The 56535-nt window shown below is 60.6% G+C and carries 54 protein-coding genes (2 of these 54 only partly in view); 29 read left to right on the top strand and 25 right to left on the bottom strand.

The annotated features are described in order from the left end of the window. The 7 genes from IEQ42_RS16460 to IEQ42_RS16490 all read left to right on the top strand — a co-directional run. A protein-coding gene (locus IEQ42_RS16460; RefSeq protein ID WP_016773002.1) for a GNAT family N-acetyltransferase crosses the window boundary here: on the top strand, nt 1-272 show its 3' portion. It extends 190 nt beyond the left edge of the window; only the last 272 of its 462 coding nucleotides appear in the window; its start codon lies off the left edge, out of view; it ends in the stop codon at nt 270-272. Between the two features lie 250 nt (nt 273-522). Further along, nucleotides 523-1173 (top strand): DedA family protein, encoded by a 651-nt coding sequence (locus IEQ42_RS16465; protein ID WP_042561272.1) that lies wholly within the window; start codon nt 523-525, stop codon nt 1171-1173. A gap of 4 nt (nt 1174-1177) precedes the next feature. Beyond that, nucleotides 1178-1990, top strand: a complete 813-nt coding sequence (locus IEQ42_RS16470) for a M90 family metallopeptidase (RefSeq protein WP_210704190.1) — start codon at nt 1178-1180, stop codon at nt 1988-1990. A gap of 112 nt (nt 1991-2102) precedes the next feature. Beyond that, nucleotides 2103-2630, top strand: a complete 528-nt coding sequence (gene ppa / locus IEQ42_RS16475) for an inorganic diphosphatase (protein WP_045881121.1) — start codon at nt 2103-2105, stop codon at nt 2628-2630. Nucleotides 2631-2852: 222 nt separating this feature from the next. Continuing rightward, entirely contained in the window at nt 2853-3599 is a 747-nt protein-coding gene (locus tag IEQ42_RS16480; protein ID WP_210704191.1) for a S24 family peptidase, read from the top strand. A gap of 442 nt (nt 3600-4041) precedes the next feature. Next, nucleotides 4042-4281 (top strand): type II toxin-antitoxin system RelB/DinJ family antitoxin, encoded by a 240-nt coding sequence (locus tag IEQ42_RS16485; protein WP_016984130.1) that lies wholly within the window; start codon nt 4042-4044, stop codon nt 4279-4281. Further along, nucleotides 4271-4567, top strand: a complete 297-nt coding sequence (locus tag IEQ42_RS16490; RefSeq protein ID WP_210704192.1) for a type II toxin-antitoxin system RelE family toxin — start codon at nt 4271-4273, stop codon at nt 4565-4567. The genes IEQ42_RS16485 and IEQ42_RS16490 overlap by 11 nt, the downstream gene beginning before the upstream one ends. A gap of 54 nt (nt 4568-4621) precedes the next feature. Here the strand turns inward: IEQ42_RS16490 and IEQ42_RS16495 are convergent, their stop codons facing one another. Genes IEQ42_RS16495 through IEQ42_RS16520 form a run of 6 tightly spaced genes read right to left on the bottom strand, consistent with a single transcriptional unit; the run spans nt 4622 to nt 14807 of the window. Next, nucleotides 4622-5434, bottom strand: coding sequence for a YfaP family protein (locus IEQ42_RS16495; RefSeq protein WP_210704193.1), 813 nt, complete (start codon nt 5432-5434; stop codon nt 4622-4624). A 3-nt stretch (nt 5435-5437) separates the two neighbouring features. Continuing rightward, a complete protein-coding gene (locus IEQ42_RS16500) occupies nt 5438-7057 on the bottom strand; it encodes a DUF2300 domain-containing protein (protein WP_210704194.1) in 1620 nt (539 codons plus the stop codon). Between the two features lies 1 nt (nt 7058). Continuing rightward, nucleotides 7059-11624 (bottom strand): alpha-2-macroglobulin family protein, encoded by a 4566-nt coding sequence (locus IEQ42_RS16505; protein WP_210704195.1) that lies wholly within the window; start codon nt 11622-11624, stop codon nt 7059-7061. Continuing rightward, nucleotides 11621-12259: a DUF1175 domain-containing protein gene (locus IEQ42_RS16510; RefSeq protein ID WP_210704196.1), complete on the bottom strand. Its 639-nt coding sequence runs from the start codon at nt 12257-12259 to the stop codon at nt 11621-11623. The genes IEQ42_RS16505 and IEQ42_RS16510 overlap by 4 nt, the downstream gene beginning before the upstream one ends. Continuing rightward, nucleotides 12256-13968, bottom strand: coding sequence for a DUF2138 domain-containing protein (locus IEQ42_RS16515; protein WP_210704197.1), 1713 nt, complete (start codon nt 13966-13968; stop codon nt 12256-12258). The genes IEQ42_RS16510 and IEQ42_RS16515 overlap by 4 nt, the downstream gene beginning before the upstream one ends. A 47-nt stretch (nt 13969-14015) precedes the next feature. Next, entirely contained in the window at nt 14016-14807 is a 792-nt protein-coding gene (locus IEQ42_RS16520; RefSeq protein ID WP_210704198.1) for a YfaP family protein, read from the bottom strand. Between the two features lie 277 nt (nt 14808-15084). Here IEQ42_RS16520 and IEQ42_RS16525 point away from each other — a divergent pair, with 277 nt between their 5' ends. The 5 genes from IEQ42_RS16525 (at nt 15085) to IEQ42_RS16545 (ending at nt 21451) form a co-directional block, all read left to right on the top strand. Continuing rightward, a complete protein-coding gene (locus tag IEQ42_RS16525) occupies nt 15085-16230 on the top strand; it encodes a Fic family protein (RefSeq protein ID WP_210704199.1) in 1146 nt (381 codons plus the stop codon). Between the two features lie 77 nt (nt 16231-16307). Beyond that, complete coding sequence (locus IEQ42_RS16530) at nt 16308-16550, top strand: exodeoxyribonuclease VII small subunit (RefSeq protein ID WP_003228627.1); 243 nt, start codon at nt 16308-16310, stop codon at nt 16548-16550. Continuing rightward, nucleotides 16547-17434: a (2E,6E)-farnesyl diphosphate synthase gene (gene ispA, locus IEQ42_RS16535; RefSeq protein WP_210704200.1), complete on the top strand. Its 888-nt coding sequence runs from the start codon at nt 16547-16549 to the stop codon at nt 17432-17434. The genes IEQ42_RS16530 and ispA overlap by 4 nt, the downstream gene beginning before the upstream one ends. 91 nt (nt 17435-17525) lie before the next feature. Further along, nucleotides 17526-19424, top strand: coding sequence for a 1-deoxy-D-xylulose-5-phosphate synthase (dxs, locus tag IEQ42_RS16540; RefSeq protein ID WP_042561290.1), 1899 nt, complete (start codon nt 17526-17528; stop codon nt 19422-19424). A 140-nt stretch (nt 19425-19564) separates the two neighbouring features. Beyond that, nucleotides 19565-21451, top strand: coding sequence for a TonB-dependent receptor domain-containing protein (locus IEQ42_RS16545; protein ID WP_210704201.1), 1887 nt, complete (start codon nt 19565-19567; stop codon nt 21449-21451). Nucleotides 21452-21550: 99 nt separating this feature from the next. On the opposite strand, the gene IEQ42_RS16550 is transcribed toward IEQ42_RS16545, so the two are convergent. The 12 genes from IEQ42_RS16550 to nrdR form a co-directional block, all read right to left on the bottom strand. After that, nucleotides 21551-22360 carry a cobalamin-binding protein gene (locus IEQ42_RS16550; RefSeq protein ID WP_210704202.1) on the bottom strand — a complete coding sequence of 270 codons (810 nt, stop codon included), beginning with the start codon at nt 22358-22360 and terminating at the stop codon, nt 21551-21553. Next, a complete protein-coding gene (locus tag IEQ42_RS16555; RefSeq protein ID WP_042561293.1) occupies nt 22360-22779 on the bottom strand; it encodes a hypothetical protein in 420 nt (139 codons plus the stop codon). The genes IEQ42_RS16550 and IEQ42_RS16555 overlap by 1 nt, the downstream gene beginning before the upstream one ends. Continuing rightward, nucleotides 22776-23393: a GTP cyclohydrolase II gene (ribA, locus tag IEQ42_RS16560; protein ID WP_210704203.1), complete on the bottom strand. Its 618-nt coding sequence runs from the start codon at nt 23391-23393 to the stop codon at nt 22776-22778. Before ribA ends, IEQ42_RS16555 begins: the two co-directional genes overlap by 4 nt. Nucleotides 23394-23647: 254 nt before the next feature. Beyond that, nucleotides 23648-24385, bottom strand: a complete 738-nt coding sequence (locus IEQ42_RS16565; protein WP_210704204.1) for a substrate-binding periplasmic protein — start codon at nt 24383-24385, stop codon at nt 23648-23650. A gap of 34 nt (nt 24386-24419) precedes the next feature. Beyond that, the gene (locus IEQ42_RS16570) at nt 24420-24923 is read right to left on the bottom strand and encodes a phosphatidylglycerophosphatase A family protein (protein WP_127651238.1); all 504 of its coding nucleotides are present in this window, start codon (nt 24921-24923) and stop codon (nt 24420-24422) included. Further along, the gene (gene thiL, locus IEQ42_RS16575) at nt 24920-25885 is read right to left on the bottom strand and encodes a thiamine-phosphate kinase (protein ID WP_210704205.1); all 966 of its coding nucleotides are present in this window, start codon (nt 25883-25885) and stop codon (nt 24920-24922) included. The genes IEQ42_RS16570 and thiL overlap by 4 nt, the downstream gene beginning before the upstream one ends. Nucleotides 25886-25902: 17 nt before the next feature. After that, a complete protein-coding gene (gene nusB / locus IEQ42_RS16580; protein WP_047303669.1) occupies nt 25903-26403 on the bottom strand; it encodes a transcription antitermination factor NusB in 501 nt (166 codons plus the stop codon). After that, the gene (gene ribH, locus IEQ42_RS16585) at nt 26400-26876 is read right to left on the bottom strand and encodes a 6,7-dimethyl-8-ribityllumazine synthase (RefSeq protein WP_003228649.1); all 477 of its coding nucleotides are present in this window, start codon (nt 26874-26876) and stop codon (nt 26400-26402) included. Before ribH ends, nusB begins: the two co-directional genes overlap by 4 nt. 91 nt (nt 26877-26967) lie before the next feature. Further along, nucleotides 26968-28059, bottom strand: coding sequence for a bifunctional 3,4-dihydroxy-2-butanone-4-phosphate synthase/GTP cyclohydrolase II (gene ribBA, locus IEQ42_RS16590; RefSeq protein ID WP_150595200.1), 1092 nt, complete (start codon nt 28057-28059; stop codon nt 26968-26970). Nucleotides 28060-28075: 16 nt separating this feature from the next. Next, the gene (locus IEQ42_RS16595; protein ID WP_042561299.1) at nt 28076-28741 is read right to left on the bottom strand and encodes a riboflavin synthase; all 666 of its coding nucleotides are present in this window, start codon (nt 28739-28741) and stop codon (nt 28076-28078) included. Between the two features lie 47 nt (nt 28742-28788). Next, the gene (gene ribD, locus IEQ42_RS16600; RefSeq protein WP_210704206.1) at nt 28789-29922 is read right to left on the bottom strand and encodes a bifunctional diaminohydroxyphosphoribosylaminopyrimidine deaminase/5-amino-6-(5-phosphoribosylamino)uracil reductase RibD; all 1134 of its coding nucleotides are present in this window, start codon (nt 29920-29922) and stop codon (nt 28789-28791) included. Then, complete coding sequence (gene nrdR / locus IEQ42_RS16605; RefSeq protein WP_007910946.1) at nt 29919-30383, bottom strand: transcriptional regulator NrdR; 465 nt, start codon at nt 30381-30383, stop codon at nt 29919-29921. Before nrdR ends, ribD begins: the two co-directional genes overlap by 4 nt. Nucleotides 30384-30511: 128 nt before the next feature. Here nrdR and IEQ42_RS16610 point away from each other — a divergent pair, with 128 nt between their 5' ends. The 3 genes from IEQ42_RS16610 (at nt 30512) to trxA (ending at nt 32670) form a co-directional block, all read left to right on the top strand. Further along, complete coding sequence (locus IEQ42_RS16610; protein WP_042562223.1) at nt 30512-30976, top strand: YbaY family lipoprotein; 465 nt, start codon at nt 30512-30514, stop codon at nt 30974-30976. Continuing rightward, complete coding sequence (locus tag IEQ42_RS16615; RefSeq protein ID WP_210704207.1) at nt 30973-31629, top strand: class I SAM-dependent methyltransferase; 657 nt, start codon at nt 30973-30975, stop codon at nt 31627-31629. Before IEQ42_RS16610 ends, IEQ42_RS16615 begins: the two co-directional genes overlap by 4 nt. A gap of 168 nt (nt 31630-31797) precedes the next feature. Then, a complete protein-coding gene (gene trxA / locus IEQ42_RS16620) occupies nt 31798-32670 on the top strand; it encodes a thioredoxin (RefSeq protein ID WP_210704208.1) in 873 nt (290 codons plus the stop codon). A 119-nt stretch (nt 32671-32789) separates the two neighbouring features. On the opposite strand, the gene IEQ42_RS16625 is transcribed toward trxA, so the two are convergent. After that, nucleotides 32790-33149, bottom strand: a complete 360-nt coding sequence (locus IEQ42_RS16625; protein ID WP_210704209.1) for a hypothetical protein — start codon at nt 33147-33149, stop codon at nt 32790-32792. 135 nt (nt 33150-33284) lie between these two features. Here IEQ42_RS16625 and IEQ42_RS16630 point away from each other — a divergent pair, with 135 nt between their 5' ends. From IEQ42_RS16630 to IEQ42_RS16650, 5 genes are all read left to right on the top strand, one after another. Then, nucleotides 33285-33884 (top strand): DUF2796 domain-containing protein, encoded by a 600-nt coding sequence (locus IEQ42_RS16630; RefSeq protein ID WP_210704210.1) that lies wholly within the window; start codon nt 33285-33287, stop codon nt 33882-33884. 138 nt (nt 33885-34022) lie between these two features. Then, nucleotides 34023-34733, top strand: a complete 711-nt coding sequence (locus IEQ42_RS16635) for an ABC transporter ATP-binding protein (protein ID WP_042561307.1) — start codon at nt 34023-34025, stop codon at nt 34731-34733. A gap of 1 nt (nt 34734) precedes the next feature. Next, entirely contained in the window at nt 34735-36000 is a 1266-nt protein-coding gene (locus IEQ42_RS16640; RefSeq protein ID WP_115146462.1) for an ABC transporter permease, read from the top strand. 11 nt (nt 36001-36011) lie between these two features. Further along, entirely contained in the window at nt 36012-36530 is a 519-nt protein-coding gene (locus tag IEQ42_RS16645; RefSeq protein ID WP_042562226.1) for a DUF3299 domain-containing protein, read from the top strand. A gap of 223 nt (nt 36531-36753) precedes the next feature. Further along, complete coding sequence (locus IEQ42_RS16650; RefSeq protein WP_042561309.1) at nt 36754-37452, top strand: OmpW/AlkL family protein; 699 nt, start codon at nt 36754-36756, stop codon at nt 37450-37452. Between the two features lie 199 nt (nt 37453-37651). On the opposite strand, the gene IEQ42_RS16655 is transcribed toward IEQ42_RS16650, so the two are convergent. After that, nucleotides 37652-38584, bottom strand: a complete 933-nt coding sequence (locus IEQ42_RS16655; RefSeq protein ID WP_210704211.1) for an NAD-dependent epimerase/dehydratase family protein — start codon at nt 38582-38584, stop codon at nt 37652-37654. Next, the gene (locus IEQ42_RS16660; RefSeq protein ID WP_210704212.1) at nt 38577-39461 is read right to left on the bottom strand and encodes a sugar nucleotide-binding protein; all 885 of its coding nucleotides are present in this window, start codon (nt 39459-39461) and stop codon (nt 38577-38579) included. The genes IEQ42_RS16655 and IEQ42_RS16660 overlap by 8 nt, the downstream gene beginning before the upstream one ends. Nucleotides 39462-39803: 342 nt before the next feature. Here IEQ42_RS16660 and IEQ42_RS16665 point away from each other — a divergent pair, with 342 nt between their 5' ends. After that, the gene (locus tag IEQ42_RS16665) at nt 39804-44102 is read left to right on the top strand and encodes a DEAD/DEAH box helicase (RefSeq protein ID WP_210704213.1); all 4299 of its coding nucleotides are present in this window, start codon (nt 39804-39806) and stop codon (nt 44100-44102) included. A 140-nt stretch (nt 44103-44242) separates the two neighbouring features. Here IEQ42_RS16665 and IEQ42_RS16670 read toward each other — a convergent pair whose 3' ends face one another. After that, complete coding sequence (locus tag IEQ42_RS16670) at nt 44243-46354, bottom strand: mechanosensitive ion channel family protein (RefSeq protein WP_210704214.1); 2112 nt, start codon at nt 46352-46354, stop codon at nt 44243-44245. A 356-nt stretch (nt 46355-46710) separates the two neighbouring features. Between IEQ42_RS16670 and IEQ42_RS16675 the strand changes: the two genes are divergently transcribed. From IEQ42_RS16675 to IEQ42_RS16690, 4 genes are read left to right on the top strand one after another with little or no spacing between them, the layout of a single operon-like run. Continuing rightward, a complete protein-coding gene (locus IEQ42_RS16675; protein WP_210704215.1) occupies nt 46711-47637 on the top strand; it encodes a DUF72 domain-containing protein in 927 nt (308 codons plus the stop codon). Next, a complete protein-coding gene (locus IEQ42_RS16680) occupies nt 47634-48431 on the top strand; it encodes an endonuclease/exonuclease/phosphatase family protein (protein WP_210704216.1) in 798 nt (265 codons plus the stop codon). Before IEQ42_RS16675 ends, IEQ42_RS16680 begins: the two co-directional genes overlap by 4 nt. Next, nucleotides 48428-49702: a cardiolipin synthase ClsB gene (gene clsB / locus IEQ42_RS16685; RefSeq protein ID WP_042561315.1), complete on the top strand. Its 1275-nt coding sequence runs from the start codon at nt 48428-48430 to the stop codon at nt 49700-49702. The genes IEQ42_RS16680 and clsB overlap by 4 nt, the downstream gene beginning before the upstream one ends. Beyond that, nucleotides 49699-50685 carry a lysylphosphatidylglycerol synthase domain-containing protein gene (locus IEQ42_RS16690; protein WP_210704217.1) on the top strand — a complete coding sequence of 329 codons (987 nt, stop codon included), beginning with the start codon at nt 49699-49701 and terminating at the stop codon, nt 50683-50685. Before clsB ends, IEQ42_RS16690 begins: the two co-directional genes overlap by 4 nt. Before the next feature lie 111 nt (nt 50686-50796). On the opposite strand, the gene IEQ42_RS16695 is transcribed toward IEQ42_RS16690, so the two are convergent. From IEQ42_RS16695 to IEQ42_RS16705, 3 genes are all read right to left on the bottom strand, one after another. Further along, nucleotides 50797-51555, bottom strand: a complete 759-nt coding sequence (locus IEQ42_RS16695) for an alpha/beta hydrolase family protein (RefSeq protein WP_042561317.1) — start codon at nt 51553-51555, stop codon at nt 50797-50799. Continuing rightward, on the bottom strand, nt 51545-52654 hold the full coding sequence (locus tag IEQ42_RS16700) for a DUF3182 family protein (protein WP_210704218.1): 1110 nt from the start codon (nt 52652-52654) through the stop codon (nt 51545-51547). The genes IEQ42_RS16695 and IEQ42_RS16700 overlap by 11 nt, the downstream gene beginning before the upstream one ends. A 302-nt stretch (nt 52655-52956) precedes the next feature. Then, a complete protein-coding gene (locus IEQ42_RS16705) occupies nt 52957-53937 on the bottom strand; it encodes a GlxA family transcriptional regulator (RefSeq protein WP_210704219.1) in 981 nt (326 codons plus the stop codon). A gap of 101 nt (nt 53938-54038) precedes the next feature. On the opposite strand from IEQ42_RS16705, the gene IEQ42_RS16710 reads away from it, so the two are divergent. The 4 genes from IEQ42_RS16710 to IEQ42_RS16725 form a co-directional block, all read left to right on the top strand. Then, entirely contained in the window at nt 54039-54593 is a 555-nt protein-coding gene (locus IEQ42_RS16710) for a cysteine hydrolase family protein (RefSeq protein WP_210704220.1), read from the top strand. Nucleotides 54594-54835: 242 nt separating this feature from the next. Continuing rightward, nucleotides 54836-55417, top strand: coding sequence for a YjfI family protein (locus tag IEQ42_RS16715; RefSeq protein WP_224787147.1), 582 nt, complete (start codon nt 54836-54838; stop codon nt 55415-55417). 17 nt (nt 55418-55434) lie between these two features. Then, nucleotides 55435-56133: a PspA/IM30 family protein gene (locus tag IEQ42_RS16720; RefSeq protein ID WP_042561322.1), complete on the top strand. Its 699-nt coding sequence runs from the start codon at nt 55435-55437 to the stop codon at nt 56131-56133. 210 nt (nt 56134-56343) lie between these two features. Next, a protein-coding gene (locus IEQ42_RS16725; RefSeq protein WP_210704222.1) for a DUF2491 family protein crosses the window boundary here: on the top strand, nt 56344-56535 show its start. 459 nt of this gene lie beyond the right edge of the window; 192 of the gene's 651 nt are visible here — the first part of the coding sequence; its start codon is at nt 56344-56346; its stop codon lies off the right edge, out of view.

Below are 56535 nucleotides of genomic sequence, written 5' to 3' on the forward strand. Positions count from 1 at the left end.
TCTGTCAGCTGTATCCGAGCTTCTCCTCGCTGTCGCTCAAACGCGTGTGGATCCTCAACGACATCTACGTCGCCGAAGACGCTCGGCGCCAACTGGTCGCCGACAACCTGATCCGTACCGCGAAGAAAATGGCCAAGGAAACCCAGGCCGTGCGCATGCGCGTCTCCACCAGTGCCAACAACGAAGTGGCGCAGAAAACCTACGAATCGATTGGCTTCAAGGAAGACACCGAGTTCAAGAACTACGTGCTGCCGATCAGCGACGAGCTATAACGCCAGTTTGACGAGTCTATTTGTGGCCAGGGGAGCTCCCTCGCCACAAAAACTCACGCCCTCATAACTCCTTATCTCTGACAATTCCTCACACCTCGACATCCCGCGCTACAAAACCAACACGCGCGTCATCATTCAAACCGTATAATCCCGATCTTCCCGGCTTGTAAGAAAAACTACATCCCGCTGTAGGCTTACACGAAGTCATCCGCACAGGCCCACTGAGTAGGGCCGCCATACAGGTGCCCCCATGGATTTCAATCCGCTCGACCTTATCCTGCATCTCGACGTTTATCTCGACTTGCTGGTGAACAACTACGGGCCGTGGATCTACGCCATCCTGTTCCTGGTGATTTTCTGTGAAACCGGTCTGGTGGTGATGCCGTTCCTGCCTGGCGATTCACTGCTGTTCATTGCCGGCGCTGTTGCGGCTGGCGGCGGCATGGACCCGGTGCTGTTGGGCGGTCTGCTGATGCTCGCTGCGATCCTGGGCGACAGCACCAACTACGTCATCGGGCGAACGGCTGGCGAAAAGCTGTTCAGCAACCCGAATTCGAAAATCTTCCGCCGCGACTATCTGCAAAAGACCCACGATTTCTATGACAAGCACGGCGGCAAAACCGTGACTCTGGCGCGCTTCCTGCCAATCATCCGGACTTTCGCACCGTTCGTCGCCGGTGTAGCGCGGATGCCGTACCCGCGTTTCTTCGGTTTCAGCGTGTTGGGCACCATCCTCTGGGTGGGCGGACTGGTGACCCTGGGTTACTTCTTCGGCAACGTACCGTTCATCAAGAAAAACCTGTCGTTGCTGGTGGTCGCCATCATTCTGCTGTCGCTGATTCCGATGATCATCGGCGTGGTGCGCAGCCGTTTTGGCGGCACCAAAGTCCAATCGCACTAAGCCGATGTGGTCGCTGAGCGCCTGGCGCCGCCGGCGCATTCTGGCCAGGCACCCGATTGCCGACGAGATGTGGCAACGGGTGCGCCATCACCTGAGCTTTCTTGATGGCATCACGCCCGCTGAAGATCAGTGGCTGCGCGAAGCCTGTGTGCTGTTTCTCGAAGACAAACACCTGAGCGCCCTGCCCGGCGTCGAATTGCATCAGGAGCAACGCCTGCTGCTCGCCGCCCAGGCACAATTACCGCTTTTGCATCTGGGCGATCTGAACTGGTATCAGGGTTTTCACGAAATCGTCCTCTATCCCGACGACTTCCTCAGCCCACAGCGTCACCGCGATGCCAGTGGCGTCGAGCACGAATGGGACGGCGAACACAGTGGTGAAGCCTGGCAGCAGGGGCCGATCATCCTCGCCTGGCCGGGCGTGATGGCCAGTGGTGGCTGGGAAGGCTACAACCTGGTGATTCACGAACTGGCGCACAAACTCGACATGCTTAACGGCGACGCCAACGGTCTGCCGCCGCTGCACACCGACATGCGCGTCAGTGACTGGGCCGATGTGATGCAGACGGCTTACGACGATCTCAACCGCCAGCTCGACGACAATCCCGACGCAGAAACCGCCATCGATCCCTACGCCGCCGAGAACCCGGCCGAGTTCTTCGCCGTCACCAGCGAATACTTCTTCAGCGCCCCGGATCTGCTGCACGAGGCTTATCCGCAGGTCTACGCGCAACTGCAGCTTTTCTATCGGCAGGACCCGTTGGGCAGGTTGCGGCAACTTCAGGCCAGCGACCCGGTCTATCAGGCGCACGACTAAGTTCTGCACGACTTTAGGTTCATGGCGTCGACGGCAGAATATGCCTATAATCGCCGCCACTTTTTGGTCAATCCGGCCAAGTGTTTTTGGTCAACTACGGGGGCAACGCCCAATGAGCTACAGCAAGATTCCGGCTGGCAAAGACCTGCCGAACGACATCTACGTCGCGATCGAGATCCCGGCCAACCACGCGCCGATCAAATACGAAATCGACAAAGACAGCGATTGCCTGTTCGTTGACCGTTTCATGGCCACCCCAATGTTCTACCCGGCCAACTACGGTTTCATCCCGAACACCCTGGCTGACGACGGTGATCCCCTCGACGTGCTGGTCGTAACCCCTTACCCGGTTGCGCCAGGCTCGGTAATCCGCGCTCGCCCGGTCGGCGTCCTGAACATGACCGACGACGGCGGCGGCGATGCCAAAGTTATCGCAGTGCCACACGACAAGCTGTCCCAGCTGTACGTCGACGTGAAGGAATACACCGACCTGCCACCGCTGCTGATCCAGCAGATCGAGCACTTCTTTGCGAACTACAAAGATCTCGAAAAAGGCAAATGGGTCAAGATCGAAGGCTGGGCCGGTGCAGACGCCGCCCGCGAAGCGATCACCAAGTCGGTTGCTGCCTACAAAGGCTGAGTCCATGCAACCTGCGTGACGCTTGGATAAAACCCCGGTCGATCCGGGGTTTTTTATGTGCGAGAACATCCCTCTTAAACGGATTGTTTAAACTCCACGCGACACGGTTTTAACTTGTTTAATTTCCCACAAGAACGTCTTACATCCAGTCGCAAAATTCAGCCCGTTTTTGAACGCCAAGTTTATTCAAACCCCTCTAGCACGGCCGTAGACTCCGTGTTTATGAGAAAGAACACTAGCGGTCCAAGATTCAAGGCACTCCTGGAAAAAGCGAACATCTCCACCACGGGTTTCGCAAAGTTCTGGGGCACGGAAGCCCAAAATGTCCACAACTGGTACACCCGGGGCGTCCCGGCGTATCGCATGGAAGAAGTCTCACGCCTGTTGTCCGTCAACAGCGAATGGCTGAAAACCGGCGAAGGCACAAAAGAGATACCAAGCCTGACCCCGCCTGCGAGCAACGGCGACACCTTCGACGCCCAGGCCATCCGTGGCGTCTACACCGTCATTGACCCCAACGACATTGATCTGGCGTTCTTCAAAGAAACACCGCAGACCAACGGCTCTGGAAAAACCCACGTCATTCAGGACCCGGACCTGTCCATCCGCCTGCCGCGCGCGCACCTCGATCAACTGGAAATCCGCCCTGGCGACGCTATCTGCGCACACATGATCGGCAACAGCATGGCCGACCGCATCGATGACGGTTCCATCGTCGCCATCGACCGCGGCCTCACCCAAGTCGTCGACGGCGAAATCTACGCCATCGAACACGACGGCATGCTACGCATCAAATACCTGCATCGCATGCCCGGCAACGGCCTGCGACTGCGCAGCCACAACAGTGCCGAATACCCGGACGAAGTCTTCCGCCCCGCACAAATCGAAGAGCAGCGGATCCATATATTGGGTTGGGTGTTCTGGTGGTCGACGCTGAGCAAACGGCGGCCGGTGGTGCCGTTTCTCTGAGTTGGTTTGGCTGACTTTGCCTCACACCGAACCTGTGGGAGCCAGCCTGCTGGCGATGAGGCCCTTATATCCGGTACAAATCTTGATTTTTTGCCAGCGAGATCGCTCTAACCCGCACTTCACACTGGGAATCCAAAGCAAAACTCAGTATCCTGCGCCCCACATTTGCGCATCGCCCCGCTCCCGCGGCTCAGATGACGCCCGACGCGGCAGACCAACGTCTGACCAAGTCCCACAGCCGGACGCAGATCCGGGTGTACGTTTTGAAGGCTGGCAAGGCTTACCAAAAATAGGCCAAGCCAGTCCCCGAGAAGCCGGCCACAAGCCGGCTTTTTAATGCCTGAAATAAACCCGGCCTACCGTCTGTAACATAAATTCGCGCTTGTCGAACAGAAGAGCCCCTTGCTATCGTAACGACAAACGTCATTACAGGTATTTCATCATGGCCTCCATAAACATTCGCATCGACGATGATCTGAAGCAGCGCTCCTTCGCCGAACTGGAAAAGCTGGGAGTAACCCCCTCAGAGCTTTTGCGCCAGACACTCCAATACGTCGCCGAGCGAGGCAAGCTACCGTTCAAAGCAGCATTGCTTAGCGAGGAAGATGAAGTACTCATAGCCGTAGTCACCGAACGTCTCGCTGCACCTCAACGAGTCAAGGTAAGTCTGGATGACCTATAACCTTGAATTTGATCATCGTGCTTTAAAGGAATGGAACAAACTCGGCGATACGGTTCGCCACCAGTTCAAGAAGAAGCTCACAGAGGTATTGGAGAATCCTCGAATAGAAGCCAATCGACTTCGCGAGCTCCCGGATTGCTACAAAGTGAAGCTGAAAAGCGCTGGCTATCGCCTGATCTATCAGGTCCTTGATCAAGAGATTGTGGTGTTCGTAATCGCAATCGGGAAGCGAGAGAGAGAAGCTGCTTACGAGGTTGCGCAGGACCGTCTTTCGCTCCTGCCCTGAGTCGGTCCAATGTCTGCGACCTGAAATTGGGCAGCAACCCGCAGCCCAATTCCCTCACGGATAACTAAACGCCTTAACCAACGTCAACTCCCCCGCCGTCCGCATCGGGATCAAAAAAGTCTCCATCTTCTCGCTCGGCGTGCCTTCTTCGGTAATCACCGTCACCTGCGCCGTCGTCAGCGCCTGCCCGGCTTCATCCCCACCTTCGTCATCTGCGCGATACCCGCCGCCGTAGTAATTCACATACACCAGATACTGCCCCTTGATCGGCGCCGGCATGGCGAAGATTTCCGGGCCGTAGCCGGTGGTGACGTCGACGTCGAGGGCGCCGCCGTTGGGGGCGGTGCGGTTGCCGTACCAGATGTGGCCGCCGTCGGGGGTGACGAGATGCAGGTCGAGGTCGGTGCCATCGCTGTCCCACGCGAGCAGGACGCGCAGTTTGGCCGGGGTGGCGCCGCCGCTGGTGTTGAGGAACTGGGTGCGGTGGCGTTGTTTGCCGTCAGGGCTGCGGACTTCGACGCTGTTGCTGCCGTTGGGGAAGGAGAATGGGCGGTCGAAGCGGCCGGCGTCGTCGATTTTCAGCGGCATGCTGACGCCGTTGACGATAAGGCGGCCGGGCTCTGGGCTCTTCGGTGTAGCTTTGATTTCGCCGCTGATGCGTGCGGTGTTGGCTTGGCCGATCGGGGTGTTCACCGAGGAGGCTGGGTAGTTGACGGTCTGGCGGAAGCTTTCGCCCTCTCCTTGCGGCGCGCCGCTGCGCCAGCCGCCGACGGGGGTGTCGAGTTTAACGCTGTCGGCGGCGATGGCCGGCGATAGCGCGATCAACGTGCAGAGCAGCAGCAAGACCTGTGGATAACGGAGTGTCATGGTCTATTCCAGCAAGAGGTGACGGGCGAGCCCTTCGATGTAGGTTTCGTCCTGGCCGTTGGGATGTGCTTCAAAAGCCAGGTGCAGATATTCGTGGGTGAGGTCGAGGCGGTCCTGCAGGGTGAGTACGCCGCGCACATAGATTCGCTGGCCCTCGCGGTCGACGAAGGGTCTGCCAAAAGCCAGTTTGCACACGGCGAACGTGCTGACTTCGTTGTAGCCGGTTTCGCTTTCCAGCTTCGGGCGCCAGCCGCGTCGTTGCTTTTGCAGCCAGTCTTGGGCGGCGGGCAGTGCTTCGCAGGAGGCGACTGGGTTGTCCCAACGGCTGAGGCTGGCGCGCGGATAGGCGTGGAGCAGAATCGCGTCGTAGCGCTGACCAGCATTGGCCTGCTCGACGGCTTGTTGCCAAGCGAGTTTGTCCGGGCCGGGTTGGTCTGAGTGATAGGTGACAATACTGCCGGCCAGCACCAGATCGGCCGTCCATGCGGCGATACTGCGAGACTCCGCCGAGGCCGGACGCGGGGCGACGCGTTGGCGGGTGCTGCTGTCATCTATGCTCAGGCAATCGCCGCTACGCGCAGCGTTTTGCAGCAAGTAGGTGCGGATCGCCACGGCCAGCGCTTTGGCGGCTTCTGCGGGTTCGGGTTTGGCTTCGCGATCCAGCACGCGGGCGACGTATTCTTCGCGATCAAGCCTGGCGACGAGTTTGTTGTTGAGCAGAAACAGTTCGCCGTCGCTGTGGATATCCAGCGCATTGCCGTTAGCGAATTCGACGCGGTAATCGCCCTGCAACGGGCCGGAAGTTACCGCCCGCTCGCCAGCCAAAACACGTAACACCGGATAGCGCGAGAACAGCCCGACCTCGACACAACGGCCCGTCTCTGCTGGCCAGACCGTTGGCAACACCGCCGCCAGTGCCTGACCGTAATTTCGTAGAACCATTTGGCTGGTGCCACGCCCTCCCGCCCAAACCGGCGAGCCATCCACCGTCCAACCGGCAAATCCACCCTGTCGCGATTGTGGGTCCTGATCGCCGAGCCAGCTCCAGGTTTTCACCCGCAAGCGCCCGCCCAATTCACCAACAACGTTGCCATCCGCCGCATTCAGAACGACATCAAGCAACACGCGGCGCATCTGGTCTTGAGCTGGCAGCGAAGACAACACCTTCAACAAATCAGCCACAGAAACTCGCGTGGCTGGTTGCACCAATGGCAGATCCAGCAACCACGACGGTCCCTGCCGCGCCTGCCAATACGCGCGCCAATCGGTAGAAGAAATCCCCAACCGCGCAGGCTCGAAATACAACCCACACGATTTCACCAACGCCTGATCACGTTCAATCTTGCCGCCAGCGCTGCAGCAATAAACCTCTTCCTTCGACTGTCCGCGACATTCATAAGCGGGCTCGCGAGCGCCGGTATCCACCAGCCACGCATAAACAAACAGCTTCCACAGACTGCCCAGCGGCGCATCCAGCGAAGGCGGCAACGGCTCGCGAGCGATCAGTTGCGTCTGGCTCAACGACAACAATTCACCCTTGTAGGCCACGCGCAAAGGCTCATCCTGCGCTGTTGCCAGCGCGGGAATCACACACAACATCAGCCACAGCAGCGGCCGCTTCATGTCAGTTGACCGTGACCTGACCGAGGGCGGCTTTCGCTTCCTGAGCCTGATGTTGCGGCGCGTAGACCTGGGTGAAACGCACCGGCGGCAAATTGAACTGGCCCTTCTGCGAGAAACGCACCAGATGGCGCAGGCGCAATTCGCCACTCAGCGCATCCACCGGCACCGCGTAGGCCAGTTGTCCCGGCTCAAAACGCGCTTTCTCAAGTGCGGTCGGTTCGGTGCCGTCCTTGCCCTGCAACTTGATACCCCACGTTGTGCGCTCGACATCGGCGCCCGGTGGCAGCGGCACTTCGAGCATGCCGTAGCGCAGCGGTTTCGGTGCCTTGCTGGTGAGGATCACTTCGTCCAGGTACAGACTGTCGCTGGACAACGGCTTAGTGCCGACCGGCTCCAGTTTGAAGGTGAACGCTTCATCGCCCGGCACCAGTCGCGACAGACGCCGGGTGATGGTCACGGCCATTGGCTCGATGGCTGGCTGTTGAGTCTGGAAACTCAGCGCCGCGCGCAGCGGACGCTCCTGAGTACCAGAAACCGTCAACACGCTCGGCACCGGCGTCGCCCCCTGCCACGTCCAGAACATCTCGCCACTGGCACCGTAGCTTTTCTTCCAGCCCTCACCCGGCGTCAGCGCAATGGTCGGCGAAGCCTGGGCGATGCTGCGTTGCAGCCAGGTCAGCGCCAGTGCGCGCTCGAGCGTCGATTGCTGCGGCAACAGGCGTTGCAGCAAGGCTTGCGCGCGAGCCTGATCGAACGGTTGTAGCGACAGATTCAGCGCTTCGACAAACGGCTGCGAACTGACCGACAGACGCTGTTGCGCAGCACCCACCTGACGATTGAATGCGTCAGGCAACGCGACTTTAGCCTGTGTGGCCAGCGATGCGGTCAACACTCGCGCCGCCGCCAGACCGAGTGCCGAATCCGGATCGCTCATCACCAGGCTGTCTACGCCATCATCGATCAGGGTTTCGGCATTGCTTTCACCCGCCTTCGCCAGATCTTCCATCAACCCCGTCAGCAGCGTGTTCACCGGCAAATGCATCTGCTTGGCGAACGACAGAATCAACGCCCGTTGCAGCAACGGCGTGTTCGGCGCCTGTTTGGCGTAAACCTCCAACACCCGCTGCCAATGCTCCGGCGGCAGCGTCAGATCCAGTACCTGGCTGGCATTCCAGTCGGCGAAGTAAGCGTACGCGGTGAGGAACGCATCGGGCTCACCGTCGTAGCCCCACCAGGTGAAGCTCGCCGACGGCCCGGCCATTTGCACCAGACGCAGACGGCTGTTCTGCATGATCAGACGCAAGCGATCGCGGATCTGCGGGCTCGATGCCAGCGAAGGATAGGCAATGCTCAGCGGCAACAGGCGACTGGCGGTCTGCTCGACTCCGCCGTACGGGTAGCTGAGCAGATCATCGAGCGCCGAACGGAACAGCGCTTGCGGACTGTCATCCAGACGCAGACGAATGTCGGTCGCGTCCGCAGGCAAGCTCAGCGCTGTGTCGCCGCTGGCCACGTCGAGGCTTTGCGTCTGCGTCATTTGCCAGCCGTCACCGGTTGCGCTCAAGCGCACGGCCAGAGAATCAGCGGTTTTGCCGTCCTGCACCAACTCCGCCGTCCACTCGCCGGAAGCCAATGCTAACGCCGGCAGCGGCAGGTAGTTGATGCCGTTGTTCAGGGTCACCGGCAGGCGTTGTTCGGTGCCGGCGTAGTGGGTGACCAGCTCAGCCTTGACCGGTTTCTCGGCTTGGCTGAACGCGAAAATACCGAGTTGTGGCTGATCGCCCTTACGGAATTTGCTCGGCCCGCTCCACTTCAGGTACAGCAGTTTTTCCGAGCGGACAAACTGCTTCTTCTGACCGACCTGACCGTCATCGGCGATGGCGCGAGCGGTGATGCGCCAGCGGGTCAGCGAGTCGGGCATCTTGAAGGTGAAGCGGGTTTTGCCGTCGGCACCGGTCAGCAATTCCGGTTGCCACGCGGCGGTATCGACGTCTTCACGACGCGGCCGCTCCAGCACTTTTACGCCACGTTCACTGCGGTTGGCTTTGCCCGGCGCACCAGGGCTGCCCGGCAGCGCGACGTCGTAACTGATGAACGACAGGCTGGCGCTGGTGCGCACGTTGTTGCGCCGTGGATGGTAGAAGAACTGGTCGATGGTCGGCGCGACTTCCGGCTGCAACGCGTAAACCATTTCGTCGACAACACTCACCGTCAGATGCGCCGGAACTGCTTTACCGGCGAACTGCGTAGTCAGGTCGACGGTCACCGTGTCACCCGGCAGATACACCTGCTTGTCGGTGCTGATCGCCACGTCGATTTGCGGCGCGATCACTTTGATCCCGGCATTCTGGAAACTGTACTGACCGCTCTTGGTGTACAGCACGGAGAAGGTCAGGTTCGGTGCGAAGTTATCCTTCACCGCAATGCGTGCGCGGTATTGGGTGTCGCTGAGTTTTTCCAGTTTCAACCAGTCGCCGCCCTTGGCCAGCAGCGCGGTGGCTTCGACCTTGTCGCGCTCCAGCGACAGCAGTGCATCATTGACCGGCTCAGGGAAGGTGATCAGCGCCAGCGCTTCATCGCCGGCCTTGTACTCAGGTTTGTCGAGGACGATTTCGACGGTGCCCGGCACAGCTTTGACGCCGTCACCGGTGACCGCATGACCGGTGGCGCCGAGGACGCGACCGTGTTGATCCTTGAGCGTCAGGTTGTAAGTGCCCGGACGTTCGAAGGCCAGACTGAAGCCTTTGTCAGTCGCCGCGAGTTTGCCTTCGCCGGTGCTCTGGTCTTCCAGGCGCACCCAGTCGTAAGTGCTCGGCGTGACCGCTTTGCTCTGCTCGGTGCCGCCCTCGTTGGCGTAGCTGAACGCGACCTTGTCGCCGACCGCACTGAAACGCTGCGTCGCACTCAAGCGAAAACTCGCGGCGCCACGGTCAATGAGGATTTCCTTGGTGGTCTTGACCCGATACGCCGCGCCATCGCTGGCGAACACGGTGAGCATGTAGCGGCTCGGTTTGTCGGCGGCCGGCAGGTCGAGTGTGGCGTTGCCTTTGCTGTCGGTGGTCAGTTCGGTGCTGGTCAGTTCCACCGGGAATTGCCCGAGGTATTGCAGTTCGTTGTCGACCATCGACAGTTGCTGCGCGCGCAGGCTCAGGGTCAGTTTGGCGTTCGCCACCGGTTTGCCGTCCGGGTACAACAGCACCAGACTGCCCTTGACCGGCTCGCCGGTACGGTAATCCTGCTTGGCCAGATTCAGCGAAATCTCGAAGTGTGGCTTGATGTACTCAGCCACGCGGAAGGCGCTGCTGTAAGCCTGATCCTTATAGTTGAAACGAATCTCGTATCCGCCCGCCACCGCGTTATCCGGCAGCTGGAAACGCCCCTGAGTACCGGCCTTCGAATCGAGTTTCAGATCAAGGCGTTGCAGCTCGGTACCAGTGGCGTCGAGCACGCTGACATTGACGTCGGCGGCACCCGGCAACACCGAATCCCGCGCATTCTTGAACTCGCGACCGACGATTTTCAGCGACACCCAATCACCTGGCCGATACAGCGGTCGGTCGGTGAAGGCATAGAGTTTGGTGTCGTAGATTTCGCTGTCGTAGTAAAAGTTTTCCGAGACGAATACACCGCCCTCCTCGTCCTCGCCGATGACGAAAGAGCGCTCGGGGCTGACGTGTTTCAGGCGCAGCAAACCATCGGCATCAGTGGCGCCACTGCTCATCACGCCGAGGCCGTCGGTCCACAGCACATTGACCTTCGGCACCGAACTGCCTTCGTGTTTGCGCGCGGCCCAGACCAGCAATTCATCACCGGCAATCTTGCTCACTGCCACGGTGTTGGAAACGAAGACCATGGTGGTCGCGCGGTACTTGCCGATCAGCGCTTCGACCAGATAAAGACCCGGTTTCAACTGACCCAGCGGAATGTAAACGTTACCCGGCGCGACGCTGACAAAGTCGCTGGAAGACCCGGCCAGATTGACCCCGGCCGGTGGCTGTATCGGCTTGGCCTGCCACAGCGGATAACGGAACTGGCTGACCACCGGCAAGCCCGGAATCAGCGCGAATTGCGGCTGCGCGTCATACGGTGTCGGTGCGACGATGGCGTTGCCCATCTTCAGCTCCGGCACTTCCTCGGTAACCTGTTTGCGCGACTCATAGGAGAACGCTCGCTGCATCACCCGACGGGATTTTCGGTACCAGTTGTCCCACAGGTACGCGAGGGTGTTGGACAAGCCTTCGCCCTTGAACTGACCGTCGCTGACCACCCGATGCAGGTTCTTTTGACGCTTGAGGAAGTCCAGCGGCTTGTCGATGCGATACACACGAATGTCGGCGCCGCCGTAAGGCTCCATGCGAAAACGCCGATAATCGCGACCCGGCGCTTCGAGGCGAACCATAGCCTGCTCGTCGGCAGCGAAACTGCTGTCAGCGAGCAGGAAAAAGCTTTCGCCGGACACCGGCGTGTAGCCGCTCGGCTCAACAGTGTCTTCGGCGTTCACTGCCGAAAATGGCAGGGCTAATACCAACAGCAGAGGCAGTAAACGCAACATGCGGGCACCGGTCATTGGGAGAGAAAGTTCAGTCGATAGACGCCGATGAAGTTGGGGTTGGCTGCGTCGGGTATCCATCGGGTGTCCTTCCATGTCATGAGTTGCTGCAGGCTTGCCGAACGCATGCCGTTGTCAGTCGGGGTGGTGGTGCCGGTGTGATAGGCAATGTAGCGGCCCATCCAGATCATCAGGTGCTGGTCGTCGCCCTGATCGAAAAACATCAGGTCACCGGGACGCGCCTGCGACACGTCGCGGCTGACCAGATGACTGTTGAACTGAATCAGTTTGATTGCGTTGACGTACGGCCCGACTTTGCCGCCGCCCTGCTGCCATTGCTGGGCGAGCTTGCGCTGATCGTCGCTCAGCGACAGTTCCGGCGGCAGGTAACGATTGGACAGGCCATTGCTGCGCAGCCATTTGTCATCGTGGACTTTCAGCGCCTCGTTGGCGGCGAAACGCACCAGCCCGGCGCAATCCTGTTGATACCAGCGCGGGCTCGGGCCCTGGCTCAGTTGCTCCTGGGCGATGCGCACGAACCAGGCGCGGAACACCTGGGATTGTGCAGGATCGAGCGCAGGCGTTTCGATGGCTCGGGCGCCCGCGCTGAGTAAAAGCGCGAGTAAGCCGAGACTGCGGATCAGTGCCGTCACAGCGCTTTCCACTCCAGCGGCAGCCACTGCCAGTGACCATCCGGCTCGCTGCCTTCAGGCAAGGTCAGGGCATATTTGCCGTAGCCGCCGAGAGTGCGAAGTTTTGGGATCAGATAGGTTTGCGCGGCGTTGTAGAACACCGGTTCCATGTCTTGCGGCAGGCTGTCGAGGGTTTCCTGCTGCATCAGTTGCGCCATCGAATCCGGGCCGAAATAGATCGGCATCAGCACGTCTTTGGGCAGCACATCGGCCATCGGCGGGAAGCGTTTGTCGAGGGTGCCGAGGGCTTTGTCGACCAGTTTGTCGTCGAGGGAAAACAGCAGCGTCGAGCCGTGACGGGCGAGGCTGACCTTCATGAAAGCCTTGCCGCTGATTGCATCCGGATTCTCCGCGTCCCTGGCCGCGTAGGGACCGAAGCTGGAGCTGACTTGACGCTGCCAGACGTGGCTCTGACCTTCCTGTTTCTCCACTACAGGGAATACTTTTTCTTCGACGTTGGACTCGAAGGCGCCGACCATCGAACCGAACAGTTTGCCGAGATCGCCGTCGAGCTTGCTGCTGTCCTCATCCTTCAGACTGGCCACCAGCAAGGGCGTGTACAAACGCGAATCGGCGTACCAGCACAAGCCCGCGGCGCCCGCCACATGTTCGGTGAGTGTCTGCGCCATGGTTTCTTCGGCACCGAGTTTTACCAGCAACGGTTTCTGCGGTTCGGCGGCTACCGGCAAGGTCACGCAGGCACTGGCGCCCAGCGGCATGGCTTGCCAGACCGGTTTGAAATCGAAATCCGGCTGGTTTTCCAGCTCGTCCATGGCGAGGTAGCTGTGCCAGCCCTTGTCGTCCATGTCGAAACGCAGGCCGGCGAAGTTCGGGATGAAGCGCTGGTAGCCCATGGCGAGGACGCTGGAGTTGACCGACAGACGTTGTTTGGTTTCGGGGGGTTTGGCTGGCAGGCCGAAAGCCTCGGGGAACAGTTTTTCGCCGTTGAGCAATGCCGCCAACGCTTGCGGCGAGACGTGACCGGATTCCTCGGACACGCCGCTTTCAGGGTCGTAGTACTTGGCCGGATTGGACAGCACCACCAGTTTATCGCCGCGCGAAGCAAACAGCAGCGATTTGCTGGCGTTGTAGCTCAGCTGGTACAGCGGCACCTCGTCACTGCCAACCTTGAGATTGCCGAAAACGCTGAGCTGGGTGTCATCCAGCGCGACTTTCGCCAGCGGCTCCAGCAGTTTGGCCAAACCCCCGCGATCCATCACCAGCAAAAAGTCCTTCAAGCGACCATCGGCACCGCGCCATAGCGCGACATCGGCTGGCTGATCGAAAAGCTGTTCGATCAAGCTGTCCTGCAACTTCAGATCATGCTCGTAAATGATTCGGCGCAGACTACCGATCAAGCCGAGGCGATCGGCGTGGGTTTCGTAGTAGAAGACGAAATCTTCGGTGAGCGTGGCCTTGAGGAACGGCACCGTCAGCAGGTCTTTGGGCAACTGGCTCAGCGAGCGGGTTTCCAGCAATGCATCCGGGCGGCTCAGGCCGAGCCTGTCACCGGCAAGCTCCACCGGCGGCGCCTTGGGTTTGAGCAGCAGCCAGCCAAAACCGCCCGCCACGCCGGCCACCAGGCACAGTCCGACCAACAGCAACGGCCAGCGCCGGGAAGGTTTGCCAGCAGGTGTTTCGGCAGCCGGGGTAACAGTGTTATCGCTCATCTTCACGCTCATTCCCAAAGCTCACGATTTCATCCATGGCGGGATACTTAATAGTTGAAAGTCTTGACCAGCAGCAGATCACCAATCGCCCGCAGGGGCACGATGAACGTCTCGCGTTTTTCGTCGACGGTGTTTTCATTGAGCACCAGCGTGATTTGCGAGGTAATCACCTCGTTCTGATTGCTGGTCTCCTCGAAGTTATAGCCGCCGTTGCCGAAATTGCCCCAATAGTTGACGTAAACCAGATAGGTGCCGTGCAGCGGCGCGGTCATGGTGAACATCTCAGGGCCGGGGCCATCGACGCCGTCGGGGTCGAGGCCGCCGCCGTTGCTCAATGCCGGCCGCGCCCAGAACGCATGCTGGCCATCGGGCGTGACAATGTGCAGATCCAGCTCAGCCTTTGGATCGTCCCATCCCAAGACAAGACGAATTCGCGCCGGCGTGCGCAAATTATTTGCTTCATAAAATTGCACGCGCTTGAGCGACTGGCCCTCGGCGCTGATCACCTCGACGCTGTTGGAACCGGCGCCAAAGGCATATGGCCGGGCGAAACGTCCCTGATTGTCGGTGTACAGATTCAGCGGATTGCCATTAACGGCGAGGCTGTGCGGCGGGCGCATATGGCCGATGGCCTTGAGCTGGCCCTGGATCATCGTGCGATTGCGCTGGACGCCACGATCGATCGGTGGCGTCGGATAGGCGACTTGCGGGTTTTCCGTGCGATCGAGCAAGCCGTGATAACGCCAGCCACCCACCGGTTCCGACAGCTCGGCACTCGGTGCGGCCAGCAGCGCGGGTGCGCAAACCATCCCGAGCAACAGCAAAATGAATGAACGCATGTAATGCCTCCTGCCATGCCTGAACGAAACCTTGCACCCGATCCTCGGTACTTCACAGTGGTTGAAACTGCGTTTCGTCTGAAAGACCCGTGACTGTCGGGTCGTAGAAGGCGCGAAGATTATCCATTCGGCATTTTTTTAACAATCGGATACATGTGCTATCGCTGTAGGAATTACGCGTATTTGTTGTGCGTGAGCCGAATAGCGGTCATATTCGGCTCATTAAATGAGCCGAATAGCGTTTCTATTCGGCTCACGCACTCAGGATCGACACCCCATGACAACTCACTGGATCTGGCAGCAGCCCGATTGGCCCGACTTCAACTGGCAGACAGAACGCCTGACGCCACTGCTGCGTGAGTGCGTACAGGCGCAGGGTCAATTGATGGGCATGGCCGGATCGGTGGGCGACTCCTTGAGTGCTCAGACTGAACTTGATGCGCTGCTGCAAAACATCGTGACTTCTTCAGCTATCGAGGGTGAGCAGTTAAATGTCGGCTCGGTTCGATCGTCATTGGCGCGCCGCCTGGGACTGGAAGTGTTCGACGGCGATCACGTCAGCCAACGCAGTGAAGGTCTGGCCAGACTGATGCTAGATGCTACTCGACGCGTCGCGGAACCATTGACGCTGGAGCGCTTGCTGGAATGGCATGAATGGCTGTTTCCGGATCCAGAAACCGGCTTTTCTTCGCGGGCAATCAATGTCGGCGCATTACGCGGCGATGAGCCGATGCAGGTGGTTTCCGGGCGGATCGATCGTCCGATCGTTCATTTTGAGGCCCCGCCCCGCCAAGGACTTGAACGCCAACTCGACGCGTTTCTCAAGTGGTTCGACGCCAGTGAGCGGCAAGCGGGCCTCGATCCGTTATTACGTGCCGGCATCGCACATTTCTGGTTTGTCACTCTCCACCCTTTCGACGACGGCAACGGGCGACTGACTCGCACCCTCACCGATCTGGCACTGGCTCAGGGCGAAGCGCTGGCGATTCGCTTTTACGCCATGTCGGCCAGCATTCTTGATGACCGCGCCGGTTATTACCGAATACTCGAATCCAGCCAGAAAGCCACGCCGGACATCACCGAATGGCTGACGTGGTTCCTGCAAACCCTGTTGCGCAGCCTGCAACAAGCCATTGAGCGAATAGAAAGCGTGCTGGGCAAGACGCGATTCTGGCAAGCGCACCGCGAGTCCGAGCTTTCCGTTGAGCAGACCAAAGTACTCAATCGCCTGCTCGACGGCGGTGAGCGCGGTTTCGGGCACGGCATCAGCGCGGCGCAGTATCAGGCTGTGGCGAAGGTATCGAAGGCCACGGCGACCCGACATTTGGCAGAATTACTGGAAAAGGGCTGTCTGCAAAGGCTCCCTGGCGGTGGGCGAAGTACGCGTTACCAGATCAATTACCCAGGCAAATCCACTGACTGATACACCCCGCTCATTTGCCCATACCCCCCCTATCTGCTAGTGTCGCGCCGGTTTAACGTCAACCGGAAACTGCCGCCATGGCCCGCAAAAAAGCTGCACTGGATTTCGAACAGTCCCTCGCCGACCTGCAAACATTGGTCGAGCGTCTGGAGAACGGTGAATTGTCGCTGGAAGACTCGCTGACCGCTTTCGAGCAGGGCATCGGGCTGACCCGTGACTGCCAGGCAGCGCTGGCTCAGGCTGAGCAGAAGGTGCAAGTGCTGCTGGAGCGCGATGGCGAACTCGCCGAGGAACCCTTCGACGCGGAACAGCCAGAATGATTGCAGCGTATTCGGCGACCAGCCAGGCCCGGGTCAACGCGGCACTGGAAAGCCTGTTCAACGCCCCGTTGCCGGAGTTGGCGCGCCTCTATGAGGCCATGCGCTACAGCGTGATGAACGGCGGCAAACGCGTGCGTCCGCTGTTGGCTTACGCCGCGTGCGAAGCCCTCGGTGGCAAGGCTGAGCAGGCCAACGGCGCGGCCTGCGCGGTGGAGCTGATCCATGCCTATTCGCTGGTGCACGACGATTTGCCGGCGATGGACGACGACGACCTGCGTCGCGGCCAGCCCACCACTCACAAGAAATTCGATGAGGCTTGCGCGATTCTCGCCGGTGACGGCTTGCAGAGTCTGGCGTTCAGCGCCTTGCTCGATCCGCGCCTGAGTGACCTCAGCGCCGATATCCGTTTGCAGATGGTCAGTGCGCTCGCACTGGCCGCAGGCCCGGCCGGTATGGTCGGCGGTCAAGCCATCGATCTCGGCTCGGTCGGTCTCAAGCTCGATCAAAAAGCCCTTGAACAGATGCACCGGCACAAGACCGGTGCGCTGATCGAAGTCAGCGTCAAACTTGGCGCCCTGGCCAGTGGCCGTGCCGAGCCGGATGAACTGCAATCCTTGCAGACTTACGCACGAGCCATCGGCCTCGCCTTCCAGGTGCAGGACGATATCCTCGACGTCGAAAGCGATACCGCCACCCTCGGCAAACGCCAAGGCGCCGATATCGCCCGGGACAAGCCGACCTACCCGGCGCTGCTCGGCCTGGACGCGGCCAAGGCTTATGCGCTGGAGCTGCGCGATCAGGCTCTCCACGCCCTGCGACCGTTTGACGCGGCGGCCGAGCCGTTGCGCGAGTTGGCCCGGTATATCGTCGAGCGCCGCAGCTGACGGCGAATCGGCCAAAAAAGATCAACGCGTGGGCAGTGGGCGATGCATCAGGTAAACTGCCGCATCTTTTATACCTATAACGATTCGCCTGATGCCCACGACGTTTCATGAGATTCCCCGCAAGCGCCCGACCACGCCCCTGCTCGACCGTGCGAATACGCCGGACGGCCTGCGCCGGTTAGCCGAAGCCGAGCTGGAAACCCTGGCTGATGAGTTGCGCCTGGAATTGCTCTACACGGTCGGCCAGACCGGTGGGCATTTCGGTGCCGGTCTGGGCGTCATCGAGCTGACCATCGCGTTGCATTACGTCTTCGACACCCCGGACGACCGGCTGGTGTGGGACGTTGGTCATCAGGCTTATCCGCACAAGATCCTCACCGGTCGCCGCGAGCGCATGGAATCGCTGCGCCAGAAGGACGGCATCGCCGCTTTCCCGCGTCGCGCCGAGAGCGAGTACGACACCTTTGGCGTCGGCCACTCCAGCACGTCGATCAGTGCAGCGCTGGGCATGGCGATTGCCGCCCGCCTGCAGAACAGTGATCGCAAGGCGATTGCCGTGATCGGCGACGGCGCATTGACCGCCGGCATGGCCTTCGAGGCGCTGAACCATGCGCCGGAAGTCAACGCCAACATGCTGGTGATCCTCAACGACAACGACATGTCGATCTCGCGCAATGTCGGTGGCCTGTCGAATTATCTGGCGAAGATTCTTTCCAGCCGCACTTACGCGAGCATGCGTGAAGGCAGTAAAAAAGTGCTGTCGCGCCTGCCCGGCGCCTGGGAAATCGCCCGTCGCACCGAAGAATACGCAAAAGGCATGTTGGTACCAGGCACCCTGTTCGAAGAGCTGGGCTGGAACTACATTGGCCCGATCGACGGCCACGACCTGCCGACCCTGATCGCTACGCTGCGCAACATGCGCGACCTGAAGGGCCCGCAATTCCTGCACATCGTCACCAAGAAAGGCAAAGGCTTCGCCCCGGCGGAAGTCGACCCGATCGGTTACCACGCCATCACCAAGCTCGAACCGGTCGATGCGCCGGCCACTGCGCCGAAGAAAACCGGCGGGCCGAAGTATTCGGCGGTGTTCGGCGAATGGCTGTGCGACATGGCCGCGGCTGACCCGCGTCTGGTCGGGATTACCCCGGCGATGAAGGAAGGCTCGGATCTGGTGGCATTCAGCGAGCGCTTCCCGCTGCGTTATTTCGACGTGGCGATTGCCGAGCAACACGCGGTGACGTTCGCCGCCGGCATGGCCTGCGAAGGCGCAAAACCGGTCGTGGCGATCTACTCGACGTTCCTCCAGCGCGGTTACGACCAACTCGTTCACGATGTGGCGGTGCAAAACCTCGACGTGCTGTTCGCCATCGACCGCGCAGGCCTGGTCGGCGAAGACGGCCCGACCCACGCCGGCAGCTTTGACCTGTCGTACCTGCGCTGCATCCCGGGCATGGTCATCATGACCCCGAGCGATGAAAACGAACTGCGCCAGATGCTGACCACCGGTCACCTGTATAACGGCCCGGCGGCAGTGCGTTACCCGCGCGGCAATGGCCCGAATGCGGCTATCGAGAAAGACCTCGAACCGATCGAAATCGGCAAAGGCATCGTCCGTCGTCAGGGCAGCAAAGTCGCCCTGCTGGTGTTCGGCGTGCAACTGGCCGAGGCGCTGAAAGTCGCCGAGAAGCTGGATGCGACCGTGGTCGACATGCGCTTCGTCAAACCACTGGACGAAGCCCTGGTGCGCGAGATTGCCGGCAGCCACGAGTTGCTGGTGACCATCGAAGAAAACGCGATCATGGGCGGCGCCGGTGGTGCGGTCAGCGAATTTCTCGCCCGCGAGAATATCCTCAAGTCGATGCTGCATCTGGGCCTGCCCGATGTTTACGTCGAGCATGCCAAGCCTGCGCAGATGCTGGCCGAGTGCGGGCTGGATGAGGCCGGGATCGAAGCGTCGATTCGCGAGCGTCTGGAATTGCTTAACAAGTAAACGCAATACCCTTGTGGGAGCGAGCCTGCTCGCGAAAGCGGACTGTCAGTCAAATCATTTCTGACTGATACACCGCATTCGCGAGCAGGCTCGCTCCCACATTTGATTTGTGTATACCCGATACTCCCCGATGGATTGCCATGAAACTCTCGCGCCTCGCCCTGCCCTTTTTCCTGCTGCCATCCGCCAGCGCTGTCGCCGACACCTTCGAGCGGGATCAAGCGCTGAAGCTGCCGGACGTTTTGATCAGCGCCAACCGTCAGGTCGAAGCGCGTAATGACAGCAGCGCCGCCAACACCGTGTTCACCCGCGAAGACATCGATCGCCTGCAACCGAGCGATGTGTCAGATCTGCTGCGTCGCGTGCCGGGCGTGCAAGTGGCGCAGGCCGGTGGGCGCGGCAGCTTGCCCGGGGTCTATATCCGCGGCACGCAGTCGGCGCAAAGCCTGGTGCTGGTCGACGGCCAGCGCATCGGCAGTTCCACTTCCGGTGACAGCAATCTGCAGCACCTGAACATCAAGCAGATCGAACGCGTGGAAGTGCTGCGCGGTTCGCGCTCGGTGATTTATGGCAGCGATGCGATTGGCGGGGTAATTCAGATTTTTACCCGTCGCGGGGCTGAGCAAGGCGTGCAACCACGCATGCATGTCGGCTTCGGCAGCCATCAAACCTGGGAGCGCAGCCTCGGCCTGTCCGGTGGCGACGACAAAACCCGCTTCAACCTCGGCGCCAGCCTGGATGAAACCGCCGGGATCGACCGTACTCATGAGTCATACCCGAGCGACGGCGATCACGACGCCTACCGCAACAAGTCAGTGAGTCTGAGCCTCAGCCATGCGCTGACTGATGACATCGAAGTAGGCGCCAACCTGCTGGATAACCGTGGCAAAAGCGAGTTCGACAATCCGTTCGGACGCTTCGACATGACCACGTTCGAATCGGTCCAGCAACAGCCCTACAGCGATTTCAACGTCAGCAGCGTCAGCAGTTATGTCGATGCCCGGGTCAACGATATCTGGAAAACCCGCATTGAATTCGGCCACACCGAAAACCGCGAAAAGACACTGGATAAGCTCAGCGACGAGCGCACGGTGTTCAACACTTACCGCGATTCGGTGAACTGGCAGAACGACTTGACCCTGGATGCTCGCAACAGCCTGATCCTCGGCGGCGACTGGTACGAAGACCGGATAAATAGCAGCACCGCGTTCGACGAGGACAGCCGCTGGAACCGGGCCGCGTTCATCCAGCACCGTTATCAGGCTGACAGTTTCTCCACGGAGCTGGGTTTGCGTCACGATGACAACCAACAGTTCGGCGGTCAGAACACCTGGAGCGGCACCTTCACCCTGCCACTGAACCCGGACAACGATTTGCTGCTGAGCTACAGCGAAGGTTTCCGCGCACCGACCTTCAACGACCTGTACTACCCGGATTTCAGCAACCCAAAGCTGAAACCGGAAACCTCGAAAAGCTACGAGCTGCAATGGCGCAGCCAGTTGAGCGACAGCACTCGCCTGGAAGCTTCGCTGTACCGCACGGATCTTGAAGACGCGATCATCTTCGGCAGCAACTCACGGCCGGAAAACGTGGCTTCAGCACGGATCAACGGCTTTGAAGCGGCGCTGAAGCATGAATTGTTTGGCTGGCAGAGCAACCTTGGCGTGGCGATCATAGACCCGCGCGACCGTGATACCGGCAATACGTTGGCGCGACGGGCACGGCGGACGTTGAGTTGGGATCTCGATAAGCAGTTTGATCGACTGAGCCTCGGCGCCAGTTGGCAGGCGGTGAGCAGCAGCTATGACGACCTGACCAACAATCAAACACTAGGTGGTTACGCGTTGTTCGGTCTGCGCAGCAGTTGGGCGCTGAACCGGGAGGTCAAACTGGATCTGAAGGTGGATAACCTGCTGGACAAGGGTTACAGCCGCGCAAACTACAGCTATGACGGCAGCCAGTATGGTTATCGCGAAGAAGGTCGAGCGTGGATGTTTGGGGTGACCTGGACCCCCGAACTGCGCTGAAATTGCTGAAATTGCTGATGCTCCCTGTTGGAGCTGCCGAAGGCTGCGATCTTTTGATCTTATAAAACAACATCAAAAGATCGCAGCCTGCGGCAGCTCCTACAGGGGTTGATTGTCAGGCTGGATGAGGTGGCAGAGCTTGGCGGTGGCGTCGATCATCTGAGCGCTCGGGCGCTCCAGGCCTTTGTCGGTGACCAGCAGCAATTGCCTCTGCTTTACAGCCGCCACCTGCGGCCATGCCTTCCAGGCATCCAGTTGCGCCTGATCACTGGCCAGAATCACCTCGGGATCTCGCTGCAATACTGCCTCAATGCTGATTTGCGGCGCCGGCAGGCTCAAGTCGCCGAACACATTGCGCGCGCCGCACACCTCAAGCGCATCGCTGATGATTTGCCCTCCACCGACGGTATACAGCGGCTTGTCCCACACCTGATAAAACACCTTGAGTGGCGTGTCCCGGTGATAACGCTGGCGCAGGTTGTCGAGTTTCTGGCGAAGATCCGCCGCCAGTTTCACCCCACGTTCGGGCCGGCCCAGTTGCCCGGCGATGGCTTCGATTTGCGCAGAAAGCTGTTCAAGGCTGTGTGGTTCGGCGACGTAAGTCGGGATGTTCAGCCGCTTGAGCTGATCACGCTGCGCCGGCCCGACACTGCCGGGCCAGATCAACAACAGATCAGGTTTGAGACTGAGCAAACGCTCCATGTCGAGTTGGCCATAGCGGCCCACCGAGGGAAGATTCGCAATCGCAGCAGGCCGCTCGCCCGCATCCAGCACGCCGACCAGCAGATCGGCGGAATCCAGTTCAACGACGATTTCAGAGAGAGACGGCGCGAGGCTGACCACACGCAGAGCGGCGAATACAGGGCCATTGATAGCCAGCAGCAGAACCGCCAGCCAGAGACGGCGCATCAGCCGAGTTGACGCGGGATACGGTAGAGGTAAAACAGCACGACGGTGGACAGCGCCAGCAACATCAGTGGTATGGCTTCAAGGCCGACAAATACCGCCAGTGCACCGATCCACGCGGGCAATGCGGCCGCGAGAAATGCCGCTCGGCGGCTTGCCGCAAGGGCGATCCAGGCTGCCGGCTCATCCGCGGTATCGAGGGCTTTTTGCGTAGCGATCAGCGCATGTTTGTAGCGGCCAAAATACTTCAGGCTGACGAACATCGACGCGACACCGGCAATGAACAGCGGCATCGCCAGCACCGGCAGAATCGCCTCGCCCTGACCAAACACGGCATTCAGCACGAACAACGGCACCAGCGCTAACGCCAGGTATTTCCACCAGTCGACGCTGAGGCGACGCTTTACCTGACCGCGAGTCACGCCCTGTCTACCTCACCCTGATGCTCATTGCCCATCATGTGGTCGAGCTTGCTGGCCTTGGTCGCCAGATACAGTTTGTTGTGCGGGTTGTGGCCGGTGTGCAGCGGCACGCGCTCGGCGACGACTATGCCCATGTCGGTCAGGGCTTTGACCTTGCGCGGGTTGTTGGTCATCAGACGCAGGACCTTCACGCCCAAGTGTTCGAGCATCGGCAGGCACATGGCGTAGTCGCGCTGGTCGGCGGCAAAGCCCAGACGTTCGTTGGCTTCAACGGTATCGGCGCCGCCATCCTGCAATTCGTAGGCGCGGATCTTGTTCAACAGACCGATGCCGCGACCTTCCTGACGCAGGTAGAGCAGCACGCCACGACCTTCGCGAGCGATGGCCTTGAGCGCGCCTTCCAGCTGCGAACCGCAGTCGCAGCGCTGGCTGAACAGGGCATCACCGGTCAGGCATTCGGAGTGCAATCGGCCGAGTACCGGGGCACCGTCGGTGAAATCACCCAAGCTCAGTACGACGTGCTCACGGCCGGTGGCTTCGTCGAGAAAACCGTGCATGGTGAATTGCGCAAAAGGCGTTGGCAGCTTGGAAGCGGCAACAAAAACGACAGGCACCGGTGTGCTCCTGATCTGAAAAAGTCTGAAGATTCGCTGGGCGGCATTGTAACAGCAGGTTCCTACAGACGCTTAGGCTGAATTATCGGGCATAACGATCAAAAAGTTTGATGACTTCCCCCACAACATGAATCCCTGTGGGAGCTGGCTTGCCAGCGATTGCGGTGGGTCAGCGAATAATATTGCGATTGATACACCGTCATCGCTGGCAAGCCAGCTCCCACAGGGTTCAGTTTCGAACCGACCGATCCGCGTCACGGCTGCTCGAACGGATATGGCTGCTTCCACTTCTCGAAAATCGGTTTCAGCTCGCCGCTCTTCACCAGTTGATCCATGCGCCGGTCAAACAGCGCCATCAACATGCGCGCCTGCGGTGTATTGGCGAAGCACAGGTACAGCGGCAACTCGACGACATGGGTCGTGCGAAACAACGACGGATCCCTCGCCCGACTCAGCACGTAATTGATCTCAGTCAGCGCGTCGATGTAATAGTCGGCACGGTTGTGGGTCAGCATCGACAGGATTCCGGTGCGTCGGATGACTTCGTTAAAGCGCTGCACATTGGGCAGGTAGCTCTGGTAGTCGTAGCCGCGCACCCAGGCCAGTCGATAGCTGCCCAACGTTTCCAGCGTCGGCGCCGGATTGCTGGCAAGGCCCAGCGCATAGACGTGATCGGTGTCGAAATTCCAGCGCGGATAGAGCAGATCACTGAACTCTTCGTGATAGGAGCCCACGCAAGCATCGACTTCAGCACGCTGCGCCAGCCCTACAGAACGCGTGTAGGGTTCGCTGCGAATATCGAGTTTTACCCCGACCGGTTCGAACACCTTGCGCAATACATCCCAGGCCAGCCCCTGGCCATCAGCAGCGGTGTAGTCTTCCCAGACTTCGCTGGCCAGATGAATCACCGACGGCGACGACGCGGTTTCCTGCGCACTGGCGACAGTGCCCAGCACAGCCAAAACCACTCCTGCCAACCAGCGCCGCGACATCCTTAATACCCTCTCTAGCCTGACAACCCTCGAATCAGGCAAATACCCACACCAGCCCTTGCATCGCCAGCCAGGCGAACACGCCAGCCAGCACGTCGTCGAGCATGATGCCGACACCACCATGAACATGCCGGTCGATCCAGCGGATCGGCCACGGCTTGAGAATGTCGAAGAAGCGGAACATCAGGAAACCCGCGAGTAACCAGTACCAGCCTTCCGGCACCAGCCACAGGGTGATCCACATCCCGACCATTTCGTCCCAGACGATGCCTTCGTGGTCGTGCACGCGCAGATCGTCAGCCACCTTGCCGCACAGCCAGAAGCCGAACAGCATGGTAATGCCGAGCATCAGCCAGTACCCCCAGTCAGGCAACATCTGCCACAACGGGATAAAGGGTAGCGCAACGAGCGAACCCCACGTGCCCGGCGCCTTGGGCAAGGTGCCCGAACCGAAGCCGAAGGCGAGAAAATGCCAGGGATTGCGCCAGACAGAAGGCGGAACGAATTCGGCCGGAACCTGTTTCGGGTGATCTGTCACGGTGACTCCTGAAAATGTTGATAGCCCCGGATTTGCGGGGTGATGTCGTGCCCTTCGCGGTCCAGTAGCGCCACGCCCTGCCCCTCTGCCACACGACCGATAACATGGATCGGCCAACCCTCGGCCAACAGTGCCGGCAACTCGACGGACGGTAACGTAAAGGCCAGCACGTAATCATCGCCACCGCTCAGCGCCGCACGCTCGGCACCGCGCTGACCAAGAAACGCCACTAGTGCATCCGACAACGGCACACGCTCACGTTCAATTTGAAGTCGCACCTTCGACGCCAACGCGATGTGCCCGCAATCGGCGAGCAAACCGTCGGAGATATCCAGCGCTGACGTGGCTTTGCCGCGCAGTGCCTGACCGAGCGCGAGTTGCGGTTGCGGCGACCAGTAGTGATCGAGCAGTGGCTGGGCGATGTCCGGCGCGGCGTCGCGCTGGCCCAGCACCAGCGGCAATGCACCAGCGGCATTGCCCAGTTCACCGCCGACACACAGCAAATCACCTGGCTGCGCGCCACTGCGGGTCAAGGCCAGTCCGGTGGGGACGCGACCGAACACAGTGACGGTCAGGCTCAACGGCCCGCGCGTGGTGTCGCCACCCACCAGAGCCACGCCGCAGCTCTGCGCCATGCGGTTCAAACCGCGGGCATAGGCTTGCAGCCAATCGGCGGTCACCGTCGGCACAGTCAGGGCAAGGGTAAAGGCAATGGGCGTAGCGCCCATGGCGGCCAGATCGCTGACCGCAACGGCCAGCGAGCGCTGACCGAGCAGATATGGATCGCAAGGATCGGCGAAATGCACGCCGGCCACCAGCGTATCGGTGGAGATTGCCAGCTGTTCCCCGGGGGGAACCGCCAGCAAGGCGCAGTCGTCGCCGATCCCGAGAGCAACGCCCTCGCCGCCCTGCGCACATGGCGCGGCGGCGAAGAAATTGCGGATCAGCTCAAACTCGCCCATTGGATATCAAGCGCGTATCAGCGCTTGAACGCCTTCACTTCAGCTTCACGCAGACGCGGGGCCAGCTTGTCGAGCACACCGTTGACGAACTTGTGGCCGTCGGTCGAACCGTAGACTTTCGCCAGTTCGATGCCTTCGTTGATCACCACACGGTACGGCACGTCGACGCGCTTGAGCAGCTCCCAGGTGGACAGGCGCAGCACGCACAGCTCAACCGGGTCCAGCTCTTCGATGGTCAGGTCCAGGCACGGCGCCAACGCAGTGTCGATCTCGGTCTGGTTGGCCGGAACACCGTGCAGGATGTCGTGGAAGTAGCTGGCATCGGCAAAGGTAAAATCGTTGTCGACGCGAAACTGCGCTTCGATTTCGTTCAGCGAAGTGCCGGCCAGAAGCCGCTGGTACAAAGCCTGAGTCGCCAACTGACGGGCAGCGCGGCGCTTTTCGCTTTTCGAAGGCTTGCCGGCGTCCGCTGGACGTGGGTCGCGCGGGTTGAAACGATCGCTTTCGTCGCTAATCACTTGGCCTCCAACTGTGCCAGCAGGCTGACCATTTCCAGCGCGGACAGGGCAGCTTCGGCACCTTTGTTACCGGCCTTGGTGCCGGAACGTTCGATGGCTTGCTCGATGGAATCAACGGTCAGGACGCCGAACGCAACCGGAACGCCGAACTCCATGGACACTTGGGCCAGGCCCTTGGTGCACTCGCCGGCCACGTATTCGAAGTGCGGAGTACCGCCACGAATGACCGCGCCGAGGGCGATGATTGCTGCGAACTCGCCTTTCTGAGCGACTTTCTGCGCAACCAGCGGGATTTCGAAGGCGCCAGGAGCGCGGATGATGGTGATGTCGCTTTCGCTCACGCCGTGGCGAACCAGGGCATCAACTGCACCGCTGACCAGGCTTTCAACAACGAAGCTGTTGAAGCGGCCCACTACCAAAGCGTAGCGGCCTTTAGGGGCGATGAAGGTACCTTCGATGGTCTTCAGGGTCATTCGTCAGTTCTCTTAAAGAGCCGGGACGCGTCTGTTACGCGTCCCTCAGTGATTTATTTGCCGCGAATTCAGGGCCGGAAACAACCGGTCATTATTCGGAGGGCACGTATTCTACAACTTCCAGATCGAAACCGGATATCGCATTAAATTTCATCGGTGCCGACATCAGGCGCATTTTGCGTACACCGAGGTCACGCAGGATCTGCGAACCGGCACCGACGATGCTGTAAGTGGTCGGTTTTTTCGCCGGTACCTGATCGCCGGTTTCACGAATATGTGCCAGCAACACGTCGCCATCCAGTGGGTGCCCCAGCAACAGAACCACGCCGCTGCCGGCCTCGGCAACCGCAGCCATGGCGGCGCGCAGGCTCCAGCGACCTGGCTGTTTGACCATCAACAGATCGCGCAGCGGGTCCATGTTGTGCACGCGAACCAGGGTTGGCTCTTCAGCGCAGACAGTGCCCAATGTCAGGGCCATGTGCACGTCGCCTTCCACCGAATCACGATAGGTCACCAGGTTGAATTGGCCCAGTTCGCTGTCCAGTGGCTGCTCGGCAATCCGCTGAACGGTACGTTCGTGGATCATCCGGTAGTGAATCAGGTCGGCAATGGTGCCGATCTTGATGTTGTGTTCAGCGGCGAACGCTTCCAGCTCAGTGCGACGGGACATGGTGCCGTCGTCGTTCATCACTTCGCAGATCACGCCGCTTGGCTCGAAACCGGCCATGCGCGCCAGATCGCAAGCAGCTTCAGTGTGGCCGGCGCGCGCCAGGGTGCCGCCAGCCTGAGCCATCAGCGGGAAGATGTGGCCGGGGCTGACGATGTCTTCGGCCTTGGCGTCTTTCGCGGCGGCAGCCTGCACGGTGCGTGCACGGTCAGCGGCGGAGATGCCGGTGGTCACGCCTTCGGCCGCTTCGATCGACACGGTGAACTTGGTGCCGAACCCGGAGCCGTTGCGTGGCGCCATCAGCGGCAGCTTCAACAGTTCGCAGCGCTCGCGGCTCATCGGCATGCAGATCAGGCCACGGGCGTGCTTGGCCATGAAGTTGATGTGTTCGGCCTTGCAGCACTCGGCGGCCATGATCAGGTCGCCTTCGTTCTCGCGGTCTTCGTCATCCATGAGGATGACCATCTTGCCTTGGCGGATGTCTTCAACCAGTTCTTCGATGCTATTGAGCGCCACAAGGCACCCCCTTCAGTCAGGAATTGAGGTAGCCGTTGGCGGCCAGAAAGCTTTCGGTAATCGTGCCACCAGCGCTCGGCTCTGCGGCTTTGTCGCCCAACAGCAGGCGCTCCAGATAACGCGCCAGCAAGTCGACCTCCAGGTTCACCCGACGACCCGGCTTGTAGGAAGCCATGATGGTTTCGCTCAGGGTGTGCGGAATGATCGTGAGCATGAACTCGGCGCCATCGACTGCGTTCACGGTCAGGCTGGTGCCGTCGACGGTGATCGAGCCTTTATGGGCGATGTATTTGGCCAGTTCTTTCGGTGCGCGGATGCGAAACTCCACGGCGCGGGCATTATCGGCGCGGGAGACGATTTCGCCGACACCGTCGACGTGACCGCTGACCAGGTGACCACCGAGACGGGTGGTTGGGGTCAGGGCTTTTTCCAGATTGACCGGGCTGCCGCTTTTCAGGTCATTCATGGCGGTGCAGTCCAGCGTTTCGCGGCTGACGTCGGCGGCAAAGCCGTTGCCCGGCAGCTCGACAGCCGTCAGGCAGACGCCGTTGACCGCGATGCTGTCGCCAAGTTTGACGTCGCTCAGGTCGAGCTTGCCGGTTTCAACATGCACCCGTACATCGCCGCCCTTTGGGGTCATTGCACGGATGCTGCCGATGGATTCGATGATGCCGGTAAACATGGGGTTCTCCTTGAGAACGAAGCCAGCGCTAACGCGATGGCCGGGAATTATACGCTCGCCGTAAGGACAGGGACGGCAGTGACTCGCCAGTCATCGCCCACCGCACGAATTTCAGTGATTTTCAGCTCCGGCGCATCCTTCATATAGGCCAGCGGCCAGTCCAGCAATGGACGCGCCGTGGAGCCAAGAAACTTGCCGGCGATGAAGATCACGAACTCATCGACCAGACCGAGTTGGGCAAACGCCCCCGCCAAACGCGGACCGGCCTCGACCAGCACCTCGTTGACGTCACGGTTGGCCAACTCGACCAGCAATTGATGCAGGTCGACCTGACCGTCATCACCCGGCACGATCAAACATTCCGGGCCGTTGGCGTAGTGCTCTTCGACGGCCATGCAGGTCGCGACCAGCGCAGGGCCAGCCTTGAAGAACGGTGCATCAAGCGGCACCCGCAGACGCCCGTCGACCAGCACCCGCAGCGGCGGGCGGCTCATGGCCAATGCGGTTTGTTCGGCATCCAGACCCAGTTCGTCGGCGCGAACCGTCAAGCGCGCGCCATCGGCCAGCACGGTATCGGCGCCGGTCAGCACCACGGCCGCCTGAGCGCGCAAACGCTGCACCGCCGAACGCGCGGACGGGCCTGTGATCCACTGGCTCTCGCCGCTTTCCATCGCCGTTCGACCGTCCAGACTCATGGCCAACTTGACTCGCACAAACGGCAAGCCGTGCTCCATGCGCTTCAAAAATCCGTGATTGAGCCTGCGCGCTTCGGCTTCCAGCATGCCGCTTTCAGTCGCAATGCCGGCATCAGCCAGACGCTGCAATCCGCGCCCGGCCACTTGCGGATTCGGATCACGCATTGCCGCAACCACTCGGCCGACACCGGCAATGACCAGCGCTTCGGCGCACGGCGGCGTGCGCCCATGGTGGCTGCAAGGCTCGAGGGTGACGTATGCCGTAGCGCCGCGGGCCAGCTCACCGGCGGCGCGCAAGGCGTGGACTTCGGCGTGAGGTTCGCCGGCGCGCTCGTGCCAGCCTTCGCCGACAATCTGCCCGTCCTTCACGATCACGCAGCCGACCCGAGGATTGGGGTGCGTGGTGTAGTGACCTTTGCGCGCCAGTTCCAGCGCACGCGCCATGAAGTGGGCGTCGAGGATGGCCTGCTCGGCGACGGTGGTCATTCTTTCACCGGTTCGCGGGCGAGGCGGTCGATTTCTTCGCGGAACTCGTTGAGGTCCTGGAAGCGCTTGTACACCGAAGCGAAACGGATGTAGGCGACTTCATCAAGCTTTTGCAGCTCGGCCATGACCAGTTCGCCGACCACGAGGGATTTGACCTCGCGCTCGCCGGTGGCGCGCAGCTTGTGCTTGATGTGGACCAGAGAGGATTCGAGGCGCTCGACGCTCACCGGACGTTTCTCCAGAGCGCGTTGCATGCCCGCGCGCAGTTTTTCTTCGTCGAACGGTTGGCGGCTGCCGTCGGTTTTGATCAGGCGCGGCAACACCAGTTCGGCCGTCTCGAATGTCGTGAAACGTTCGCCGCAGGCCAGGCATTCACGCCGGCGGCGCACCTGTTCGCCCTCGGCGACCAGACGCGAGTCGATGACCTTGGTGTCGTTGGCACCGCAGAAGGGACAGTGCATGGTGGCTGGCAACAAAAAAAGGGAGGGCCATGGTAGCGCATCCCGGTGGCAAGACAAGACATAGGGTTTGCGGTATACAGACGGGCATGATCGTTTGATCCATGGATTTCATTTTGCCGGAGCTGCCAATGCCTTTACGTCCGCTCGTTTTGCTCAGTCTTTTCAGCCTGCTGGTGGCCTGTGGCAGCGATGCGCCCAAGCCTCAACCGCCGACACCAGGCCCGGCGCCGCAGCAGGCGCAGAAAAAAGCCAATCAAGCCGCCGCCCTCGGCCCGCTGCCTGCCCACCAGCGCGAACTGAGCGGCACCCTGCAAGGTGTGCCGGCCGGTGCCGAAGTCGAACTGGCGCTGCTGGTGATCGATGCAAAGGATCGCCCGCAACAACTGCTCGCCAGTTCCAGCCTGATCGGCAACAACCAGATCCTGCCATTCCACGTGCGTTTCAATCCCGAGGCCTTTCCGGCGGGGGCGCGGGTTGAGCTGCGTGGCCGGGCGAGTCAGTCCGGCCAACTGATCCTGCATCTACCATCGCAAACCATCACCCAGCCGACCACGCAGGCGTTGGGCCAGCTGCAATTCGTCAAAGCACCATGAATGCACCGCTCGACCTGCAACAGGCATTGGGTGAATTGCTCGGCGACGCCAGACTCAAGGCCTGCGAGTTGCCCGGCACAGATTTACAGCTCTGGCTGATCGACGGCGACAACATGGCGCGCGAATTCAGCCAGGAAGAAACCCAGCGAATCCTGCATGAGCCGCCGTACTGGAGCTTTTGCTGGGCCAGCGGTCTGGCGGTGGCGCGCTATCTGGCTGAGTTTCCCGAATGGGTGCTCGGCAAGCGCGTGCTGGATTTCGGCGCCGGTTCCGGCATCGCCGGGATTGCGGCGGTGAAGGCCGGCGCGCTGGAAGTGGTGGCCTGTGATCTCGATCCGCTGGCGATTGCCGCCTGTCGGGCGAATGCCGCGCTCAATGATGTGCAAATGAGTTATTCGACAGACTTCTTTGCCGAGGCGGATCGCTTTGATCTGATCCTGGTCGCGGATGTGTTGTACGACCGGGCGAATCTGCCGTTGCTGGATGCGTTCCTCAGCCGTGGCCGCGAGGCATTGGTGGCGGATTCGCGGGTCCGGGATTTTCGCCATCCGTTGTATGAACGCATTGAGATGCTGGAGGCGATGACTTTGCCGGATCTGGCTGAGCCGGAAGAATTCCGGCATGTCAGCCTTTACCATGCGCGGCGTGACTAAAAGCTTCGCGAGCAGGCTCGCTCCCACAGGGGAATGCATTCCAGGGTGGGAGCGAGCCTGCTCGCGAAAGCGTCCTGTCAGGCAACACACCTCTCAAACCCGCCCCGCTTCCGGCCACACCCCACCAAGCCGTATAGTTGCCCCATCCACGCTTTTACGAGATTCCCCATGAGTCAGCAAACGCCGTACATCTTCGACGCCACGACTGCCGATTTCGACCAGTCGGTGATCGAGGCTTCTTTCAACAAACCGGTGCTGGTGGATTTCTGGGCCGAGTGGTGTGCGCCGTGCAAGGCGTTGATGCCGATGCTGCAAGGCATTGCCGAGAGCTATCAGGGCGAGCTGCTGCTGGCCAAGGTCAATTGCGATATCGAGCAAGACATCGTCGCCCGTTTCGGCATTCGCAGCCTGCCGACCGTGGTGCTGTTCAAGGACGGTCAACCGGTGGACGGTTTTGCCGGCGCGCAACCGGAATCCGCCGTGCGCGCCTTGCTCGAACCGCATGTGCAGATGCCGCCGCCGGCCGCAGCCGATCCGTTCGAGCAGGCTCAGGCGCTGTTCGATGACGGTCGCTACGCAGATGCCGAAGCGGCGCTGGTGGTGATGCTTAATGAGGACAACACCAACGCCAAGGCGCTGATTCTCTACGCCCGTTGCCTGACTGAACGTGGTGAACTGGACGAAGCGCAAACCGTGCTTGATGCGGTCAAGAGCGATGAGCACAAAGCCGCGCTGGCCGGGGCCAAGGCCCAGATCAAGTTCCTCGGCCTTGCCCGCGATCTGCCGGACACCGCCGACCTCAAAGCACGTCTGGCGAAAGATCCGCAGGACGACGAAGCGGTGTATCAACTTTCGATCCAGCAACTGGCGCGTCAGCAATATGAAGCGGCGCTGGATGCCTTGCTCAAGTTGTTTATCCGCAATCGCAGCTATGGCGAGGGGTTGCCGCACAAGACGTTGTTGCAGGTGTTCGAGTTGTTGGGCAACGAGCATCCGTTGGTGACTGTTTACCGTCGCAAGATGTTTGCTGCGCTTTATTGAAGATCAAAAGATCGCAGCGTGCCGCAGCGCCTACAGGGGATCGCAGTTGCCACCCGTTTTGCGGGTGAACGCTGAACCTGCAGGAGCTGCCGCAGGCTGCGATCTTTTGCATTTGCGCGCTACTCGATCCAGCTGTAGAGCGGCGTATCCCCGCCGCTCATCACCTTCACATCCGCACTGTGTCGCAGTCGCACCAGCAGGCGCTTGCCTGACACCGCGCTGCCGGTCAGCCCTTCGAGCTGCTCCAGCAGGTCCGGCCCGCTGAGTTGCCCGGCCTTGCGCAACAGATCCTTGGCGAGCTGCCACAAGGCATCGTCCTGGTTCAGCGGTTTCTCCGCTGGCGTCGTCGCAACGCCTTCAGGTTGAGCAACCGGCGCCTGCACATTCAAGGCCGAACCGAGCCTGGCCCAATCGCTGTCATCCAGTTCCACCGTCAAATCCACCGGCAAGTCGCCGACGGTTCCGCGTATCCGCAACATTGAGTTCGCTCCCGCACATTTCTGACCTGCATGCTCCCACGGGACTTGTGTAACGCCAAGCGCACGGGCAAACTCTGCGCACTTTCGTTATAAGATTACATAACAAACTTTTCATATTACTGTTCGGAGACCGTCATGCGCCGTCTGCTGCTCGCTTTGCCGTTTGCCCTGTTGCCGCTCGCCATCGCCCATGCTGCCAATGAGCATGACCACGATCACGACCATGAACACGGTAGCCTCGGTGCACATGAACATGGCGTTGGCCGTCTCAACGCGGCACTGGATGGCCAGACGCTGGAACTTGAGCTGGAAAGCCCGGCGATGAATCTGGTGGGCTTCGAACACGCCGCCACCACGGACGCCGACAAGGCCAAGGTTGCCGCCGCCCGTGCGCAGCTTGAAAAGCCATTGGCCCTGTTCAACCTGCCGGCCGCTGCCGGTTGCAAGGTGGTCAGTCAGGAACTGGAAAGCCCACTGTTCGGCGACAAGCCGGATGCTGACGACCACGACGACGATGACGCGGGCAAGGACAGCCACGAGCATCACCACGACCACAGCGAAATCCACGCGCACTATCAGTTCAGCTGCGCGACTCCGGGCGCACTGAAAACGCTGGATCTGGCGAATATCTTCAACACCTTCCCGGCGACTCAGAAAATTCAGGTACAACTGATCAGCGCAAGCGGCCAGCAAGGTACGGAAGTGACGTCGAAGGCTGCCTCGCTGAAATTCTAAAAACAGCGAAAATCCCCTGTGGGAGCGAGCCTGCTCGCGAATGTAATCGAACAGTCAACATCGTTGCTGACTGATTCACCGCTTTCGCGAGCAGGCTCGCTCCCACAGGGTTCCGTGTTCAACCATGAAATTGGCGCCATGACCCAAGCACTCATCGAACTGTCCGACCTGGGCTTCAGTTGGCCCGGTCACCCACTGCTGCTGGACATCCCGGCTTTTCGGCTGGAAGCGGGTGAAACCCTGTTCCTCAAAGGCCCCAGCGGCAGCGGCAAGACGACCCTGCTCGGCTTGCTTGGCGGCGTGCAAAAACCCGATCGCGGCAGCATTCGTCTGCTGGGCCAGGAGCTGACCGAACTCTCGGCCGGTGCCCGCGACACATTCCGCGTCGACCACACCGGCTACATATTCCAGCAGTTCAACTTGCTGCCGTTTCTCTCGGTGCGCGAGAACGTCGAGCTGCCCTGCCACTTCTCGAAATTGCGCGCTGAACGGGCGAAACAGCGTCACGGCAGTGTCGATCAAGCCGCCGCCACCCTGCTCGCGCATTTGGGGCTGAAGGACGAAAGCATCCTCAGTCGCCGCGCCGACTCGCTGTCCATTGGTCAGCAACAACGGGTCGCCGCTGCCCGTGCGTTGATCGGTCAGCCAGAACTGGTGATCGCCGACGAACCGACCTCGGCGCTGGACTACGACGCCCGGGAAAATTTCATTCGCCTGTTGTTCGCCGAATGCCGCGAGGCCGGTTCCAGCCTGCTGTTCGTCAGCCACGACCAAAGTCTGGCGCCGCTGTTCGACCGCCATCTGTCCCTGGCCGAGCTCAATCGCGCCGCCACGTCTGCCGAGGTCTGAGATGTATCTGTTTCGTCTGGCCATGGCCAGCCTGGCCAACCGCCGCTTCACCGCGTTGCTCACTGCATTCGCCATCGCCCTGTCGGTCTGCCTGCTGCTCGCCGTCGAGCGTGTGCGCACCGAAGCCAAAGCCAGTTTCGCCAGCACCATCAGCGGCACTGACCTGATTGTCGGCGCCCGTTCCGGTTCGGTGAACCTGCTGCTGTACTCGGTGTTTCGCATCGGCAACGCCACCAACAACATCCGTTGGGACAGCTTCGAACACTTCGCCAACAACCCGAAAGTGAAATGGGCGATCCCGATGTCGCTGGGCGACTCCCACCGCGGCTACCGCGTGATGGGCACCACCGAAGCCTATTTCGAGCATTACCAATACGGCCGCCAACAGCATCTGGCGCTGGCCGACGGTCGCGCCTTTGCCACCGATCCATTTGAAGTGGTGCTCGGCGCCGAAGTGGCCGACGCGCTGCATTACAAGCTCGGCGACAAACTGGTGCTGGCCCATGGCGTGGCCGCGATCAGCCTGGTCAAACACGACGACAAACCGTTCACCGTGGTCGGCGTTCTGAAGCGCACCGGTACGCCGGTGGATCGCACGCTGCACATCAGCCTTGGCGGCATGGAGGCGATTCACATCGACTGGCACAACGGCGTGCCGGCCCGTGGCAACGGGCGGGTCAGCGCGGATCAGGCGCGAAACATGGACCTGACGCCGCAAGCGATCACCGCGTTCATGCTGGGCCTCAACAGCAAGATTTCCACCTTCGCCCTGCAACGCGAGATCAATGAATTCCGTGGCGAACCGATGCTGGCGATCCTGCCGGGCGTGGCCTTGCAGGAACTGTGGAGCCTGATGAGCACCGCCGAAAAAGCGCTGTTCGTGGTCTCGCTGTTCGTGGTGCTGACCGGGTTGATCGGCATGCTTACGGCGATTCTGACCAGCCTCAACGAGCGGCGCCGCGAGATGGCGATTTTGCGTTCGGTGGGTGCGCGACCGTGGCACATTGCGAGTCTGCTGGTGCTGGAAGCCTTTGCCTTGGCGTTGACCGGAGTGATCGCCGGACTGGCGTTGTTGTACATCGGCATTGCTGCCGCGCAGGGTTACGTGCAAGCCAATTACGGTTTGTTCCTGCCGCTGGCGTGGCCGAGCGAGTATGAATGGACGCTGCTCGGTGGCATTCTGGCGGCCGCGCTGCTGATGGGCAGCGTGCCGGCCTGGCGCGCCTATCGCCAATCTTTGGCCGATGGCCTGTCGATCCGTTTATGAGGATGTTCACCATGCCCCGCGCACTGCTCGCGCTGTTATTGCTGGTCGCCCTGCCCGTGTGGGCAGCCGCGCCAAAAGACCTGACCTGGTCGGAAATGATCCCGCCGGACGCCGCGCCGGAAGTGCCGAACATGACGCCTCTGCACGACCTGTCGAAAATGAGCGATGCGCTGTCGGCTGAGTCGGCGCCAGCAGCCAAACAGGACTTGCCGAATGCGCCGGTGGTGCAGAGCCTCGACGGCCAGAACATTCGCCTGCCGGGTTATATCGTGCCGCTGGAAGTCAATGAAGAGGGACGCACCACGGACTTTTTGCTGGTGCCGTATTTCGGCGCCTGCATCCACGTGCCGCCACCACCGTCGAACCAGATCGTGCATGTGAAAAGCGAACTCGGGGTGAAGCTCGATGAGCTGTATCAGCCTTACTGGATCGAGGGGCCGATGCAGGTCAAGGCGTCCAGCAGTGAACTGGCGGATGCCGGGTATCAGATGGAGGCAGACAAGATTTATGTGTATGAGCTGCCGGAGTGAATGCCGGTAATTTTGTGCTGATTGACCCATCGTTTTCGCGAGCAGGCTCGCTCCCACAGGAGATTACATTCCAAGGTGGGAGCGAGCCTGCTCGCGAAGAGGCCCTCCAAAATCCCACAAAAACCCGCCCCTTCACTGTTTCATTGAGCTGAGTCAAAAGACCGGATCAGACGGCTTCATACAATAGGACATCAGAAAATTTCAATGTCCTTTTGGAGCCCCCATGAACAAGTCCTTGCTCAGCGCTTCGCTGGTTGCCCTCGCGCTCGCAGCCCCGCTCGCCCACGCCCACGAGGCCGGCGACATCCTGATCCGTGCCGGTGCAATCACCGTCAACCCGAAGGCCGACAGTTCCAGCGTCAAGGTCGATCAGGGTCCGTTGAGCGGCGCCAATCTGGGCGGCAAGGCGACCATGAGCAGCGACACTCAACTGGGTTTGAACTTCGCTTACATGCTCACCAACCACGTCGGTATCGAGTTGCTTGCAGCCACGCCGTTCGAACATGACGTGAAGCTCAAAGGCACTGCCCTGCCAGCAGCCAACGGCAAACTCGGCACGCTGAAACACCTGCCACCGACCCTCAGCGTCGTCTACTACCCGCTCGATTCGAAGTCGGCTTTCCAACCTTATGTTGGCGGCGGCATCAACTACACCTGGATCTACGACGAACACGTCGGCAGTGAAGCCAGCGCCAACGGCTTCAGCAACTTCAAGGCGAAAAACTCCTGGGGTCTGGCGTGGCAGGTCGGTGCGGATTACATGATCACCGACAACATCATGCTCAACGCTCAAGTGCGTTACATCGATATCGACACCCGCGCGACCGTTGAAAACAACGCCGTTGCACCGGGCACTCGGGCACGCGTGAATGTGGATGTGGATCCGTTCATCTACATGGTCGGCTTGGGCTATAAGTTCTAAGCCGGATTTACAGAACGTTCACGTGGTGGTGAATGAGGCTTGGTGGTGAGCAGGTTGAAACTGCAGGCGACTGATGTGCAGTCGATCGGGGAATGAAATTCCCTTGCCACAGGGATTGAGACAAATCCCGGCCGTGAAAAAGGCGCCTGTTGAAGGGCGCCTTTTTCATGTCTGGGAGAGGGTTAGGGTGAGGGGCTTTTCAGGCGCGCCCCAACAACCGCGCCAGACCAACGTTCATCGGCGTTTGCGGTGGCAGCTCGAATCGCTCGAGCAACCGCCGATTGTCCGCCCGCGAATGGCGGATGTCGCCCGAGCGGGCCGGGCCGTAACTGATCGGAGGCAACTCTCCGACAACCTTTTGCAGCTCGGCGAGCATCTGCTTGAGGCTCATTGCCTGATTCCAGCCGACGTTTACCGCGCCGATTTCGACAACAGGCTTTTCGATTGCCTGCACCAGAATGTCGACCAGATCCTCGACATAGAGGAAGTCGCGCGTCTGCTCGCCATCGCCGAACACGGTGATCGGCAAACCGTTCTGCGCGCGTTCGCTGAAGATGCTGATGACCCCCGAGTACGGCGAGGACGGATCCTGGCGGGGGCCGAAGATATTGAAGAAGCGGAAAATCGCTGGTTCAAGACCATGCTGGCGGCGGTAGAAATCGAAGTAGTGCTCGCTGGCCAGTTTGTCCGACGCGTAGGGCGTCAACGGGGCTTTTGCCGTGTCTTCATCAATAGACTCGCCCTCGCCGTTGTTGCCGTACACCGCTGCGCTGGAGGCGTATAACACACGCTTGACCCCGGTCAGGCGCATGGCTTCGCAGACATTCAAGGTGCCGATGAAATTGCTCTGGTGAGTCTTCACCGGATCATCCACCGACGCCTGCACCGAGGCCACCGCCGCCAAATGCGCGACCGCGCTGCAGCCCTGCATCGCCTGGGCAACCAGCGCCGCATCGGCGACATCGCCAACAATCAGTTCCACACGAGGATTGTCCAGCGGCAGGTTGCTGCGTTTACCGGTCGACAGGTCGTCCAGTATCCGCACCGAATGACCCTTGGCGAGCAACGCGTCAGTCAGGTGCGAGCCAATGAACCCGGCGCCGCCGGTAATTAAAACAGTGCCTTCAGCCATGGCGATAAAACCTATCCAGTAAGCCCGGGAGCGCGGCACGCCAGGCGCGCGGCTTGATCCCGAAGGTGTGCAGAATTTTCTTGCAGGCGAGCACTGCGTGCTGCGGTTCCTCGGCAGCATCCGGCCGTGCGGCGTGAGCCTGGGCGGTCGGTGCTTCGATGGCCAGCGCGTGGAGGCTGCGGGCCTCGGTCAGAATCGCCTGACCCAGCGCCAGCGGTGTGGTCGCCTCATGCCCGGCGTAGTGATAAGTGCCCCACAGCGGCGCCGCGCAATCGAGTTGCTTGAGCACCGAGATGATCACCCGTGCGGCATCGTCGACCGGAGTCGGATTGCCTCGGCGATCATCGGCCATGAGCAACTCTTCCGGCAGTTCGGCGCGGGCAAGGAAACGCCCGAGCGTGCCTTGCGCGCTGTCATCGAGCAGCCAGCCGAAACGCAGCAACACATGCTGCGGGCAGGCGGCGCGAACGCTTTGCTCGATCCGCCACAACGCCTGACCGCGCAGGCCCAGCGGCACCGGTTCGTCTTTTTCGCTGTACGCGGTGGCACGCGAGCCGTCGAACACCCGATAACTGGACGGTTGCACGAGGACGATATTGTGGTGCTGGCACAGTTCGGCCAGACGCTCGATGGCCCGTTCCTGCCCGGCCATGCGGCTTTCGCTGACCGTTTCGGCCTGGAACCAGTCGAAATAGTAGGCGAGGTTGATCAACGCATCCGGACGAGTGTCGTCAAGCAGTTGCGTCAGGCTCGCGGCATCCCAGCCGTCTTCTGGCGGGCGGGGGGCGAGGAAGCCGATGTCTTCTTCCGCACCGAGGCGAATCAGCGCCTGCCCAAGGGCATTTCCGCCGCCCAGTAACATAAGGCGCATTCGCATAAAGTCAGCAGGCCCAGTCTGATTGGAACGATGGCTTTGGCGACGATGCCAGCGGCACCGTCGTCGATAATTGCCGGAATCGTTGCATTTTGCGGGTTTAGTGCGCAACCGTCACTTCTAAAGTGCAGATCGCCAAAAATTGCCTCCATGTAAGTGGCCTCATCGCTGGCAAGCTCCCACAGGTTTCGTGGTGTCTCCAAATTCTGTGGGTTGAGGCAACAACGGGTTGGAGGTGTTCACAAATCCTGTGGGAGCTGGCTTGCCAGCGATGAGGCCCCCCGTGCCAGCCGAGATCCCCAGCGGTACTTGCATCTTCCCGCCCTCGCCCGCCTAACTTGTCCCATGAATCTGCCCCTCTCCACGGACGCGGCCCTGGCAGGCTTTCACCCCGCCGTCAGCGCCTGGTTCAGTAACACTTTTGCGACGGTCACCGCCGCTCAGGCCCGCGCATGGCCGTTGATCCGGCAGCGCCGCTCAACATTGATCGCCGCACCCACGGGTTCAGGGAAAACCCTCACCGCGTTTCTTGCCGTGCTCGACGACCTCGTCCACCGCGGCCTGGAAAATCCTGCTGGCCTGCCCGACGAAACCCTCGTGGTCTACGTCTCGCCGCTGAAGGCGCTGTCCAACGACATCCGCATCAACCTGCAAAATCCGCTCGCCGGGATTACCGAACAGTTACGACAGATGGGCTTGCCGCAACTGGAAATCACCACCGCCGTGCGCACCGGCGACACCCCGCAAAAAGAACGCGCCGCCATGCGCAAAATCGCGCCACACATTTTGGTGACCACCCCGGAATCGCTTTACGTGCTGCTGGGTTCAGAGTCGGGACGCAAAATGCTCGGCACCACGCGCACCGTGATCATCGACGAAATCCACGCCATGGCCGCCGGTAAACGTGGCAGTCACCTGGCCCTGAGCCTGGAACGCCTGCAAGCACTGTGCGCCGAACCGCTGACCCGCATCGGCCTGTCCGCCACGCAGAAACCGGTGGAAGCCGTGGCGCAGTTTCTCGTCGGCCATGATCGGACCTGCGACATCATTGATATCGGCCATGCACGCCCACGGGATTTGGGCATTGAGGTGCCGCCGGTGCCGTTGTCCGCCGTCATGGCCAACGACGTTTGGGAGTTGGTCTACGATCGCCTCGCCAAACTGGCCCGCGAGCACCGCACCACGCTGATTTTCGTCAACACCCGCCGCCTCGCCGAGCGCTTGAGCCGCCACCTCAGCGAACGCTTGGGCAAACACGCAGTGGCCGCGCACCACGGCAGCCTCGCCAAGGAATTTCGCCTCGATGCCGAACAGCGGCTCAAGCGCGGTGAGCTGCAAGTGCTGATAGCCACCGCGTCGCTGGAGCTGGGCATTGATATCGGTGAAGTCGATCTGGTCTGCCAGATCGCCTCGCCCCGCTCCATCGCCGGGTTTCTGCAACGAGTGGGGCGCTCCGGCCACCAGGTGGGCGGCACGCCCAAGGGCCGACTGTTCGCCACCACCCGTGACGACCTGATCGAGTGCGCCGCCCTGCTTGACTGCGTACGCCGTGGCGAACTCGACACCCTGCACATCCCCGAAGCACCGCTGGACGTGCTGGCGCAGCAGATCATCGCCGAAGTCAGTTGCCGGGAATGGTCGGAAGACGCGTTGCTGGCGATGTTTCGCCAGGCCTCGTCCTATCGAAATCTTGACGAAAACCACTATCAGGCCCTGCTGACGATGCTCGCCGAGGGCTACAACGGCCGCCAAGGCATTCGCAGCGCCTACCTGCACCGCGACGCTGTCAGCCGCACCTTGCGTGGCCGTCGTGGCGCGCGACTGGCAGCGGTGACCAGCGGCGGGACCATTCCGGACAACGCCGACTACAGCGTGATGCTTGAGCCGCAAGGCCTCAACATCGGCAGCGTCAACGAAGACTTTGCCGTGGAAAGTATTGCCGGCGACGTCTTTCAACTCGGCAACACGTCCTATCGCATCCTGCGGGTGGAAACCGGCAAAGTGCGGGTCGAGGATGCGCAAGGACAGCCACCAAGCATTCCGTTCTGGCTTGGCGAAGCACCGGGGCGCAGCGATGAGTTGTCGGCCGCCGTGGCGCGTCTGCAAGCGACGCTCGACGAGTTGCTCGGCGCCAACCCCGGCAATCTGCAACCGGCGCTCGACTGGCTCATGCAGACCCTTGGCCTGAACCTCGCCAGCGCCGAACAACTGGTCGAATACCTGGCCCGCGCACGACAGACCCTCGGCGCCCTGCCGTCACAAGACACGTTGCTGATGGAGCGGTTTTTCGACGAGTCCGGCGGCACGCAACTGATCATTCATTCACCGTTCGGCAGCCGCATCAATCGCGCCTGGGGCCTGGCCCTGCGCAAGCGTTTTTGCCGCACCTTCAATTTCGAATTGCAGGCGGCGGCCAGTGAAGACGCGATCGTGCTGTCACTGTCGACCAGCCACAGTTTCGAACTCGATGACGTCTGGCGCTACCTGCACAGCAACAGCGCCGAACACCTGCTGATTCAGGGAGTGCTTGATGCACCGCTGTTCGGCGTGCGCTGGCGCTGGAATGCCGGGGTGGCGCTGGCGTTGCCACGTTTTACTGGCGGGCGCAAAGTCGCGCCGCAGTTGCAGCGCATGAAGAGTGAAGACCTGATCGCCAGCGTTTTCCCCGATCAGATCGCCTGCCTGGAAAACCTCGCAGGCGAGCGGGATATTCCCGCGCATCCGCTGGTGGAACAGACCCTCGACGATTGTCTGCACGAGGCGATGGACTGCGAAGGCTGGCTCACCCTGCTACGGCGCATGGAGGCTGGCGAGGTGCGTTTGATCAGCCGCGATCTGCCAGCGCCATCACCGCTGGCGGCGGAAATCCTCAGTGCCCGGCCGTATGCCTTTCTCGACGATGCACCGCTGGAGGAGCGCCGCACTCAAGCGGTGATCAACCGTCGCTGGAGCGATCCGCAATCCACCGACGACCTCGGTGCGCTGGACGCCGACGCCATTAGCGCTGTGGGTGAAGAAGCCTGGCCGGCGCCGGGCAATCTCGATGAAATGCATGAGGCGTTGATGAGCCTGGCGTGTATCAGTGACCTGGAGGTTGAGGCCAACCCACAGTGGCGCGAATGGCTGGATGCACTGACCAGCGCTGGTCGCGCCTGTTTCCTGAAGATCAACCCACAACGTTCGTTGTGGCTGGCGCGAGAACGACTGACGTGCCTGCAAGCACTTTATCCACAGGCCACGCTGCAACCGCAGCAGCAAGCCCTGCCCGGTTTCGATGAAGCCTGGACTTTCGATGAAGCGCTGGTCGAGGTCATTCGTGCGCGGCTTGGTGCATTCGGCCCGCTGCCGTTAAGTGCCATCGCCGAACCTTTGGCGCTCGCCGGCGCGCAAGTCGCACAGGCGCTCGCTCATCTTGAGCGCGAAGGTTATGTGCTGCGCGGCCAGTTCACGCCGGGCGTGGCAGTTGAAGAATGGTGCGAGCGGCATCTGCTGGCGCGCATCCACCGTTACACGGTCAAACGCCTGCGCCGGGAAATCGAACCGGTGGCGCTACAGGACTTCATGCGTTTTCTGTTTGACTGGCAGCATCTGTCGCCCAGCACGCAGGGCCAGGGCAGCGCCGTGCTGCCGGCGATTGTCGGCCAGTTCGAAGGTTACGCAGCAGCAGCGTCGGCATGGGACAGCGACATTCTGCCGACGCGCCTGAAGGACTATTCACCGAGTTGGCTGGATGACTTGTGCCGCAACGGCAAACTGGTGTGGACACGCCTCAGCGCCCGCCAGAAAGTCAGCGGCACGGCGTTGCGCAGCACACCGATTGTGCTGCTGCCGCGCAGTCAGGCCGGTTTGTGGAGCAGCCTCGCCGAGCAGACGCCGGTCAGTGAGCTGTCAGCCAAAACGCAAAAAGTGTTCGAAGCCTTGAGTCAGCACGGCGCGTTGTTTTTCGATGAGTTGATTCACGAAGCGCACCTGCTGCGCACCGAGCTGGAAATCGCCTTGCAGGAACTGGTGGGCGCCGGTCTCGTGAACGCCGACAGCTTCGCCGGCCTGCGTGCGCTGATCACCCCGGCGAGCAAGCGCCAGCAACGCAGCAGTCGGCGCGGGCGCGGAGCGTTTATCGGCGGCATGGACGACGCCGGGCGCTGGGCGTTGGTGCGGCGCAGGCCGGTTGTGGAGAACCCGAGCCTCCCCGCCGAAACACTCGAACACGTCGCCATGACCTTGCTACGGCGCTACGGCGTGGTGTTCTGGCGCTTGCTGGAGCGTGAGGCCGACTGGTTGCCGAGCTGGCGCGAATTGCTGCGTACGTTTCATCGACTGGAAGCGCGCGGCGAGATTCGTGGCGGACGCTTTGTCAGTGGTCTGGCGGGTGAGCAATTTGCCTTGCCAGAGGCGATTCCGTTGCTACGCGAAGTGCGACGCCGGCCGCCTGACGGCAGTTTGATTACGGTGTGTGGAGTTGACCCGCTGAATCTGGCCGGGACGTTGTTGCCGGGGGCAAAAGTGCCGGCGCTGGCGAGCAATCGGCTGGTGTATCGGGATGGCCTTCCTGCTGCGGCGGTGATTGCCGGCAAGCAGCAGGTTTGGCTGAAACTGAATCAGGAAAACATGCTTGAGCTACAGCGCGAGCTGATCCGGCATTGATATCGACGGGGCTGGCCTCATCGCGGGCAAGCCCGCTCCCACAGGTTTCTGGGTGATGCCTTGATAGCCGTCACACCCTAAACCACTGTGGGAGCGGTCTTGCCCGCGATGAGGCCAGCAATCCCAGCGCAAAACTGCTGTCAGGTCCGAGAAGGCTGCGGCAACACCACCGGCGAACTCTCAGGTGGCGTCTCTTGCACTAGCTCTCCCTGCCGTTGCGGCAACAAAACCTGCTGTGGATAAGTCTGCGCGAAGTGCACCGACGGGCTGTTATCCACAAGCTTCTTCAAACGCTGATTGAACGCCCTGCTCACCGCATATTGCCCGCCGGACACCGTGCGGAATTGCGCCGTGAGCACTACGCCGTTGAGATCCATCTTGTCCACGCCAAACACATCCAGTGGCCCTTGCAGGTTGTATTTGAGGAAGGGGTCTTCGCGGATCGAATCGCCGGTCTCGCGAATCAACTCGATGGCCTTTTCGACATCCGTGTCATAGGTGAACTGCACCGAAAAGAACGCGAACGCAAACTGGCGCGATTGATTGGTCACAGCCTTGATTTGCCCGAACGGCACCGAGTGCACAAAACCCTTGCCGTCGCGCAGGCGCAACGTGCGGATCGTCAGCCCTTCAACCGTGCCGGCATGCCCGGAGTCGAGCACCACCCAGTCGCCGATCGACAGGGTATCTTCGATGATGATGAACAACCCGGTGATCACGTCCTGCACCAACTGCTGCGAGCCGAAACCGATGGCCAGACCGACCACCCCGGCACCGGCCAGCAGTGGCGCAACGTTGATACCCAGATTGGCCATGGTCGTGATCGCGCAAATCACCACGAGGATGATTTTGATCGCATTGCGCAGCAGCGGCAGGATGGTTTTTACCCGGGTGCTGGGCTGGCGCGCCCCGCGCTTGCTGACCGGCGGTTTCAGCGCTTCTTGAATCGCCGTGTCGAGCACCACCCACAGCAGCCACGTCACGAGGAAGATCAGGCCAATGCTGCTCAAGGCATTACTGATCGCCCGGCCGACCGTGCTGCTCTGCGCGAAATCAAGTAGCGACACGCCCCAGATCCGCCCGAGGATATCGATGAAAGCAATGGCGATGACGATCCGCAGCAACGCATGCAAAAGGCTCAGGAAACGTTCTTTGTAAGCACTGCTGTGCTTGATCGTCTCGGCCTTTCGCGACTTGAACAGGTGCTGCAGGATGGTGCTCAAAAACACCGTCCCTATCAGCAGCACCGTGGTGAACAACGCGCAGCGCAGGGCCTTTTGATTGTCCTCGCCGATGCCGATCAGATTCACCGCCGACACCAACACCATCAGCACAATCGGCCAATACCACAACCCGGAAAAAATCCGCAGCGACTCCTGCAACGACGGCTGTTTCAGACGCTGGCTCAGCGAACGATTGCGGATCAGATGCGCCACCGGGCGGCGCAGGCGAATCACCAATAAACCGAAGATGATCGAAGCGATCAATCCGGTGAACACCGCAATACTGCTGGTGATATTGCCGCCCAATTGCCGGGCGATTTGCGGGCTGGTCAACGCATCACTGAGCGCAGCAAGAAAGCCGATCAGGAACAGGGGGCGCGGACAGTAATCGCGGATGATTTTTGCCGCCGGGCGTTTGTGCCCGACATTGAACATCACCACCACGCACAACAGCATTGACGTGGAAAAGATGCCGCTACTGGTCGCATAAGCAAAACACAGCGCCAGCGCATGCCCTGCCGACGCTTGCAGGAAATGGCTGACGTACAGCGTCAACGGCAGGCAGATCAGCGCCGGTAACATGTATGGCAACAAATAGCCGAGCAGATCCTGGCAGCGCGGGTGCGTGCGAAACCAGCGACCTTCGCGCAGACGTTTAGCCAACAGGCTGCCGAGCACGGTCAACAGGGCGAATGTGCCAAGCCACACCCCGGACAGCGTCAGGAAGTCCCCGGCGACACTCCAGCCAGAGCGGTTCGACGGGTGATTGACCAGTTTGTCGACCTCATTCGCCGCACGGTCGGCGCGCAAGCGCCAGGCATCCACCAGATCTTCGTTGAGGTCGAGTTTTTCTTGTACGTCGTCGATGCTCGTACTGATGGCACCGAGCAACCCGCCCTGCACAATCGGTTCGGGCTTGGCCGGCTCTTCAGTGGCGGCCGGCAACCCCGGCAGTGTCGCGGCTTCGAGCTCGCTGGCACCAAGAAACAACAATGCTCCCAGCAGAATGGCGATCCTGAACTTCATCAAAACTCCGATCTCCCGTTGGCTGAACCTGTAAGGAACTGATCGGCAATTGCACGGCAAGTTCAAGAGCCCCCTCACCCTGGCCCTCTCCCGAGGGAGAGGGAACTGACCGAGTTGAATGCTGGAGGTACGCCGACTTGCGAGTTCTCAGCGAACTCAGACCTTGAAAACCATGAAGATCAGCTCCCTTCCCCCTCGCCCCCTTGGGGGAGAGGGTTGGGGTGAGGGGGAGCACTTTTGATCTTCGTGCTGAAGGCATATATAGGATCTACCGTCCGTAACACCGCCGAAACTTTCCCGAACCGCCCGCAGTCATCAACAGACAGAGGCTGTACGAGGACTTTCAACGGGAGGGCGGCATGGCAACGATTCACATCGGTATTTCAGGCTGGCACTACGCCCCGTGGCGCGGGGATTTCTACCCCGATGGACTGGCGCAGAAACGCGAATTGCAGTTCGCCTCGCGAGCGGTCAACAGCATAGAGATCAATGGATCGTTCTACGCCCTGCAACGACCCGAGCGCTATGCCCAGTGGTACGCCGAAACGCCAGACGACTTCGTCTTCAGTGTGAAGGCGCCGCGTTTCATCACCCACATCCGCCGCTTGCGCGAGATAGAAAAGCCATTGGCGAATTTCTTCGTCTCAGGTGTGCTGGAGCTCAAGGAAAAGCTGGGGCCGATCCTTTGGCAGTTCCCACCGAACTTCAGATTCGACGCCGAACGTTTCGAGCATTTTCTCGCACTGTTACCCCACGACACCGAAACTGCCGCCGCCCTCGCCCGTCAGCACGACTCGCACCTGCATGGCCACGCCAGCATGAAAGCCTGGCGAAAAAAACCGTTGCGCCATGCTGTCGAAATTCGTCATGACAGCTTCATCGATGTCGACTTCGTGCGCCTGTTGAAACGCCACAACATCGCACTGGTGATTGCCGACACCGGCGGTAAATGGCCGTATCGCGAAGACGTGACCAGTGACTTCGTCTACCTGCGCCTGCACGGTGCCGAGGAACTCTACGCCAGCGGTTACAGCGCGCCGGCGCTCAAGCGTTGGGCGGATCGGATCGAAGCCTGGCACCACGGAAAACAACCGACAGATGCCCATCTGATCGCCCCGCGCCTGAAACCTCGAGTGCGCAAGTCACGCGAAGTGTTCTGCTATTTCGACAACGACATCAAAGTCCGCGCGCCCTACGATGCGCGCAACTTGCTGCAGCGTTTCGACCTCGACCGCGACTTGGCCACCACGCCCGGCGAGCCCGCTGGCGAAGGAGTGCTGGCATGAGTGTTTCAGAGCCGGTCGGTTTCACCGACGAAGGTGCCGAGGTCGAGTCATCCGTGCGCAGCTTCACCGTACTGACGGTCAACACCCACAAGGGCTTCACCGCGCTCAACCGGCGTTTCATCCTGCCGGAACTGCGTGAAGCGGTGCGCAGCGTCGCCGCCGACGTGGTGTTTCTGCAGGAGGTGCACGGTACCCACGAGCACCATCATCAGCGCTACGACAACTGGCCGACGATGCCGCAATACGAATTCCTCGCCGACAGCCTCTGGCCGCAGTTCGCCTACGGGCGCAATGCGGTGTATCCGGAGGGCGATCACGGCAATGCGCTGCTGTCGAAATTCCAGATCATCCGCCACGACAATCTCGACGTTTCCATCAGCGGTCACGAAAACCGTGGCCTGCTGCATTGCGTGCTGCGCCTGCCCGGCGACGGCAAAGAGGTGCATGCGATCTGCGTGCATCTGGGCCTGCGCGAGAGCCATCGCAACGAGCAACTGGGCTTGCTGATGCAACGCCTTGCAGAACTGCCGGACGATGCTCCGGTGATTGTTGCCGGCGACTTCAACGACTGGCGCCAGCGAGCTAATGCGCTGCTCAAACCCTGCGGTCTGCGTGAAGTGTTCGCCGAGCATCACGGCAAACCGGCGCGCAGTTTTCCGGCACGTTTGCCGACGCTGCGCCTCGACCGCATCTATGTACGCAACCTCAAGGCCAGCCAGCCAAAAGTGCTGGCGAACCGGCCTTGGTCACACCTTTCCGACCACGCCCCGTTATCGGTGGAGATCGAACTATGAGCAGCGCACCGATGGAAAAATCCGCTGTGGAACCGATAAGCATCAACCCGCCTGTGCGACAGCCGGGTCAAGTCGATGTCGAGTACCACTGGCAGGGCGGCAACCGCGTGGAATTGCTGGAAAACGGCGAAGAATATTTCCCCCGCGTGTTTGCCGCGATGCGGGCGGCGAAGAGTGAAATCCTGCTGGAGACCTTCATCGTCTTTGAAGACAAGGTTGGCGCCGAATTGCAGGAGATTCTGATCGACGCCGCCAAGCGCGGTGTGCGCACCACTGTCAGCCTCGATGGCTTCGGTTGCGGCGAGTTAACCACCGGTTATCTCTCGGCCCTCAGCGATGCCGGCGTGCATCTGCAAATCTTCGACCCGGCCCCTAAACACCTCGGAGTTCGCACCAACTGGTTCCGTCGTTTGCACCGCAAAATCGTTGTAGTCGACGGCTTGGTTGCGTTCATCGGCGGGATCAATTTTTCCGGTGATCACCTCGCCGATTTTGGCCCTGAAGCCAAGCAGGATTACTCGGTGCAAGTGCAGGGTCCGGCGGTGGCCGACATCCATCATTTTGCCCTGCTGCAAAGCGGTCGCCCGGGCCGGGCCAGGTTTTGGTGGCAACGTCGCCGCCAGCGCCGCGCAGAGATGGCTTTCACCGATCACGACGGCCAGGTGCGCCTGGTGTTTCGCGATAACGACCAGCACAGCACCGATATCGAAGATGTGTACATGCAGGTGCTGCGCCGCGCCAAACATCGCGTGGTCATCGCCAACGCTTACTTTTTCCCCGGCTATCGCTTGCTGCGCGAGATACGTAATGCTGCGCGGCGCGGGGTTGATGTCAGGCTGATTCTTCAGGGCCAGCCAGACATGCTAGTGGCCAAACTCGCGGCGCGGATGACCTATGACTATCTGCTCAGGGCCGGCGTGCAAATTCACGAATATTGCCAGCGCCCGCTGCACGGCAAAGTCGCGCTGGTAGACGAAGAATGGAGCACCGTCGGCTCGAGCAATCTCGACCCGCTGAGCCTGTCGCTGAACCTGGAAGCCAACGTGTTGATCCGCGACCGCGCGTTCAATCAGATGCTGTTCGAGCGTCTCGAAGACCTCAGCCAAAACCACTGCAAAGCCATGGATGCCGCCAAGTCGCCGCGCGGACGCATCTGGCACATGACCGTGGGCTTTCTGGTATTCCACTTCCTGCGGCACTTTCCGGCAATGGCCGGCTGGTTGCCCGCGCACAAACCCCGGCTCAAGCCATTTCGAGGTGATCGCTCATGAGCCATTCCGACGCGCCATCCGCCAGCCATTCGGCGCCAGCAACCCACTCGCGCTGGAGCAAATGGAAACGTCCGCTGACGGTGGTGTTCTTTCTCGCGCTGATCGTGCTGTTGACGATGTTCGCCACACGCATCGAATGGGCCGAGGTGCTGCAAACCCTCGCCGACTTCAAGGTGCGCACGCTGATCATCGCCGCCAGCATCACCCTCGTGAGTTTTCTGACCTACGCCAGCTTCGACCTGATCGGCCGCACTTACATTCGCCAGGACCTGACCTGGAAACAGATTCTGCCGGTGGGCATCATCAGCTACGCGTTCAACCTCAACCTCAGCGCCTGGGTTGGCGGGATCGCCATGCGTTATCGCCTGTATTCGCGGCTCGGCGTCAGCAAAAGCAACATCGCCAAGATTCTTGGCCTGAGCCTGGCGACCAATTGGTTCGGCTACATGACCATTGCCGGCGTGGTGTTCAGCAGCGGACTGGTGAGCATGCCGCCGGGCTGGAAAATCAGCAGCACGGCGTTGCAGGGTATCGGCGTGTTGTTGCTGTTGATCAGCGCCGGGTATCTCGCGGCGTGCCAGTTCTCCAAGCGCCGCGAGTGGTCGATTCGCGGGGTGGAGATCAACTTGCCATCGCTGCGCATGGCAGTGCTGCAACTGCTGCTCGGCGCGCTGAACTGGTCGCTGATGGCCGCAGTGATCTTCACACTGCTGCCGAGCAAACTGGATTATCCGTTAGTGCTTGGCGTGCTGTTGATCAGTGCGATTGCCGGGGTCATCACGCACATTCCGGCGGGGCTCGGGGTGCTGGAAGCCGTGTTCGTGGCGCTGCTGCAACACGAGGCCTCGCGAGGCAGTCTGGTGGCGGGGTTGCTGGCGTATCGAGCGATTTACTTCCTGTTGCCGCTGCTGATTACGCTGGTGATGTACCTGGTTGTTGAGGCGAAGGCCAAGTCGCTGCGGATCCAGAAAGCACCGTCCTGATTCTGTTTTGCGACTGCCGGCCTCTTCGCGAGCAGGCTCGCTCCCACATTTGAAATGCGCCCCCTGTGGGAGCGAGCCTGCTCGCGAAGGCGTCCGAGAGAACACTACAGTCTATGAAGACTGAATAATGCTCAACCGCTCGCCTACGACCATTTCGGTAATCCAGTCCACCAGAATCGACGTGTACGCCTGCTGAGAAACCGGCTCGCTCAACGCATGATCCGCGCCATCAATGATCCGGTGCGTCAGCGAATGCGTTTGCTGACACGCGGCGCGGTAACTCATGATCGTCGCGTGCGGCACGAAATCGTCAGTTTCCGATTCCACCAGCAACACATCCCCAGTGAATTGCGAGCACGCATGCAGTGCACGGTTGTTGTCGGCGCGAACCAGTGCGCCGCGATAATCGCGCAGGTCAGCCTTGTCCAGATCGCGTTTTGGCGTGTGCCATTGCTCATCGCGGTACAGCGCCGGCACCCGTAGCGCCAGCCAGCGCACCGGGCGCAACGAGGTAAGGATCGACGCGAGGTAGCCGCCGTAACTGGTGCCAACCACGGCGATGGCCGATGTGTCGAGCGCCGGGTGGGAGAGCAAGCGATCGTACGCCGCCAGCAGATCGCGCAGATTATCTTCGCGGGTAACCCGACTCAGCGAAATTCCGCTGCCGCCAGTGTGGCCGCGCAAGTCAAAGGTCAGACACACACAACCTAGGCCGGCGATCCCTTTCGCCCGTTCAAGATCACGCTCCTGACTGCCGCCCCAACCGTGGACAAACAACACCCCCGGCACCTTCGATTTAGGACTGAGAAACGTCCCGCTCATTTGTTCATCATCAATGTCGATTTGAATGCTTTCGCTTCTAGCCGTCATAAGATTTGACCATTACGTATTTGAGGAGAAATTCGCTGTTCTCAGCCGGGCCGCGATACACCTCGATGGCGTCCGCCGGCAGCGGCTGATCAATATAGGTTTCCACTGAAGATACGCGGATTGCGCGCATTGCGGGGTCGTTGACGAAACTTTGCAGTGCCGCCACTTCTGCGCTGCTGGCGCCGCCCATGCGCCAGGATTGTTCCAGTACGCCGCTGCGGGTTTTGCCGCTGCTGTCCAACCCTTGGGCGATGTCGTAGTTGCGGCGCGACGCGTAGAAACGCGGATAAGCCTCATCCGCGGCGCTGTCGAACACTTGCGCCTGCTCGATGGCCAGACGCACGTCATCGGGCAATTCCAGCGCCAGCAAATCCTCATAGCCGCCCTGCACCACCAGCAAATTCGAGCCGCCGTAGACGTCTTCGCCATGAGCATCTTTGGTCAAGTATTGATCACCGCAGTAACTCAGCACGCTGTCGCCAATGAATGACTGACCGACGCTATGGGTGATGACCTCGCTCAGATCTTGCTCCAGCACGACGCCTTCGCTGAACAGTTCGTGTGCTTCAGGTCGGGTAAGAATTTCATCGAAGGCGTCGAGGCTTTTGATGACTTCCTGACCGCGACCGGCGCAAGCGTGAATCGGCTTCAGACGGATCGGCCCGCTGTACAACAAATGCTCGGCGGCAGGCCGCGCATCTTCGAAGGCGAACACGCTGAGACCGTCAAGCACCACGCTGCGCACGCGTTCAGAGAACAGCGGCGACCAGCCTTGCGGCGCGTGGGCCAGATGACTGCGCAGGCCATGGCTGATGGCTTTGGTACAGATGAAGTCGTATTCGACATAGCCGCCCCACAAGTCATCGGGACCTTTTACCCCAAGTGCCTGGGCGCTGGCGGCGCCGACAAGGGTTTGCGTCGGCAACAGATACAGGTCACTGCCGCGATGTTTCGCGGGGTCATAAGTGCCGCCGAATTTTAACCCGAGAATCTGCGCCAGCCAGCGCGCCAGGGCCTTGTTGGTTTCCACCTCGTGCCGCGGCGCTTCGGCGCGAACGGAGTGGGCAACCACGATTTTCTTGCGGGGTGTCGGGGTCATGCGTCCCCCTTCAGGCAGGCTAATGAATGTAGACAGGAAAGGTGCAGAGATCAGGCCAACGGTAACCCGGTGAAAAGCGCCGGTTAATCAACTGCTTGGCGAGACCGTAATGGCACCGAGCCTGTTTCAATCTGCACGACGACTCACTAATCCCCGGCAAATTGCACGATCCAACGCGTCACAGATAACCCTGTGGGAGATGGCTTGCCAGCGATAGCGCTGTGGATCAGCCACCGACTTGGCCAATTGCAAGACCGAATCGCCGGCAAGCCCGCTCCCACAGGAGTTAAGACAGTCTCTGATCAACCGGCTAAACCAAACCGCCCCCGATACTCGCTCGGCGCCAGCCCGGTGATCTTCTTGAAAATCGCGCGAAATGCCCCCGGATCCTGATAGCCCACCGTCCACGCAATATGGTCGATCGTGCCATTGGTGAACTCGAGCATCTCCCGCGCTTTGCCCACCCGCAGGTGCTGGCAATATTCGGTCGGCTTCAACCCGGTCGCCGCACGAAACCGACGTAGAAACGTGCGCTCCTCCAGCCCTGCCCGTTCGGCCATCGCGGTCAGCGAAACATCCGTCGCGCCGGTGCCTTGCAACCAGTGCTGCACCTTGAGAATCGCTACATCGCCATGACTGAGGATCGGCGCGAAATTACTTCCGCACTCGCTGGCGCTGTCGCTGTGCTCCACCACCAGAAACCGTGCCGTGGCGGTGGCGATACTAGGCCCGAGCAGACGATCGACAAGCCGCAACCCCAGCTCCGACCACGCCATCAAACCGGCCGTGGTGATCAGGTCGCCGTCATCGACAATCGGTGTGTCGGCCTTGAGCATGATCTTCGGATAACGCTCGGCGAATGCCTTGGTCGAGGTCCAGTGGGTGGTAGCGCTGCGGCCGTCGAGCAGACCGCTTTCGGCGAGCATCAGTGAGCCTACGCAAACCCCGCCGAGCGTCGCACCACGGGCGTGTTGCTCGCGCAGCCACGGTGCCAGAGCGGCGGGCATTTGTGACGCAGAAAATCCGCCGATCGAGGGCGGTATCAGCACCGCCAGCAAATGACTTTCGGTGCCGGGAAGACTGTCGTAAACCCGCGCCGGTGGCTGATCACCTTCGACCTGCCAATGACTGACGCGCAACAGCGGCAATTGCGCAGCCTGATGCTCGCCAGCGATCCGGTTGGACACCGCGAACAGATCAGTCAAACCATGCACCGCCGCCATCTGCGCGCCGGGATAAATCAGCACGCCCAATTCAGCCACGGCGGCCCTTTCTGCGCCCATTGTCAGTTTTCCCCTGTCTATTGTCGGTGCGGCCAATCCTCGAATCACCGGCCAGCGCCAATACTGAAGCCACATTCAACCAATACTTCAAGGACACACCCATGGCCAAGCAAGCGCTCATCGTAGTCGATATCCAGAACGACTACTTCCCCCAAGGCAAGTGGCCGCTGGTCGGTGCCGACGCCGCTGCCGACAACGCCGTCCAACTGATCGCCGCGTTCCGTGATGCGGGGGATTCGGTGATCCATATCCGCCACGAATTCACCTCCCCCGAGGCCCCGTTTTTTACGCCAGGTTCCGACGGCGCGAAGCTGCATCCGAAAGTACTCAACCGCGCCGACGAATCCGTGGTGCTCAAGCATTTCGTCAACTCGTTCCGCGAAACCGAACTGCAATCGATTCTGGAAGAACAAGGCATCAAGGAATTGGTGGTGGTCGGCAGCATGAGTCACATGTGCGTGGACGGCATCACCCGTGCCGCGGCCGATATGGGTTACAGCGTCACGGTGATCCACGACGCCTGCGCCAGCCGTGATCTGGAGTTCAACGGTCTCACCGTACCGGCGGCGCACGTCCACGCCGCGTTCATGTCGGCGCTGGGATTTGCGTACGCCAGTGTGGTGTCGACCGACGAATTCCTCGCCGCCAATCGCTAAAGCCCTGCCGCGCGATACTTTCTGAACAACAAGGCCCGCCTCGCTGCGGGCCTTTTTTCGCTTGTCATGAAAATCTCACGCGTGAGTCATTGATGGCATTTTGGATTGGTTGTAGTGTGTCTCACGCGTGAGACATTCATAACCGAGTCACTGCCATGAAAAGCCGCTCCCCCACTATTGCATCAGAACGCCCAAAGGGAGAGCGCTCGAAACCGTCCGCAAAAAAACCGTCGAGTTTCTACATGAAGCAGATGCGCGCGGGCCTGGCTGCCGCCGGTTATGTGAAACACGAAACTTGGGTGCTTCCCGAAAACCGAAGCTTGCTCAAGCAGATGGAGCAACAGCTACGCCAACCGATTCTGGCTGGCTCATTCATGTCGGAGAATTACATGAGCGCAGGCAACAACTGGAACATCGATAGCCTCTTCAACGCCCTCAAGGCACTGGACGAGGTGGCTTCGCAAGAGATCACGCTGTCTCTGATCCAGAGCTCCGAGCCCAGCATCAAGCTGGAAATGAACGATTTCGGCGGCCTGCCGATTCACATCGCCCTGGCCGGTCAGCAGATCATCGTCGACACCGTGCTGGTGGACATCGATTCGATCACTGACGTCCATGCCTTCAACGACGCCGTATTGCGCAGCCGGGAAATGTTCCCGCTGTCGTCGATCGGTATCGAGTCGATGCCTAACGGCCAGACCGTTTACAACATGTTTGGCGCACTGAGCGCCGACTCGAGCCTGACCAACGTGGTCACCGAGGTGAAAACCCTGGTCGACAACGTGCAGCGCGCGAGCGAAGCCTTCGAACACTTCTTCAAGTAATCAACAGGGAATATCCAATGACTCAGTCCATCTGGAGCAAGTTGTTCACCGCACTGCGCGGCGGCGCCAGTGAAGTCGGCGAAAGCATCGTCGACCAACAGGCCTTGCGCATCCTCGATCAGGAAATCCGCGACGCCGATACCGCGCTGTCGAACGCCCGTCGTGAACTGGTCACCATCATGGCCAAACACAAACTGGCTGCTGACCGCGTGAGCGAGTACGACGCTAAGATCAAGGACCTGGAAGCCAAGGCTGTCTCGGCCCTGAACGCCGGCCGTGAAGACCTGGCACTGGAAGTGGCCGAAGCGATTTCGACCCTGACCAACGACCTGGATGTCGAGAAGAAACAAAGCGACGAGTTCGGCACCTACGCCGCCAACATGCGCAAAGACATCAACAAGGCCGAATCGCGGATCAAAAGCCTGCGCCAGCAAGTGGACATGGCCAAGGCCCGTGACAGCGTGCAGAAAGCCCAGGTCAGCGCGTCCATAGCCAGCGGCGGTGCCAACGGCAAACTGGAAACCGCAGTCGGCACTTTGAACCGCCTGCAAGCCAAACAGCAGCAGCGTGCTGCCGAACTGAGCGCTGCGGACGAACTGGCTGATGCCGCGACCGGCAACGATCTGGACCGCAAACTGCGCGACGCCGGTATCACGCCGAACGAGGGCAGCGCCAATGCGATCCTCGAGCGCCTGAAGCAGAAATCCGCTCAGTAAAAACTGCGCCAAACCTGTGGGAGCGAGCCTGCTCGCGAAAGCGGTGTACCCGTCGACATCCATGTTGACTGACACGCACCATTCGCGAGCAGGCTCGCTCCCACATGGTTTATCGGCTTCAAATCCTTCTGCTCGTTCACCACGCAGCCCGGTACACTAGCGACGTTTTTTTGCCAACGAACACCTCCACCCGCTTCAAGGAACGTACCCATGGGATGGTTTAAAGATTTGCTGGGCACCAGCAACTGGCAGACCGCTGCGCCAACGCCAACCGTTGCCAGCGGCCCACTCGGCATGGCGCAAGGCAAGGGTGTCAGGTTCGATTCCACCCTTTCGTTGCTGCTCGACGGTTCGACTTCGGTGCGTGTGCCCTTCGATCAGGCGGTCTGGAGCGCAGGCTGG

This window comes from Pseudomonas iridis (assembly GCF_017980685.1).
Taxonomy (GTDB): domain Bacteria; phylum Pseudomonadota; class Gammaproteobacteria; order Pseudomonadales; family Pseudomonadaceae; genus Aquipseudomonas; species Aquipseudomonas iridis.

Excerpts from the sequence above, each read along its gene's own strand:
- IEQ42_RS16465 (WP_042561272.1), top strand. The coding sequence starts at position 523 with ATGGATTTCAATCCGCTCGACCTTATCCTGCATCTCGACGTTTATCTC.
- IEQ42_RS16470 (WP_210704190.1), top strand. The coding sequence starts at position 1,178 with ATGTGGTCGCTGAGCGCCTGGCGCCGCCGGCGCATTCTGGCCAGGCAC.
- ppa (WP_045881121.1), top strand. The coding sequence starts at position 2,103 with ATGAGCTACAGCAAGATTCCGGCTGGCAAAGACCTGCCGAACGACATC.
- IEQ42_RS16480 (WP_210704191.1), top strand. The coding sequence starts at position 2,853 with ATGAGAAAGAACACTAGCGGTCCAAGATTCAAGGCACTCCTGGAAAAA.
- IEQ42_RS16485 (WP_016984130.1), top strand. The coding sequence starts at position 4,042 with ATGGCCTCCATAAACATTCGCATCGACGATGATCTGAAGCAGCGCTCC.
- IEQ42_RS16490 (WP_210704192.1), top strand. The coding sequence starts at position 4,271 with ATGACCTATAACCTTGAATTTGATCATCGTGCTTTAAAGGAATGGAAC.
- IEQ42_RS16495 (WP_210704193.1), bottom strand. The coding sequence starts at position 5,434 with ATGACACTCCGTTATCCACAGGTCTTGCTGCTGCTCTGCACGTTGATC.
- IEQ42_RS16500 (WP_210704194.1), bottom strand. The coding sequence starts at position 7,057 with ATGAAGCGGCCGCTGCTGTGGCTGATGTTGTGTGTGATTCCCGCGCTG.
- IEQ42_RS16505 (WP_210704195.1), bottom strand. The coding sequence starts at position 11,624 with ATGACCGGTGCCCGCATGTTGCGTTTACTGCCTCTGCTGTTGGTATTA.
- IEQ42_RS16515 (WP_210704197.1), bottom strand. The coding sequence starts at position 13,968 with ATGAGCGATAACACTGTTACCCCGGCTGCCGAAACACCTGCTGGCAAA.
- IEQ42_RS16520 (WP_210704198.1), bottom strand. The coding sequence starts at position 14,807 with ATGCGTTCATTCATTTTGCTGTTGCTCGGGATGGTTTGCGCACCCGCG.
- IEQ42_RS16525 (WP_210704199.1), top strand. The coding sequence starts at position 15,085 with ATGACAACTCACTGGATCTGGCAGCAGCCCGATTGGCCCGACTTCAAC.
- IEQ42_RS16530 (WP_003228627.1), top strand. The coding sequence starts at position 16,308 with ATGGCCCGCAAAAAAGCTGCACTGGATTTCGAACAGTCCCTCGCCGAC.
- ispA (WP_210704200.1), top strand. The coding sequence starts at position 16,547 with ATGATTGCAGCGTATTCGGCGACCAGCCAGGCCCGGGTCAACGCGGCA.
- dxs (WP_042561290.1), top strand. The coding sequence starts at position 17,526 with ATGCCCACGACGTTTCATGAGATTCCCCGCAAGCGCCCGACCACGCCC.
- IEQ42_RS16545 (WP_210704201.1), top strand. The coding sequence starts at position 19,565 with ATGAAACTCTCGCGCCTCGCCCTGCCCTTTTTCCTGCTGCCATCCGCC.
- IEQ42_RS16550 (WP_210704202.1), bottom strand. The coding sequence starts at position 22,360 with ATGCGCCGTCTCTGGCTGGCGGTTCTGCTGCTGGCTATCAATGGCCCT.
- IEQ42_RS16565 (WP_210704204.1), bottom strand. The coding sequence starts at position 24,385 with ATGTCGCGGCGCTGGTTGGCAGGAGTGGTTTTGGCTGTGCTGGGCACT.
- thiL (WP_210704205.1), bottom strand. The coding sequence starts at position 25,885 with ATGGGCGAGTTTGAGCTGATCCGCAATTTCTTCGCCGCCGCGCCATGT.
- ribH (WP_003228649.1), bottom strand. The coding sequence starts at position 26,876 with ATGACCCTGAAGACCATCGAAGGTACCTTCATCGCCCCTAAAGGCCGC.
- IEQ42_RS16595 (WP_042561299.1), bottom strand. The coding sequence starts at position 28,741 with ATGTTTACCGGCATCATCGAATCCATCGGCAGCATCCGTGCAATGACC.
- ribD (WP_210704206.1), bottom strand. The coding sequence starts at position 29,922 with ATGACCACCGTCGCCGAGCAGGCCATCCTCGACGCCCACTTCATGGCG.
- nrdR (WP_007910946.1), bottom strand. The coding sequence starts at position 30,383 with ATGCACTGTCCCTTCTGCGGTGCCAACGACACCAAGGTCATCGACTCG.
- IEQ42_RS16610 (WP_042562223.1), top strand. The coding sequence starts at position 30,512 with ATGCCTTTACGTCCGCTCGTTTTGCTCAGTCTTTTCAGCCTGCTGGTG.
- IEQ42_RS16615 (WP_210704207.1), top strand. The coding sequence starts at position 30,973 with ATGAATGCACCGCTCGACCTGCAACAGGCATTGGGTGAATTGCTCGGC.
- trxA (WP_210704208.1), top strand. The coding sequence starts at position 31,798 with ATGAGTCAGCAAACGCCGTACATCTTCGACGCCACGACTGCCGATTTC.
- IEQ42_RS16625 (WP_210704209.1), bottom strand. The coding sequence starts at position 33,149 with ATGTTGCGGATACGCGGAACCGTCGGCGACTTGCCGGTGGATTTGACG.
- IEQ42_RS16630 (WP_210704210.1), top strand. The coding sequence starts at position 33,285 with ATGCGCCGTCTGCTGCTCGCTTTGCCGTTTGCCCTGTTGCCGCTCGCC.
- IEQ42_RS16635 (WP_042561307.1), top strand. The coding sequence starts at position 34,023 with ATGACCCAAGCACTCATCGAACTGTCCGACCTGGGCTTCAGTTGGCCC.
- IEQ42_RS16640 (WP_115146462.1), top strand. The coding sequence starts at position 34,735 with ATGTATCTGTTTCGTCTGGCCATGGCCAGCCTGGCCAACCGCCGCTTC.
- IEQ42_RS16645 (WP_042562226.1), top strand. The coding sequence starts at position 36,012 with ATGCCCCGCGCACTGCTCGCGCTGTTATTGCTGGTCGCCCTGCCCGTG.
- IEQ42_RS16650 (WP_042561309.1), top strand. The coding sequence starts at position 36,754 with ATGAACAAGTCCTTGCTCAGCGCTTCGCTGGTTGCCCTCGCGCTCGCA.
- IEQ42_RS16655 (WP_210704211.1), bottom strand. The coding sequence starts at position 38,584 with ATGGCTGAAGGCACTGTTTTAATTACCGGCGGCGCCGGGTTCATTGGC.
- IEQ42_RS16660 (WP_210704212.1), bottom strand. The coding sequence starts at position 39,461 with ATGCGAATGCGCCTTATGTTACTGGGCGGCGGAAATGCCCTTGGGCAG.
- IEQ42_RS16665 (WP_210704213.1), top strand. The coding sequence starts at position 39,804 with ATGAATCTGCCCCTCTCCACGGACGCGGCCCTGGCAGGCTTTCACCCC.
- IEQ42_RS16675 (WP_210704215.1), top strand. The coding sequence starts at position 46,711 with ATGGCAACGATTCACATCGGTATTTCAGGCTGGCACTACGCCCCGTGG.
- IEQ42_RS16680 (WP_210704216.1), top strand. The coding sequence starts at position 47,634 with ATGAGTGTTTCAGAGCCGGTCGGTTTCACCGACGAAGGTGCCGAGGTC.
- clsB (WP_042561315.1), top strand. The coding sequence starts at position 48,428 with ATGAGCAGCGCACCGATGGAAAAATCCGCTGTGGAACCGATAAGCATC.
- IEQ42_RS16690 (WP_210704217.1), top strand. The coding sequence starts at position 49,699 with ATGAGCCATTCCGACGCGCCATCCGCCAGCCATTCGGCGCCAGCAACC.
- IEQ42_RS16695 (WP_042561317.1), bottom strand. The coding sequence starts at position 51,555 with ATGACGGCTAGAAGCGAAAGCATTCAAATCGACATTGATGATGAACAA.
- IEQ42_RS16700 (WP_210704218.1), bottom strand. The coding sequence starts at position 52,654 with ATGACCCCGACACCCCGCAAGAAAATCGTGGTTGCCCACTCCGTTCGC.
- IEQ42_RS16705 (WP_210704219.1), bottom strand. The coding sequence starts at position 53,937 with ATGGGCGCAGAAAGGGCCGCCGTGGCTGAATTGGGCGTGCTGATTTAT.
- IEQ42_RS16710 (WP_210704220.1), top strand. The coding sequence starts at position 54,039 with ATGGCCAAGCAAGCGCTCATCGTAGTCGATATCCAGAACGACTACTTC.
- IEQ42_RS16715 (WP_224787147.1), top strand. The coding sequence starts at position 54,836 with ATGAAGCAGATGCGCGCGGGCCTGGCTGCCGCCGGTTATGTGAAACAC.
- IEQ42_RS16720 (WP_042561322.1), top strand. The coding sequence starts at position 55,435 with ATGACTCAGTCCATCTGGAGCAAGTTGTTCACCGCACTGCGCGGCGGC.